General features: G+C 73.1%; 55 protein-coding genes and 1 tRNA gene (1 of these 56 cut by a window edge). 26 read left to right on the forward strand and 30 right to left on the reverse strand.

Annotated features, from left to right (window positions below; all coding sequences use genetic code 11):
* Positions 1-3, forward strand: partial view of an HAD family hydrolase gene (locus tag ACZ6EG_RS26950; RefSeq protein ID WP_469608281.1) — the end only. It extends 789 nt beyond the left edge of the window; only the last 3 of its 792 coding nucleotides appear in the window; its start codon lies off the left edge, out of view; its stop codon occupies positions 1-3.
* Positions 4-234: 231 nt separating this feature from the next.
* Complete coding sequence (locus ACZ6EG_RS26955; protein ID WP_391971331.1) at positions 235-1,290, forward strand: phosphotransferase; 1,056 nt, start codon at positions 235-237, stop codon at positions 1,288-1,290.
* A 38-nt stretch (positions 1,291-1,328) separates the two neighbouring features.
* Here the strand turns inward: ACZ6EG_RS26955 and ACZ6EG_RS26960 are convergent, their stop codons facing one another.
* On the reverse strand, positions 1,329-2,237 hold the full coding sequence (locus ACZ6EG_RS26960; protein ID WP_469608285.1) for an NAD(P)-dependent oxidoreductase: 909 nt from the start codon (positions 2,235-2,237) through the stop codon (positions 1,329-1,331).
* Positions 2,238-2,288: 51 nt separating this feature from the next.
* Between ACZ6EG_RS26960 and ACZ6EG_RS26965 the strand changes: the two genes are divergently transcribed.
* The 4 genes from ACZ6EG_RS26965 (at position 2,289) to ACZ6EG_RS26980 (ending at position 4,419) form a co-directional block, all read left to right on the forward strand.
* Positions 2,289-2,651 (forward strand): winged helix-turn-helix transcriptional regulator, encoded by a 363-nt coding sequence (locus tag ACZ6EG_RS26965; RefSeq protein WP_391971329.1) that lies wholly within the window; start codon positions 2,289-2,291, stop codon positions 2,649-2,651.
* Between the two features lie 146 nt (positions 2,652-2,797).
* Positions 2,798-3,292, forward strand: a complete 495-nt coding sequence (locus tag ACZ6EG_RS26970; RefSeq protein ID WP_391971328.1) for a helix-turn-helix domain-containing protein — start codon at positions 2,798-2,800, stop codon at positions 3,290-3,292.
* 77 nt (positions 3,293-3,369) lie between these two features.
* Positions 3,370-3,966: a hypothetical protein gene (locus ACZ6EG_RS26975; protein WP_391971327.1), complete on the forward strand. Its 597-nt coding sequence runs from the start codon at positions 3,370-3,372 to the stop codon at positions 3,964-3,966.
* 117 nt (positions 3,967-4,083) lie between these two features.
* The gene (locus ACZ6EG_RS26980; RefSeq protein WP_391971326.1) at positions 4,084-4,419 is read left to right on the forward strand and encodes a DUF2516 family protein; all 336 of its coding nucleotides are present in this window, start codon (positions 4,084-4,086) and stop codon (positions 4,417-4,419) included.
* An 89-nt stretch (positions 4,420-4,508) separates the two neighbouring features.
* Here ACZ6EG_RS26980 and ACZ6EG_RS26985 read toward each other — a convergent pair whose 3' ends face one another.
* The 3 genes from ACZ6EG_RS26985 to ACZ6EG_RS26995 all read right to left on the reverse strand — a co-directional run bounded on the left by ACZ6EG_RS26985 (position 4,509) and on the right by ACZ6EG_RS26995 (position 8,238).
* Positions 4,509-5,918, reverse strand: coding sequence for a PP2C family protein-serine/threonine phosphatase (locus ACZ6EG_RS26985; protein WP_469608290.1), 1,410 nt, complete (start codon positions 5,916-5,918; stop codon positions 4,509-4,511).
* 271 nt (positions 5,919-6,189) lie between these two features.
* Positions 6,190-7,296: a C40 family peptidase gene (locus tag ACZ6EG_RS26990; protein ID WP_391971324.1), complete on the reverse strand. Its 1,107-nt coding sequence runs from the start codon at positions 7,294-7,296 to the stop codon at positions 6,190-6,192.
* A gap of 204 nt (positions 7,297-7,500) precedes the next feature.
* Entirely contained in the window at positions 7,501-8,238 is a 738-nt protein-coding gene (locus ACZ6EG_RS26995; RefSeq protein WP_391971383.1) for a class I SAM-dependent methyltransferase, read from the reverse strand.
* A 387-nt stretch (positions 8,239-8,625) separates the two neighbouring features.
* On the opposite strand from ACZ6EG_RS26995, the gene mshA reads away from it, so the two are divergent.
* Both mshA and ACZ6EG_RS27005 read left to right on the forward strand, forming a co-directional pair.
* Positions 8,626-9,999 (forward strand): D-inositol-3-phosphate glycosyltransferase, encoded by a 1,374-nt coding sequence (mshA, locus tag ACZ6EG_RS27000; RefSeq protein ID WP_391971323.1) that lies wholly within the window; start codon positions 8,626-8,628, stop codon positions 9,997-9,999.
* The gene (locus ACZ6EG_RS27005) at positions 9,992-10,510 is read left to right on the forward strand and encodes a type III secretion system chaperone family protein (RefSeq protein ID WP_391971322.1); all 519 of its coding nucleotides are present in this window, start codon (positions 9,992-9,994) and stop codon (positions 10,508-10,510) included. The genes mshA and ACZ6EG_RS27005 overlap by 8 nt, the downstream gene beginning before the upstream one ends.
* A gap of 12 nt (positions 10,511-10,522) precedes the next feature.
* Here the strand turns inward: ACZ6EG_RS27005 and ACZ6EG_RS27010 are convergent, their stop codons facing one another.
* A complete protein-coding gene (locus tag ACZ6EG_RS27010; RefSeq protein WP_391971321.1) occupies positions 10,523-11,359 on the reverse strand; it encodes a helix-turn-helix transcriptional regulator in 837 nt (278 codons plus the stop codon).
* 49 nt (positions 11,360-11,408) lie between these two features.
* Here ACZ6EG_RS27010 and ACZ6EG_RS27015 point away from each other — a divergent pair, with 49 nt between their 5' ends.
* Positions 11,409-11,846 (forward strand): DUF2000 domain-containing protein, encoded by a 438-nt coding sequence (locus ACZ6EG_RS27015; RefSeq protein WP_361018989.1) that lies wholly within the window; start codon positions 11,409-11,411, stop codon positions 11,844-11,846.
* Positions 11,847-11,879: 33 nt separating this feature from the next.
* Here the strand turns inward: ACZ6EG_RS27015 and ACZ6EG_RS27020 are convergent, their stop codons facing one another.
* A complete protein-coding gene (locus tag ACZ6EG_RS27020) occupies positions 11,880-13,184 on the reverse strand; it encodes an MDR family MFS transporter (RefSeq protein WP_391971319.1) in 1,305 nt (434 codons plus the stop codon).
* 193 nt (positions 13,185-13,377) lie between these two features.
* On the opposite strand from ACZ6EG_RS27020, the gene ACZ6EG_RS27025 reads away from it, so the two are divergent.
* The 4 genes from ACZ6EG_RS27025 to ACZ6EG_RS27040 all read left to right on the forward strand — a co-directional run bounded on the left by ACZ6EG_RS27025 (position 13,378) and on the right by ACZ6EG_RS27040 (position 16,663).
* Entirely contained in the window at positions 13,378-14,139 is a 762-nt protein-coding gene (locus ACZ6EG_RS27025; protein ID WP_391971318.1) for a phosphoglyceromutase, read from the forward strand.
* A gap of 229 nt (positions 14,140-14,368) precedes the next feature.
* Positions 14,369-14,770, forward strand: coding sequence for a PIN domain-containing protein (locus ACZ6EG_RS27030; protein ID WP_469608299.1), 402 nt, complete (start codon positions 14,369-14,371; stop codon positions 14,768-14,770).
* A gap of 243 nt (positions 14,771-15,013) precedes the next feature.
* Positions 15,014-15,640: a hypothetical protein gene (locus ACZ6EG_RS27035; RefSeq protein WP_469608301.1), complete on the forward strand. Its 627-nt coding sequence runs from the start codon at positions 15,014-15,016 to the stop codon at positions 15,638-15,640.
* 3 nt (positions 15,641-15,643) lie between these two features.
* A complete protein-coding gene (locus ACZ6EG_RS27040) occupies positions 15,644-16,663 on the forward strand; it encodes an SRPBCC family protein (RefSeq protein WP_469608304.1) in 1,020 nt (339 codons plus the stop codon).
* Between the two features lie 114 nt (positions 16,664-16,777).
* On the opposite strand, the gene ACZ6EG_RS27045 is transcribed toward ACZ6EG_RS27040, so the two are convergent.
* A complete protein-coding gene (locus tag ACZ6EG_RS27045; RefSeq protein WP_469608307.1) occupies positions 16,778-17,215 on the reverse strand; it encodes an ATP-binding protein in 438 nt (145 codons plus the stop codon).
* Between the two features lie 335 nt (positions 17,216-17,550).
* On the opposite strand from ACZ6EG_RS27045, the gene ACZ6EG_RS27050 reads away from it, so the two are divergent.
* Positions 17,551-18,309 (forward strand): GntR family transcriptional regulator, encoded by a 759-nt coding sequence (locus ACZ6EG_RS27050; RefSeq protein WP_391971304.1) that lies wholly within the window; start codon positions 17,551-17,553, stop codon positions 18,307-18,309.
* 441 nt (positions 18,310-18,750) lie between these two features.
* Here ACZ6EG_RS27050 and ACZ6EG_RS27055 read toward each other — a convergent pair whose 3' ends face one another.
* Positions 18,751-19,380, reverse strand: a complete 630-nt coding sequence (locus ACZ6EG_RS27055; protein ID WP_469608311.1) for a TetR/AcrR family transcriptional regulator — start codon at positions 19,378-19,380, stop codon at positions 18,751-18,753.
* Positions 19,381-19,443: 63 nt separating this feature from the next.
* Between ACZ6EG_RS27055 and ACZ6EG_RS27060 the strand changes: the two genes are divergently transcribed.
* Positions 19,444-20,301 carry an alpha/beta fold hydrolase gene (locus ACZ6EG_RS27060; protein WP_391971302.1) on the forward strand — a complete coding sequence of 286 codons (858 nt, stop codon included), beginning with the start codon at positions 19,444-19,446 and terminating at the stop codon, positions 20,299-20,301.
* Between the two features lie 36 nt (positions 20,302-20,337).
* On the opposite strand, the gene ACZ6EG_RS27065 is transcribed toward ACZ6EG_RS27060, so the two are convergent.
* The 5 genes from ACZ6EG_RS27065 to phoU form a co-directional block, all read right to left on the reverse strand.
* Positions 20,338-20,958 (reverse strand): dihydrofolate reductase family protein, encoded by a 621-nt coding sequence (locus ACZ6EG_RS27065; protein ID WP_469608314.1) that lies wholly within the window; start codon positions 20,956-20,958, stop codon positions 20,338-20,340.
* Between the two features lie 70 nt (positions 20,959-21,028).
* Positions 21,029-21,391, reverse strand: coding sequence for an SCO4225 family membrane protein (locus tag ACZ6EG_RS27070; RefSeq protein WP_469608317.1), 363 nt, complete (start codon positions 21,389-21,391; stop codon positions 21,029-21,031).
* A gap of 126 nt (positions 21,392-21,517) precedes the next feature.
* A complete protein-coding gene (locus tag ACZ6EG_RS27075; protein WP_391971299.1) occupies positions 21,518-21,766 on the reverse strand; it encodes an SCO4226 family nickel-binding protein in 249 nt (82 codons plus the stop codon).
* Positions 21,767-21,875: 109 nt separating this feature from the next.
* On the reverse strand, positions 21,876-22,031 hold the full coding sequence (locus ACZ6EG_RS27080) for a hypothetical protein (protein ID WP_469608320.1): 156 nt from the start codon (positions 22,029-22,031) through the stop codon (positions 21,876-21,878).
* A 117-nt stretch (positions 22,032-22,148) separates the two neighbouring features.
* A complete protein-coding gene (phoU, locus tag ACZ6EG_RS27085) occupies positions 22,149-22,838 on the reverse strand; it encodes a phosphate signaling complex protein PhoU (protein ID WP_391971297.1) in 690 nt (229 codons plus the stop codon).
* A gap of 223 nt (positions 22,839-23,061) precedes the next feature.
* Here phoU and phoR point away from each other — a divergent pair, with 223 nt between their 5' ends.
* Positions 23,062-24,333, forward strand: a complete 1,272-nt coding sequence (gene phoR, locus ACZ6EG_RS27090) for a two-component system sensor histidine kinase PhoR (RefSeq protein WP_391971296.1) — start codon at positions 23,062-23,064, stop codon at positions 24,331-24,333.
* Between the two features lie 5 nt (positions 24,334-24,338).
* Complete coding sequence (gene phoP, locus ACZ6EG_RS27095; RefSeq protein WP_465270560.1) at positions 24,339-25,010, forward strand: two-component system response regulator PhoP; 672 nt, start codon at positions 24,339-24,341, stop codon at positions 25,008-25,010.
* Positions 25,011-25,114: 104 nt separating this feature from the next.
* Here phoP and ACZ6EG_RS27100 read toward each other — a convergent pair whose 3' ends face one another.
* Positions 25,115-25,855, reverse strand: coding sequence for a copper chaperone PCu(A)C domain-containing protein (locus tag ACZ6EG_RS27100; RefSeq protein ID WP_469608325.1), 741 nt, complete (start codon positions 25,853-25,855; stop codon positions 25,115-25,117).
* Between the two features lie 709 nt (positions 25,856-26,564).
* Here ACZ6EG_RS27100 and ACZ6EG_RS27105 point away from each other — a divergent pair.
* From ACZ6EG_RS27105 to ACZ6EG_RS27130, 6 genes are all read left to right on the forward strand, one after another.
* Positions 26,565-27,047: a CarD family transcriptional regulator gene (locus ACZ6EG_RS27105; RefSeq protein ID WP_003953493.1), complete on the forward strand. Its 483-nt coding sequence runs from the start codon at positions 26,565-26,567 to the stop codon at positions 27,045-27,047.
* Between the two features lie 315 nt (positions 27,048-27,362).
* Entirely contained in the window at positions 27,363-28,139 is a 777-nt protein-coding gene (gene ispD / locus ACZ6EG_RS27110) for a 2-C-methyl-D-erythritol 4-phosphate cytidylyltransferase (protein WP_391971294.1), read from the forward strand.
* Positions 28,129-28,644, forward strand: a complete 516-nt coding sequence (gene ispF, locus ACZ6EG_RS27115) for a 2-C-methyl-D-erythritol 2,4-cyclodiphosphate synthase (RefSeq protein WP_469608328.1) — start codon at positions 28,129-28,131, stop codon at positions 28,642-28,644. The genes ispD and ispF overlap by 11 nt, the downstream gene beginning before the upstream one ends.
* A 214-nt stretch (positions 28,645-28,858) precedes the next feature.
* The gene (gene cysS, locus ACZ6EG_RS27120; protein WP_469608331.1) at positions 28,859-30,259 is read left to right on the forward strand and encodes a cysteine--tRNA ligase; all 1,401 of its coding nucleotides are present in this window, start codon (positions 28,859-28,861) and stop codon (positions 30,257-30,259) included.
* A 122-nt stretch (positions 30,260-30,381) separates the two neighbouring features.
* Positions 30,382-31,323 (forward strand): 23S rRNA (guanosine(2251)-2'-O)-methyltransferase RlmB, encoded by a 942-nt coding sequence (gene rlmB, locus ACZ6EG_RS27125; RefSeq protein ID WP_391971291.1) that lies wholly within the window; start codon positions 30,382-30,384, stop codon positions 31,321-31,323.
* Positions 31,324-31,441: 118 nt separating this feature from the next.
* Entirely contained in the window at positions 31,442-33,145 is a 1,704-nt protein-coding gene (locus ACZ6EG_RS27130) for a DoxX family protein (protein ID WP_469608334.1), read from the forward strand.
* 149 nt (positions 33,146-33,294) lie between these two features.
* Here ACZ6EG_RS27130 and ACZ6EG_RS27135 read toward each other — a convergent pair whose 3' ends face one another.
* The 3 genes from ACZ6EG_RS27135 to msiK form a co-directional block, all read right to left on the reverse strand.
* The gene (locus ACZ6EG_RS27135) at positions 33,295-34,029 is read right to left on the reverse strand and encodes a nucleotidyltransferase family protein (protein ID WP_356608525.1); all 735 of its coding nucleotides are present in this window, start codon (positions 34,027-34,029) and stop codon (positions 33,295-33,297) included.
* A gap of 42 nt (positions 34,030-34,071) precedes the next feature.
* Positions 34,072-34,527: a hypothetical protein gene (locus ACZ6EG_RS27140; RefSeq protein ID WP_469608575.1), complete on the reverse strand. Its 456-nt coding sequence runs from the start codon at positions 34,525-34,527 to the stop codon at positions 34,072-34,074.
* Positions 34,528-34,729: 202 nt separating this feature from the next.
* Entirely contained in the window at positions 34,730-35,866 is a 1,137-nt protein-coding gene (msiK, locus tag ACZ6EG_RS27145; RefSeq protein WP_391971289.1) for a diacetylchitobiose ABC transporter ATP-binding protein MsiK, read from the reverse strand.
* A 220-nt stretch (positions 35,867-36,086) separates the two neighbouring features.
* Between msiK and ACZ6EG_RS27150 the strand changes: the two genes are divergently transcribed.
* Positions 36,087-36,160: transfer RNA gene (locus ACZ6EG_RS27150), tRNA-Thr, on the forward strand.
* Positions 36,161-36,221: 61 nt separating this feature from the next.
* Here ACZ6EG_RS27150 and ACZ6EG_RS27155 read toward each other — a convergent pair.
* The 8 genes from ACZ6EG_RS27155 to ACZ6EG_RS27190 form a co-directional block, all read right to left on the reverse strand.
* Entirely contained in the window at positions 36,222-37,715 is a 1,494-nt protein-coding gene (locus ACZ6EG_RS27155; protein WP_469608337.1) for an NADase-type glycan-binding domain-containing protein, read from the reverse strand.
* Positions 37,712-38,221 (reverse strand): phage tail protein, encoded by a 510-nt coding sequence (locus tag ACZ6EG_RS27160; protein ID WP_469608578.1) that lies wholly within the window; start codon positions 38,219-38,221, stop codon positions 37,712-37,714. Before ACZ6EG_RS27160 ends, ACZ6EG_RS27155 begins: the two co-directional genes overlap by 4 nt.
* 59 nt (positions 38,222-38,280) lie before the next feature.
* Positions 38,281-40,239, reverse strand: a complete 1,959-nt coding sequence (locus tag ACZ6EG_RS27165; protein ID WP_391971287.1) for a putative baseplate assembly protein — start codon at positions 40,237-40,239, stop codon at positions 38,281-38,283.
* Positions 40,239-40,700, reverse strand: coding sequence for a GPW/gp25 family protein (locus tag ACZ6EG_RS27170; protein WP_391971286.1), 462 nt, complete (start codon positions 40,698-40,700; stop codon positions 40,239-40,241). The genes ACZ6EG_RS27165 and ACZ6EG_RS27170 overlap by 1 nt, the downstream gene beginning before the upstream one ends.
* Before the next feature lie 31 nt (positions 40,701-40,731).
* Complete coding sequence (locus tag ACZ6EG_RS27175) at positions 40,732-42,669, reverse strand: VgrG-related protein (RefSeq protein WP_469608341.1); 1,938 nt, start codon at positions 42,667-42,669, stop codon at positions 40,732-40,734.
* Positions 42,669-43,391 (reverse strand): CIS tube protein, encoded by a 723-nt coding sequence (locus ACZ6EG_RS27180; protein WP_356608513.1) that lies wholly within the window; start codon positions 43,389-43,391, stop codon positions 42,669-42,671. Before ACZ6EG_RS27180 ends, ACZ6EG_RS27175 begins: the two co-directional genes overlap by 1 nt.
* Positions 43,392-43,419: 28 nt before the next feature.
* Positions 43,420-43,842, reverse strand: coding sequence for a phage tail protein (locus tag ACZ6EG_RS27185; RefSeq protein ID WP_121747713.1), 423 nt, complete (start codon positions 43,840-43,842; stop codon positions 43,420-43,422).
* A gap of 93 nt (positions 43,843-43,935) precedes the next feature.
* Positions 43,936-45,327, reverse strand: coding sequence for a hypothetical protein (locus tag ACZ6EG_RS27190; protein WP_469608346.1), 1,392 nt, complete (start codon positions 45,325-45,327; stop codon positions 43,936-43,938).
* A gap of 622 nt (positions 45,328-45,949) precedes the next feature.
* On the opposite strand from ACZ6EG_RS27190, the gene ACZ6EG_RS27195 reads away from it, so the two are divergent.
* On the forward strand, positions 45,950-46,789 hold the full coding sequence (locus ACZ6EG_RS27195; RefSeq protein WP_469608348.1) for a hypothetical protein: 840 nt from the start codon (positions 45,950-45,952) through the stop codon (positions 46,787-46,789).
* Between the two features lie 950 nt (positions 46,790-47,739).
* Here ACZ6EG_RS27195 and ACZ6EG_RS27200 read toward each other — a convergent pair.
* The 4 genes from ACZ6EG_RS27200 to ACZ6EG_RS27215 all read right to left on the reverse strand — a co-directional run bounded on the left by ACZ6EG_RS27200 (position 47,740) and on the right by ACZ6EG_RS27215 (position 50,526).
* Positions 47,740-47,898, reverse strand: coding sequence for a DUF6760 family protein (locus ACZ6EG_RS27200; RefSeq protein ID WP_167392550.1), 159 nt, complete (start codon positions 47,896-47,898; stop codon positions 47,740-47,742).
* Positions 47,895-48,401: a hypothetical protein gene (locus tag ACZ6EG_RS27205; protein ID WP_356608507.1), complete on the reverse strand. Its 507-nt coding sequence runs from the start codon at positions 48,399-48,401 to the stop codon at positions 47,895-47,897. Before ACZ6EG_RS27205 ends, ACZ6EG_RS27200 begins: the two co-directional genes overlap by 4 nt.
* Positions 48,401-48,847 carry a phage tail protein gene (locus ACZ6EG_RS27210; protein WP_053133134.1) on the reverse strand — a complete coding sequence of 149 codons (447 nt, stop codon included), beginning with the start codon at positions 48,845-48,847 and terminating at the stop codon, positions 48,401-48,403. The genes ACZ6EG_RS27205 and ACZ6EG_RS27210 overlap by 1 nt, the downstream gene beginning before the upstream one ends.
* Before the next feature lie 80 nt (positions 48,848-48,927).
* On the reverse strand, positions 48,928-50,526 hold the full coding sequence (locus ACZ6EG_RS27215) for a phage tail sheath subtilisin-like domain-containing protein (RefSeq protein WP_391971282.1): 1,599 nt from the start codon (positions 50,524-50,526) through the stop codon (positions 48,928-48,930).
* 319 nt (positions 50,527-50,845) lie between these two features.
* Here ACZ6EG_RS27215 and ACZ6EG_RS27220 point away from each other — a divergent pair, with 319 nt between their 5' ends.
* Positions 50,846-52,285: an RICIN domain-containing protein gene (locus ACZ6EG_RS27220; RefSeq protein WP_391971281.1), complete on the forward strand. Its 1,440-nt coding sequence runs from the start codon at positions 50,846-50,848 to the stop codon at positions 52,283-52,285.
* Positions 52,286-52,321: 36 nt separating this feature from the next.
* On the opposite strand, the gene ACZ6EG_RS27225 is transcribed toward ACZ6EG_RS27220, so the two are convergent.
* Positions 52,322-54,301 (reverse strand): ATP-binding protein, encoded by a 1,980-nt coding sequence (locus ACZ6EG_RS27225; RefSeq protein WP_469608581.1) that lies wholly within the window; start codon positions 54,299-54,301, stop codon positions 52,322-52,324.
* Between the last annotated feature and the right edge of the window lie 142 nt (positions 54,302-54,443).

Genomic DNA, 54,443 nt, shown 5'->3' on the forward strand with positions numbered 1-54,443 from the left:
TGACGTCCCGTCCGGGCGGCCCGACGCCCCGTCCGGGTGGACGGAACCGTTCGGGCGTGCGCCTGTTCCCCCGGGGGCGGGCACGCGGGTGTCCGAGGGCCGGGTTCTCCACGCGCGCTCCAGGACCGTGCAGTAACGTGCCGTCCGTCTTACCCCACTGGCACCACCGGGACGGGCAGAACGCACAGGATGACACCCCGACTGGCCTCGCCCGTCAGGCAGCGAGCCGAAGCGATGAGTGGTGGCGCGTCCCTGGTCAGGGGCCCGCTCAGGGGCTACCACCACGAGACGTACGTGCTCTCGCCGCCGGGTGGGGCGGGACCCGTGAAGCTGCGGGAGCCGCGCTCCACGAGCCTCTGGTTCGACCGCAGGTGCTTCCGGTCGGAGGAGCAGCTGCTCCGGGGCCTGAAGGGCCGGATCGACCGGGTGCCCGACATCGTCGATGTCGAGGGCATGGGACTCCAGACGTTCATCGAGGGCCGTACCCTCGGCGCGCACCGCTGGTGGGGCCGGCGGGTGCCCGACCCGGTGTTCGAGCAGATCGTCGGCCTGTTCCGGCAGATGGTCCCCCTCACGGCCCGGACGCTGCGCGTGGAGCGGCGCTGCTCACCGCGGGACGCTCCGGAGGACGGGGACACCGGAGGTTTCCTGCAACGCCTCGTCGCCTTCGTCGAGGAGCAGGTCTACGCGGCCAACCGGCCGGAGTTCGGCGCGCTCTTCGCGGACCTCGGCGTACGGGACGCATCCCTGGTCCGGCTCTCGGAGCACGCGACCGGACTGACCGAGCGGCCCTTCTGCCTGCTCCACGCGGACCTGCACCGGGAGAACTTCGTCATCGACCCGGAGGGCGGCCTCTGGACGATCGACTGGGAGCTGGCCATGGTCGGTGACCCGCTCTACGACCTGGCCACCCATCTCTACCTGATGCGGTACCCGGCCGATCAGGAGGAGCGCCTGATCCGGGAATGGTGCGGGGTGGTGGAAGGGATCCGCCCCGGCAGTTCCCGTGGATGGGAACGCGACCTGCGGTTGATCACGGATTTCAAGAGGGCTCAATCGGTGTACACGGACATCGTGCGCGCCGCGATGTCCCTGCGCGACGAGACCGGCCTGCGCTGGTCCGCCCTTCCGCGGGTGGCCGGGAAGCTCCAGGACGTCCTGACCGCCGCCGCCGGGCCGCTCGCCCTGGAGGACGTGCCGAACCGGCGGCAGATCATGGCGGCGCTGGTCCGCCGGCACCGCGCGTCCGCCGGGACGCCGGCCGGGGAGCCGGGGGCCCCGGGGCGCTAGCTTTCCCGGGAACGCCCCCTCCCCGCGGTGCCCGCCCGTCAGCGTCCCGTGATCACCTCGGCGACGCGGGAGTAGCCGTCGGTGCCGTGGCCGCGGGCGATGACCCGGCGGGCCTGGCCCTCGATCACCCGCATCAGGCTCGCGTCGATGCCGTGCGCCTCGGAGGCGTGGACGACGTGCGCCATGGTCGAGGCGGCCGAGGTGATCGGGTTCAGCTCGCCCGAGTACGTGCCGGCGTCGGTGTCGGCGGCGAACTCGGTGAACAGCTCCGGCAGGATCGCGGCGATGCCATGGGCGAAGGGCGCGAACTCGGCGCCGGTGATGCCCTCCGCCCGGGCCAGGGCGAGGGCGTGCGTGTAGCCGGCCGTCGCCGTCCAGAAGACGTCGAGCAGCGCGATGTCGTAGGCGGCGGCCCGGCCGGCGTCCTCGCCGAGGTGGGTGTGGCTGCCGCCGAGCGCCGCCAGTACGGCGCGGTGCTCCGCGTACAGCTCCTCGGGGCCGCTGTACAGGAACACCCCGTCGTCCGTGCCGATGGTGGTGGTGGGCGTCATGATCGCGCCGTCCAGGTAGCGGACGCCGTGCCGGGCGGCCCACTCGGCCGTGTCCCGGGCGCGCTCGGGGATGTCGGCGCTCAGGTTCGCGACCGTACGGCCCTTGAGGGCGGCGGCCACGGCGTCCTGCCGCAGGACGGCGTCCGAGGCGTCGTAGTTCACCACGCAGACGACGGTCAGCGGGGACGCCGCGACGGCCTCCGCGGCCGAGGACGCCGACACCGCGCCCCGGGCGACCAGGTCGGTGTCCCGGCCGGGCGTGCGGTTCCAGACGGTGGTGCGCAGCCCGGCGTCCAGGAACGCGGCGGCCAGCGCCCGGCCCATCGGGCCGAGCCCGAGGACGGTGACGGCGGCGGGCTGGTCGGTCTGTGCGGTCTGTGCGGTCTGTGCGGTCATGCTGCAACTCCCGTAACGTAGTGAACAATTGCTGATGAATGGGGGCGTGAGATGGCACACCGGCGCCACGATCCGGACGTCTGCGGAGTGACCGCCGCGATCGCCGTGATCGAGGGCAAGTGGAAGACCACGCTGCTGTGGCTGCTGGAGTCCGGCCCGCACCGGCCGGCCGAACTGCGCCGGAAGGCGCCCGGTCTCACCGAGAAGGTGCTGACCCAGGCACTGCGGGAGATGGAGGCGGACGGTCTGGTGGACCGTCGGGTGTACGACGTGCTGCCGCTGAAGACCGAGTACTCGCTGACCGCGTTCGGCCGCGATCTCGCCGAGGCCCTCTCCCCCCTCTCCGACTGGGGCCACCGCCGCCTGGACCGGCTGGCCGGCCCGGAGGAGGCCGCCGTACGCCCGGCCTCCTGATCTCTGCCTGCCCCCTCAGCTTCCGACGGCGGCCTCGCCCTGCCAAGTACCCACAAAAAAGTGGGTAGGGGGACACGCGGCGGCGCGTAGCGCACTATTGCAAGCGCCTGCTTGCAATAGTTAGCGACGTGCTGCATGGTGGAGGCATGGCATCGCTCAACGTCGGCAATCTCGGTGAGTACCTGCGCGAGCAGCGGCGCAGTGCGCAGCTGTCGCTGCGCCAGCTCGCCGAGGCCGCCGGCGTGTCCAATCCGTACCTGAGCCAGATCGAGCGCGGGCTGCGCAAGCCGAGCGCGGAGGTGCTCCAGCAGGTCGCCAAGGCGCTGCGGATCTCCGCCGAGACGCTGTACGTGCGCGCCGGGATCCTCGACGCGGAGCGGGACCGGGACGACGTGGAGACGCGTGCGGTCCTCCTCGCCGACCCCTCGCTCAACGAGCGGCAGAAGCAGGTGCTGCTCCAGATCTACGAGTCGTTCCGCAAGGAGAACGGCTTCGGACCCGACGCGGACGACACGGACGGCGAGGCGCGGTACGAGGACGCGACGGCGGGCGGCACCGCCGGGGCGGCGGCCTCCATACCCGGCCTCGACCCCCGTACGACCGGCGGCAGCGACGCCGGCCCGCCGCGGACGGCCGGATGAGCGGGAGCGAGCAGCCGACCGGGCGCGGGACCACCACACAACCCTCAGTCGAACGTATTCTCCGGAGGACCATCACCATGGCCATCACCGACGACCTGCGCAAGACCCTCAGCGACCCCACCCCGCTCTACTTCGCCGCGGGCACCGCCGACCTGGCCTTCCAGCAGGCCAAGAAGGTGCCGGTGCTGGTCGAGCAGCTGCGCGCCGAGGCGCCGGCGCGTATCGAGGCCGTGCGCAACACCGACCCGAAGGCCGTCCAGGAGAAGGCGACGGCCCGCGTCAAGGAGACGCAGGGCAGCCTCCAGGCCAAGGCCAACGAGCTGTTCGGCTCCCTCGACTCCGACTTCAAGAAGCTCGGCGAGACCGCCCAGGACCTCGCGCTGCGCTCGGTCGGCGTCGCCGCCGAGTACGCCGTCAAGGCCCGGGAGGCCTACGAGAAGGTGGCCGAGCGCGGTGAGCACGCGGTGCGCACCTGGCGCGGCCAGGCCGCCGACGGCATCGAGGACGTCGCCGCGGAGGTGGAGGAGCTGGCCATCGCGGTCGAGCCCGCCAAGCCCGAGCCGGTCCAGGTCACCGACGACAAGTCCGCCGCGGCGAAGAAGACGCCCGCCCCGCGCAAGGCTCCGGCCAAGAAGAGCACCACCGGCAAGAAGACGGTGCCGCCCGCCCAGTAGGGGCGCGGGGCACGGCGAGTCCGGAGCGGGCCGGGCACCCTTGGGGTGTCCGGCCCGTTCTCCGGGTACGGTGACCGCGTAAAGGACGACCCGAGTCTGGTGGTGGACGTTGTGCTGATGCAGGGGTTCGCAGGCTTCATGTGGCTGCTGAGCATGGCCCTGATCGTTTTCAGCGGCTTCGCTTTGATCGACGCCGCCACGCGCCGTGAGGACGCCTACCGCGCGGCCGACAAGAAGACCAAGCCGTTCTGGCTGATCATCCTCGGGCTCGCCTTCGTGGTGAACCTGATCTTCAACGTCCTGTCGTTCCTGCCGATCATCGGCCTCATCGCGACGATCGTGTACATGGTCGACGTGCGGCCCGCGCTGCGCGGCCTGCCGGGCGGCGGACGCAGCAGCCGCCGCGGCTCCAGCAGCGACGGCCCGTACGGCCCGTACAACGGCGGGCGCTGAGGCCGGCCTCGGGCCGCGTACCCCGGGAGCCGAGGCCGAGGCCGAGGCGGGACCGGGCGGCTCAGGCCCGACCGGTCCAGCAGGACCGCTCAGGCCGACCGGTCCAGCAGGACCACGGCCACGTCGTCCGCCAGTTCGCCGCCGTTGAGCCGGCGGACCTCGTTGACGGTCGCCTGTAGCAACTGCTCGCCCTGCAGACCCTCGGCGAGCTGGCGGCGGACCATCTCCACCATGCCGTCCTGGCCGAGCCGCTCCCGGCCCTGGCCGACGTGGCCCTCGATGAGGCCGTCGGTGTAGAGCATCAGGCTCCACTCGGCGCCCAGCTCCACCTGCATCCGCGGCCAGCGGGCGCCGGGCAGCAGCCCCAGCGCCGGGCCGTTGTTGTCGTAGGGAAGGAGCCGTGCGGGCGTGCCCGGGCCGGCGATCAGCGGTGCCGGGTGCCCGGCCAGGCACAGGCCGGCGCGACGGCCGTCCGGGGTGATGTCCACGGTGCACACGGTCGCGAAGATCTCGTCGTGCGCGCGCTCGTGCTCCAGCACCTGCTGGAGCGTGCCCAGCAGCTGGTCGCCGCAGAGCCCCGCGAGCGTCAGCGCCCGCCAGGCGATCCGCAGCTCCACGCCGAGGGCCGCCTCGTCCGGGCCGTGCCCGCAGACGTCGCCGATCATGGCGTGCACGGTGCCGTCCGGGGTGCGGACGACGTCGTAGAAGTCACCGCCGAGCAGCGCGCGGGAGCGGCCCGGGCGGTAGCGGGCGGCGAAGCGCAGCGGGGAGCCGGCCAGCAGCGGGGTGGGCAGCAGGCCGCGCTCCAGCCGGCGGTTCTCCTGGGCGCGCAGCCGGCCCTCGGCCAGGCGCCGCTCCGCCGAGTCGGACCGCTTGCGCTCGACGGCGTAGCGGATCGCCCGGCTCAGCAGGCGGCCGTCCAGCTCGTCGCGGAACAGGTAGTCCTGGGCGCCGACCGCCACGGCCTCCGCGCCGCGTTCGGCGTCGCTGGAGGAGGTGAGGGCGAGCACGGCGTGCCGGGGCGCCAGCTCCAGCACGTGCCGGAGCACCGCCAGCTCGTCCGCCCCGTCACCGGCGCCGTCGCCGCCCTCGCCGCCCGTGCGGGCCGGGGCGGGCGACAGCGCGAGGTCCAGCAGGATGCAGTGGACGTCGTCGGTCAGCAGCCGCCCGGCCTCGGTGAGGTTGCGGGCCGTGCGGACGCGGATCGGCCTGCCCGCCGGGTCGAGCAGGTCGGGCACGATCGGCGAGCCGCCCGGATCGTCCTCGATCAGCAGCACCGTCAGGTTGGTGGGGACGGCGCTCTCGCGCTCGTCCCTGGTCCGTTCCGTCGTCTTCTCGCGCTTCTCCGTCGGGTTCTCTCGCTGACTGGTGGGGCTTTCGGCCGGGGTCGTCCCGGTCGGGGCCAGTTCCGTGGAAGGGCCGCTGTCCGGGGACGCGGCGGGCGCCTGACCACACTCCACGGCCGGGATCGCCCTCTGCCGCGGTACGGGTACGGGCATCGTCTTGGTTTCCTTCCCTCCCCCCGAGGGCATGGCGGGGCGAGGGACCTCGACCCACCGACGGGGACCATAGCGGGTGACGGCGCCGCTGCGGAATGGTCCAGGACACGCCGGACCGCCATCGGCCACTGTCATATGCCGCGTTATGTACCGCAGTTGGACACGTCGACCGGGGGCCGGGGATGACGAACGTCACGCGCGGGGCGGCTCAGGGCGTGGACTGGGTCACGTGGCCCGCTTCACGCCCGTGGCGCGAGGCGTGTGGTCGGGGTCACCGCGAGGGGGTCGTGCCCGTGTCCGGGCGGACCACTCCGAGGATGGGCATCGAGCCGGCGCCCGCGATCGTGATCGAGCGCCCCGGGCGGGGGGCGTGCACGACGGAGCCGCCGCCGACGTACATGCCGACATGGCTGGCGTCGTCGAAGTAGATGATCAGGTCGCCGGGTCGCATGTCCTCGACGTCGACGCGCGTCAGCTGCTTCCACTGCTCCTGCGAGGTGCGCGGGATCGGCTTGCCGGCCGACACCCAGGCCTGGGAGGTCAGGCCGGAGCAGTCGTAGGCCTTCGGGCCCTCGGCGCCCCACTGGTACGGCTTGCCGACCTGGGCGGTGGCGTACTCCACGGCCTTCCTGCCGCGCTCGGTCGCCTCGGCGTCGAGGTCCTTCAGGATGCCGGAGTCGAGCCAGGCGGTCTGGGCCCTGGCCTGGGCCTCCCGCTCCAGTGCGGCGAGGCGCTCCTTCTCCTCCTGCGCCAGGTCGGCCTCCAGCTTCTCGGCCGCCGCGATCTGCTTCTCGATCTTCTTCTGGGCGGTGGCCTTGGCCTTGCGGTTCGCCTCCAGCTTCTCGAACTGGGCGGAGGCGTCCGCGGCGTAGGCCTTCAGGTCCTGCTGGGTGCGCGTCATCTCGCCGAGCAGGCCCTTGGTCGCGCGCTGGCCCTGCATCACCCGGCCGGTGCCGTCGAGGAAGTCCGCGGGGTCGTCGCTCAGCAGCAGCTTGGCCTCGTCGGGCAGGCCGCCGGTGCGGTACTGGGAGCGGGCCGCCGCACCCGCGCGGTCCTTGAGGCCGTCCAGCTTCTCCTGGCCCTTGACGATCTTCTTGGCCAGTTCGACGATCTCGGCGGACTGGCGGTCCGCCTTCTCCTCGGCGGCGTTGTACTCGTCGGTGGCCGAGGCAGCCGCGCGGTAGAGCTTGTCGAGCTTCTTGCGTACGGCTTCCAGGTCCTTGCCGGGCGTGGCCGCCGGGGCGGGGGAGGCGCTGGGGGTGCCGGGTGACGGGGTGGGTCCGGGGTCGGCGAACGCCGTGCCCGGTGCCGCGAGCACGGTGACCGCGCACACCACGGTCACGGCAGCGGTCATCAAGCCATGCTTCCCCGTACGCATACCTCGCCCCCAAACTGATTAACCGTCAGTAACATAGGTCGCCTGGGGGATCGTGCCACGTCGGCGGGGAAAGCGACAGAGGTCGTGCTTTCCTTCTCCTTCCCCCCTTCTGTCTCGCCGTACGACGATTCCCCCGCTGTGTGACGAACGCCGCGGGGAGATCGTTCCCGTGGCCGGGCGGGCGTGCGGAACCTGTTCGGCCGTTCACCCGCGCGGCGCCAACGCCTCCCACCGCACCGTCACTTCGCCCTGGCGCCACCGCACCGGCCCGTCCGACACCGGCCAGTCGGCCCGCAGGTCCCGTACGGCCCGCATCCAGCGCTGGCGGGCACCGTAGGAGGCGTAGGGCGCGGCGGCGGCCCAGGCGCGGTCGAAGTCGCGCAGGAAGGCGTGCACGGGCTCCCCGGGGACGTTGCGGTGGATGAGCGCCTTCGGCAGCCGTTCCGCCAGGTCGGAGGGGCGGTCGAGGGAGCCCAGCCGGGTCGCGAAGGTGACCGTGCGCGGCCCCTCGGGTCCGAGCGCCACCCACACGTGCCGGCGCCCGATCTCGTCGCAGGTCCCCTCCACCAGGAGCCCGCCGCGGGAGTGCTCCGACGCCGGCGCGAGGCGCGCGCACAGCCGCTGCCAGACGGCGGCGACCTCGCCCTCGTCGTACTGGCGCAGCACGTTCGCCGCGCGGATGAGGAGGGGCCGGCGGGAGAGGGGGACCTCGAAGCCGCCGTGCCGGAAGACGAGCCCCTCGCGCGCGTACGGCTCGGCCGCCGCCACCCGCGCCGGCTCGATCTCCACGCCCACCACGCGCACGCGCGGCGCGACCGTGCGCAGGCGGTGCAGCAGTTCGACGGCGGTCCAGGGGGCGGCGCCGTAGCCGAGGTCGACGGCGACGGGATCGGCGGCGCGGCGCAGTTCCGCGCCGTGCGCGGCGGCGATCCAGCGGTCCATGCGACGCAGCCGGTTCGGGTTGGTCGTCCCGCGTGTCACCGTGCCGACGACCTGGGGTCCCTTGCCCGACGGGCCGGGCCGGGAGCGGAGGTGGTCGGTCGGGCGGGGAGGCATGCGTACGAGGGTATGCGGCGGGATCCCGGGGGGCGTACGGGAAGGGGTGCGGCCACGAAGGGCTGCGGCCGGGAAGGGGGCGTCCGCCCTGGGCGCACCTCTCCCTCCCGACGCTTCTGACGCAATGCCCGCTCGAACGGTTGAGCGATCGGCGGTAATGATTCGGCAAAGGTCGGAAAACCGGAAATGGAGCACCGTGATCCGGTGTTCCCACCTCCTGGAGGGCGGCGCGTGTCCTCCGACCGGCATGCCCGCAGCGAGGAGGATCGGCTCGTGAGCCAGTACGTCAGCAGGCTCGGGCGTCGCTCACCGGCGGCTTCCCCGCGGCTCCGGCTGCTGCGCAGGCCCCGCCGCGTCGCCATGCTCTCCGTGCACACCTCACCGCTGCACCAGCCCGGCACCGGGGACGCCGGCGGCATGAACGTCTACATCGTCGAACTCGCGCAGCGCCTCGCCGCGATCAACATCGAGGTCGAGATCTTCACGCGCGCGACGACCGCCGCCCTGCCCCCCACCGTCGAGCTGGCGCCCGGCGTCCTGGTGCGGCACGTCGACGCGGGCCCCTACGAGGGCCTGGCCAAGGAGGAGCTGCCCGCCCAGCTGTGCGCCTTCACGCACGGGGTGATGCAGGCCTGGGCCGGTCACCGTCCCGGCTACTACGACCTGGTCCACTCCCACTACTGGCTCTCCGGCCACGTCGGCTGGCTCGCCGCGCAGCGCTGGGGCACCCCTCTGGTGCACGCCATGCACACCATGGCCAAGGTCAAGAACGCCAGCCTGGCCGAGGGCGACACCCCCGAACCGGCCGCGCGCGTCATCGGTGAGACGCAGATCGTCGCCGCCTCCGACCGGCTGATCGCCAACACGGCCGAGGAGGCCGACGAACTCGTCCGCCACTACGCCGCCGACCCGGAGAAGGTCGCCGTCGTCCACCCCGGCGTGAACCTGGACCGGTTCCGTCCCTTCCCCCGGGGCTGCGACCCCGGCGCCGGAGACATCGCCTCCGCCCGGGCCGCCGCCCGCGCCCGCCTCGGACTGCCCCAGGACGCGCTCATCCCGCTCTTCGCCGGCCGCATACAGCCCCTGAAGGCGCCGGACGTGCTGCTGCGTGCCGTGGCCGTCCTTCTCGGCGAGCGCCCCGAGCTGCGCTCCCGCATCGTCGTCCCCGTAGTCGGCGGCCCCAGCGGCAGCGGCCTCGCGAAGCCGGAGGGGCTCCAGAAGCTCGCCGCGCGGCTCGGTATCGCCGACGTCGTACGGTTCCGCCCGCCGGTCGGCCAGGAGCAGCTCGCCGACTGGTTCCGGGCCGCCTCCGTGCTGGTGATGCCCTCCTACAGCGAGTCCTTCGGACTGGTCGCCATAGAGGCCCAGGCCGCCGGTACGCCGGTGCTCGCCGCCGCGGTGGGCGGTCTGCCGGTGGCCGTGCGGGACGGGCACACCGGTCGGCTCGTCGAGGGGCACGATCCCGCCGCGTACGCACGCGTGCTGCGCGACTTCGCCGACCATCCGGAGCTGACGTCCCGGATGGGCGAGGCCGCCGCCCGGCACGCCCGGTCCTTCGGCTGGGACGCCTCCGCCGCCGCCACGGCCGACGCCTACACGGCCGCGATCCAGTCGCACCGCCGTCGCGTACGCTCCCACCATGGCTGACGCACCGAAGACGGCTGACGCACAGAAGGCGGCACAGATCCTGGAAGGTGCCCTCAGGGACGCCGAGCTGGAATGGGAGAGCCCCGAGCCCGGCACCTACGTCGCCAAGCTCCCCGGCACCCGCAAACTCTCGACGACGGTCTCCCTCATCGTGGGCCGCCACTCGCTCTCCCTGAACGCGTTCGTCATCCGCCACCCCGACGAGAACGAACCGGCCGTCCACCGCTGGCTGCTGGAGCGCAACCTCAAGCTGTACGGCGTGGGGTACGCGGTCGACCGCCTCGGCGACATCTACGTCACCGCGAAGCTCCCCCTGGCCGCCGTCACCGCCGACGAGATCGACCGCCTCCTCGGCCAGGTACTGGAGGCCGCCGACGGCTCCTTCAACACCCTGCTGGAGCTGGGTTTCGCGTCCGCCATCCGCAAGGAGCACGCGTGGCGCACCTCGCGCGGGGAGTCGACCCGCAACCTGGAGGCGTTCCAGCACCTCATCGAGCGCCCCGGCGACTGACCCGGCCCCCGCTCACCGTCCGCCGGCGCGGTACCGCCCCGGCGTGACCCCCACCAACCGCTTGAAGTGCCGGGTCAGGTGGGCCTGGTCGTAGAAGCCGGTGGCCCCCGCCACGTCCGCCGGTGAGAGCCCCGCCAGCAGCAGCCGCCGGGCCCGGTCGACGCGGCGGGACATGAGGTACTGGTGCGGCGCGATGCCGTAGGCGCCGCTGAACGCCCGTACGAGATGGGCCGGGTGAGCGGGCACGAGCGAGGCCGCCTCCGCCAGCCCGATCCCCGGCACGACCCGCTCGTCGAGCAGCTCCCGCAGCCGCCGCGCGAGAACGGGGTCCCGGCGCACACCGCTCGCGTCGTCCCCGGGCCGCAGGTGCTCGTGCAGGCGCTCGCCGATCAGGGTCAGCCTGCTCTCCGCCTCCAGCTCCTCCCCGGGCCGGGCGAGCGCGCCGTGCAGTTGTCCGACGCGCCGCCGCAGCACCGGGTCCCGCAGGTCGGGAGCGTCCACGGCCGGGCCGATCAGGTCCTCGCCCAGCCGGGTGGCGTCCAGGTACAGGACCCGTTTGCGGAAGCCGTCCGGGGTGGCGGGGGCGCCGTTGTGCGGCACGTGCGGCGGCAGCAGCGTCACCGTGTCGTGCGGGGTGCCGTGCTCGTGCCGGTCCAGGTCGTACCGTACGGCCCCGGCGTCGACGATGAGCAGCGTCCACGCCTCGTGGACGTGCATCGGGTAGGCGTACTCGGTGTAGTGGGCGTGGAAGACCTCGACGACGCCCGGGACGCGGGGGCGCCAGGCGGAGACGGTCCGCAGGTCGTTCCCGTCCCTCCCGTGGTTCCCGTCCTTGCGCTGGCCGACCATGCAAAAAACGTACAAGACCGGGCCGCCCGCAGACCGGCAGTCTCACTCCATGAGCATGCGCGACACCGACGAACCCATCCGCTTCGACACCAAGATCGCTGTCCTGCTGCGCGAGGACCTGGAGACCTGGCAGCGCCTCAATGTCACGGCCTTCCTGGTCAGCGGCCTGAGCACGCAGTTCCCCGAGGTGATCGGGGAGCCGTACGAGGACGCCGACGCGGTGGGCTACCTGCCGATGTTCCGCCAGCCGGTGCTGGTCTTCGAGGGCACCAAGGAGACGCTGAGGAACGCCCACACCCGCGCGTTGTCCCGGGCCCTGCCCCGCGCGCTGTTCACGTCCGACCTCTTCACCACGGGCAACGACCGCGACAACCGAGCGGCGGTGCGGGCGGTCACCACGGCGGAACTGGACCTGGTGGGCCTCGCGGTGTACGGGCCGAAGAACGCGGTGGACAAGGTGCTCAAGGGGGCGCGGATGCATCCGTGAGGGGAGGGGGGCGGACAGGGGCGCCGGCGTGCGTCAGGCGGCGCCGACCTCGTCCTTCGTCGGCGCGGCGGCCTGGGAGGGGCCGGCTCCGGAGAGGGCCGTCGCCTCGTCGTCCTCGCGCGGCAACCCCCGCATCAGCGCCCAGTACCCCGCCGCGGCCACCGTGCCGACGACGGCGCAGACGCCCCACAGCCACTCGGCGCCCCAGTGGTCGATGACGAAGCCGGACATCAGCGGGGCGACGAGGGCGGCGACCGCCCAGGACATGGTGTACATGCCCTGGTAGCGCCCGCGCCCGTGCACGGGGGAGAGGCGGACGACCAGCCCCGTCTGGGTCGGCGCGTTGACGATCTCGGCCAGCGTCCACACGCACACGGTCAGGGCGAACACGCCGACCGACCCGGCGAAGGCGGTGAGCCCGAAGCCGTACCCGGCGAGCAGGGACGAGGCGACGAGCAGCAGCCGCGGGTCCCGGTGCTGGATGAACCGGGTGACGGGAATCTGCAGGACGACGATCAGGACGCCGTTGACGGCGATCGCGAGCCCGAAGTCCGCGGGCGTGAACCCGGCCTCGCCCATGGCCACCGGCAGCCCGACGTAGGCCTGCTGGAAGATCAGGGCGATGAGGAAGGACAACCCGACGACGCTCATGTAACGCCCGTCGCGCAGCACCGTCCCGAGCGAGACGGCCGGCTCGCCCGCCGCGGGGACGTCGCCGGCGGGGCCCTTCCCGGGCGACCGCTCCGGCCGGGACTCGGGCAGCTTGACGAAGATCAGGACCGCGCACGCCATGGTCATGCCCGCCTCGATCAGGAACCCGGCGAGGTAGCTGGCCTCGGCGATGAACCCGGCCGCCATGGAGGAGATCGCGAAGCCGAGGTTGATGGCCCAGTAGTTCAGCGAGAAGGCCCGGATACGGTCCTCGGGGCGCACGATGTCCGCCATCATCGCCTGCACGGCGGGCCGGGAGGCGTTGCTGGCCATGCCGACCAGGAAGGCGACGGCCGCGATGGCGACGGGGTCGCGCACGAAGCCGAGCAGGGCGACGGACAACGCGGTGGAGACCTGGGCGACGAGCAGCGTGGGCCGCCGCCCGAACCGGTCGGTCATCACCCCGGCCACCAGCGAGGACACGACCCCGCCGAGCCCGTGCAGGGCGGCGACCATACCGGCGTACGAGGCGGAGTAGCCGCGGTCGATGGTCAGGTACAGCGCCATGAAGGTGGCGACGAAGGCCCCGAGCCGGTTGACCAGGGTGCTGGTCCACAGCCACCAGAACTCGCGAGGGAGCCCGGAGACGGTCTCGCGTGCGGCACGTCTCAGTCCGGCGACTGACATGGGACCCCCGTTGAGTTGGCGCGACCGGCAGGTGTAAGCGGCGGAGGCGGCACGCACGTCTTACGTACCCCCTACGACGCACAACCTACGAACGGGCGGCCCGACCCGGCCAGTGAATTAGCACTTCCCGTCAACCGTCCGTCCATCGGGCGCCCCGCGCGGACGGTGAGGGGGTTCGATTACGCTCGGACCCATGGCCGACGCACCGTACAAGCTGATCCTCCTCCGCCACGGCGAGAGCGAGTGGAACGAGAAGAACCTGTTCACCGGCTGGGTGGACGTCAACCTCACCCCCAAGGGCGAGAAGGAGGCGACGCGCGGCGGCGAGCTGCTCAAGGACGCCGGCCTGCTGCCCGACGTGGTCCACACGTCCGTGCAGAAGCGCGCCATCCGCACCGCCCAGCTCGCGCTGGAGGCCGCCGACCGCCACTGGATCCCCGTCCACCGCCACTGGCGCCTCAACGAGCGCCACTACGGAGCCCTCCAGGGCAAGGACAAGGCCCAGACCCTCGCCGAGTTCGGCGAGGAGCAGTTCATGCTGTGGCGCCGCTCCTACGACACCCCGCCGCCGGCGCTGGACCGCGACGCCGAGTACTCCCAGTTCTCCGACCCGCGCTACGCGACCCTCCCGCCGGAGCTGCGCCCGCAGACGGAGTGCCTCAAGGACGTCGTCGTCCGGATGCTCCCGTACTGGTTCGACGCGATCGTCCCCGACCTCCTCACCGGCCGCACGGTCCTGGTCGCGGCCCACGGCAACTCGCTGCGCGCCCTGGTCAAGCACCTGGACGGCGTCTCGGACGCGGACATCGCGGGCCTGAACATCCCGACCGGCATCCCGCTCTCCTACGAACTGGACGCCGAGTTCAAGCCCCTCAACCCGGGCGGCACCTACCTCGACCCTGACGCGGCCGCGGCGGCGATCGAGGCGGTCAAGAACCAGGGCAAGAAGAAGTAGCCTTCGTGATCATGCCCCACCCTGCGCCTATGGCCCAGGGTGGGGGCTTTCGACATAGCGTCTCCGGCTATGTAGCGGAAGCCGTGGCCCGCCAGATCCGGCACCAGCTTCTGGGCGACGACCTTCGCCGGTACGAAGAAGAGCACGGAGGCTTCAGCGACGAGGAGCTCGCCGAGGCGCACGCGTAGATCTTCGGCGGCGACGGTTCCGCCGAGGGCGCGGACGCCGCGTGAGCGAGCGGATCGAGACCGTTGTCCTGGACTCGGGAGGGCTCTCCGCCTGGATCGCACAGGACCGCAAGCTCCTCGCGATGCTCCAGGTCTTCCACAACATGGGCGCCGACCTGGTGATCGGGGCCAACACCATCGTGGAAGTCACCCACTCCCGCACCCACATGTCCCGCCTGAACCGGGCCCTCTCCCGCGTCAAGGTGGAGCCGGTCACCGAACAAGCGGCGAAAGCGGCAGCGGAACTGCTCAAGGGTGCTGGGCTGCATGGGCGCAAGTACGCCCTCGACGCCACGGTCGCCGAGGTCGCACTGCACCAGCCGAAACCCGTTGCCCTCCTGACTTCCGACGGCGACGACATGGCCAAGCTCTGTGGAAACCAGGTCCGAATCATCCCCCTCTGACGCGCCGGCCCACCCGGAGCACCCTCCGACGGGCAGGGGGCTTCTTGCTGTCCTGCGTCCCGGGGAGATGCGTGTCCCCGGATGTGGGTGGAGGGTGGAAGGTGGAGGGGGCAGGTGCCGGACGCCGAGCCGGGGCGCGGGGCCGTGTCGTGCGCGGGGTGCGCAAGGGGCGCGGGGGCTGGGGCGGCGAGGCCGTTCGCGACCTGAGCAGCCTGAATCCGCTGACTGGACTTGAGGCCATTCATGGAAACCGAAACGAAAGCCACTCTGGGCGCGGCCCTCGCGGCCGGATACGTCCTGGGACGCACCAAGAAGGGCAAGGTCGCCGTCGGGGCCGCCTCCCTGCTCGCCGGACAAGGGCTGCTGACCCCGAAGAAGTTGGTCACGCGGGCGCTGCGCACGGTGGCCGAGAGTCCGCAGGCCGTACAGCTGCTGGGCCAGGTCCGCGGGGAGCTGATGGACTCCGCCCGGTCCGCGCTGTCCACGACGGCCGACCGCGGCCTGGGAGCACTCGCCGACTCGCTGCAGCAGCGCACCGAGTCCCTGGGGCGGCAACCCGACGACGAGGAAGAAGAGCCGGCCGAGGACTCGGAGGACTCGGAGGCAGAGGACGAGGAGCAGCCGGACGACGAGCAGCCGGACGACGAGGAAGGGCGGGAAGAGGAAGCAGAGGCGCCGCCCCCTCCCCGCCCGGCGAAGAAGGCTGCCGCGAAGCGGTCCGGAGCCGGAGCGCCCTCGGCGAAGAAGGCTCCCGCCAGGGAGAAGGCCGCCGCGTCGAAGCCTGCAGAGAAGAAGGCCGCCGCGTCGAAACCCGCGGGAAAGAAGGCCGCCGCCGCAAGGACCTCGACCCGCAGCAGCCGTAGGAGGTAGGCCATGGCCAAGACGGAGGAGAAGTCCACCCCCACCGGAACCTCGGGCCTGGACCGGCTCAAGGAGCAGGTGGCGGCCTACGCCACGGCGCAGGGACAGCGGATGGCGGACAAGGCCGGCGGCAAGATCAGTGATCTCGCACAGGGCCTGGGAGACGTCGGCGACGGCAACAGCACGTTGCTCAACGTCGGCAAGCGCGTCCTGGGCGAGGGGGACTCGCCGGTCAAGGCGTTCCTCGGCGAGAAGACGGGCGAGGTGAAGGACAAGGTGGTCGACACCGTCAAGGGCGCCTTCGGTAGCGGTGGCAAGGCGGGGAGCGTGAAGGTCACGAACATCGTCGAGGTCATCGACGTCGGCAAGCCGCTGCGCACCGTCTACGACCGCTGGACCCAGCTCGAGGAGTTCAGCTCCTTCACCAAGGGTGTCCAGAGCGTCTCCCAGTCGGACGAGACGGAGAGCGACTGGAAGGCGAAGATCGCGTTCTCCAGCCGCAGTTGGAAAGCCACCGTGCAGGAGCAGATCCCGGACAAGCGCATCGTCTGGAACTCCGAAGGGGCCAAGGGCACCACGCGCGGTGCCGTCAGTTTCCACGAACTGGCCCCGGAACTCACGCGCGTCGTCGCCGTCATCGAGTACTACCCGTCCGGCTTCTTCGAGAAGACCGGCAACATCTGGCGAGCACAGGGGCGTCGCCTGCGCCTCGACCTCAAGCACTTCCTGCGGTACGCCACCCTCTCCGATGACGAGGACCTCGAAGGGTGGCGCGGTGAGATCCGCGACGGCGAAGTGGTCCGCTCCCACGAGGAGGGCCTCGAGGCGGACAGTCAGAACGAGGAGGAGCGGGACGGCGAGGATCAGGACGACGAGTCCGAAGAGGACGACACGGACAACGACGACGCCCGCTACGAGGACGAGGACGAGGACGACGAAGGCGAGGAGGACGAGGAGGACGACGAAGACGAGGAGGAGGACGAAGACGAGGAGGGCTACGAAGACGAGGAGGGCTACGAAGACGAGAAGTAAGCCCACCCGAGCAAGCCCTCAGTCGCGGCTGTCCCCGGGGCCGGGGGCTTGCTTGTCGGCGCGGGCCTACTGATCCATCTGCCGTGTGCGCCCCCGCGCCGGGCGAATCGGGGTTCAGGACGGCCAGGCGTCGGTCATCCGGAAGGAGACCACCGTTCCGCCGAAGCGGCTGACCCCGGTGTGCCACGAGTCGGAGACGGAGTCGACCAGGAGCAGCCCGCGCCCGTGTGCGTCGCCGGCGTCCGGGTGTCTCAGCCGGACGTTCTCCGGGAGCCCCGGGTTGTGCACCTCGACCCGGAGGGCGGACCCCTCACGGAACCACTCCACCCGGACGACCCACGGCCCCTCCGACCTGCCATGGACGACGGCGTTGGTCACCAGCTCCGAGAGCAGCAGGAGACAGTCGTCCACGGAGCAGGCGGGCTCGTAGGCACTGATGAACTTCCGTAACCAGCGTCGGGCGCGAGGCACGGACTCGGCGACGGGGGGCAGGGTCATCGCGCCGAGGCGTGGTGACTCCTCGCAGGGGTTGCGGTCGACGACGTAGGTCATCGGTAGTCACTCCCCGCCGCTGATGTCGTGGTGGAGGCAACGTCCCACCGGCCCATGCCGCTTGTGTCTGTCCGTGCTGGCGCCCACTGCCTCCGTCACCGCCCTCGTGCGCGTCACAGAAGCCGAAGAATCGATCCCGAACGATGCCATGGGCACTCCTCACTAGAGTTCAGCAACCTCTCTAGACATCTACTGTAGAGGTAGGTCTCTAGAGATGTGGGGGAACCGTGTGAAGCGACCCGTCGGGTCGGCCCCACCCCCCGGTGGCTACACGCAGCGAGCGAACCTCCAACCCGTGGCCTAAGGTGTCTAGAGAAGAGAGGGAGGACTGCGGGATGGCGAGCACCGAGCACGACCGTCGGCCCAAATACCAGCGGATCGCGGACGCGTTGCGTGAGGCGATCCAGTCGGGTCAGTACGGTCCCGGTGATCGACTTCCGGGAGAGAACGACCTCATGGCCACCTACGGCGTAGCTCGCATGACGGCACGCCAGGCCCTGGGTGTCCTCCGTGACGAAGGCGTCGCCGAAGCCCGCAAGGGTGCCGGCGTGTTCGTCCGGGAGTTCCGGCCGCTTCGGCGTCGGGGCATCCAGCGCCTGGCGTCGGAGCGGTGGGGGAACGGCCGCTCCATCTGGTCGGCGGACATCGAGAATCGCGCGTTGGAGGTCGACCGGGTCTCCGTCTCCGAAGAGGCCGCCCCCGACCGCGTGAGCCGCGTACTGGACCTGGACGGCGGGGAGGCGGTGTGCGTACGGCGCCGACGCTTCGTCCTGGACCGCAAGGCCGTCCTCCTCGCCACGAGTTACCTGCCCGCGTCCCTGGTTGCCGGTTCGGCGATCGCGCGGGAGGACACCGGGCCGGGCGGTACGTACGCCAGGCTCGCCGAACTCGGCCACAAGCCGGTGCACTTCCGCGAAGAAATCCGCTCCCGGATGCCGACGCAGGACGAGGCAACCGAGTTGGGCATGTCCGGGGGCACCCCGGTCATCCTCGTCTGCCGCACGGCGTTCACGGACGGAGGCCGCCCCGTCGAGATCAACGAGATGACGCTGGACGCGGCCTCGTACATCCTGGAGTACGACTTCGACGCCTGAGCGGAGCGTCTCCCTGGCTGCCGCATGCCCCTAAGGGGCGTCGTTCTCCACCCTTCCGACACAGTTGGATGCACGCACCGACTGTCGGCCCGGCAAGAAGTGGTGCGCGGTCGGCGCTGGCAGGTCACTGCTTGGCCATCGACGAAGCCCAGCCGTCGGTTAGGTCCGGAACGGGTCTCCGGTCCGCCCCCAGACAGGCCAGGGATGCAACCATTCCCTTCAGAGCTGGAACCCCCGGAAGCCGACCGCGCGCTTGAGACCGTAGCGGCCGACACTGACAACGGGACCGGACAGGGCCAGCGTTTGCCGCCGACAGGGCGTCCGGTGTCGCTGGTCCAGACGTAAGTTCTCGACCCCGCGAGGGAGACCCACCGGAACGGCGACGTGCTTCGCCGATGCGCCGAAGGTCGTCGGGTCCTTCCCGGGCGAGGTCGATTCCGTCTAGTCCGAAGCTGGCGCCCCGGGCTCGGCGAGGGTCGTGCGCAGGAGGTGGGCCATCGTGCGGCCGGCCACCCGTAGGGGTTCCGGGTCGCGGGTGGCCCTGCTGAGCATGAACGCGCCCTCCAGCATCATGACCAGGGAGTACGCGAGCGACCGGGCCGCCTCCGGGTCGGGGACCCAGCGGGTGAACCACCCGGCCGCGGCCTCCACCCACTCCTCGAAGACCTCCGCCGTCGCCGTCCGCAGGACCTCGTTGCTGCTCGCCACCTCCAGGGCCACCGTCCCGATCGGGCAGGCGTCGGCGTAGTCGGCGGCGGCCAGGTCGGTCGCGGCCGCGTCGAAGGCGTGGACGAGGGACTCGGCGGGGTCCGGGACGGAGTCGAGCAGGGCCAGGACCATGCGGCCGTACGCGGGGCCCGTGGTGCGGATCATGTCCTCGGCCAGTTGCTGCTTGCCGCCGGGGAAGAAGTGGTAGATCGAGCCGAACGGCGCCTGAGCCTCCGCGGCGACCCGCTTGAGGCCGGTCGCGGAGTAGCCGTGGCGGCGGAACAGGGTCCCGGCCGCATCCCGGATTCTGGCCCGCGTGTCCGGTCGTCCCGTTCCCGTATCCGTACCCGTCTCCGGTCCCATTGCCGTCCGCCTTTCCGGCCGTCACACTGGCAGTAGAACACTCTATCAAGTAGGGGAACCGCGATGCCGAGTGTCGAGCTGTCGTCCGGGCCGGTCGAGTACCAGGACACCGGGGGTGAGGGGCCGGTACTGGTCTTCGGCCACGGGATGCCGATGAGCGGGACCCAGTGGCGCAAGGTGGTGCCGCTGCTGGACGGGTACCGGTGCGTACTGCCCACGTTGCCGCTCGGCGGTCACCGCCGGCCGATGAAGCCGGACGCCGACCTGTCGCAGCGGGGTGTGGCCCGGCTGTTGGGGGAGTTCGTCGAGCGGCTCGGGCTGGACGGGGTGACGCTCGTCCTCAACGACTGGGGCGGGGGCCAGTTCCTGGTCACGGAGGGACGGGACGCGCGGATCGCCCGCATGGTGCTGGTGGCCTGCGAGGCCTTCGACAACTTCCCGCCCGGCCCCGCGAGGGCCATGTCCCAGGTGTGCCGGATTCCCGGTGGCGTCCGGCTCCTGATCCGGCTGATGGGCGTCCCGGCCGTGCGCCACATGCGCTCCGGCTACGGCGGGATGAGCCTGCGCGGCATCCCCGACGAGGTCATGGACGACTGGCTCGCCCCCGCCGCCCGCAGCAGGGACATTCGCCGGGACCTGGCCAAGTTCGCCACCGGGGCGCCCGACCGCCGGACCCTGCTGGCCTGGAGCGAGGGGCTGCGGGCGTTCGACCGTCCGGTCCTGGTCGTCTGGGCGAAGGAGGACCGGCTGATGCCGCGGGAGCACGGCCCCCGGCTGGCCGCGCTGTACCCGCGGGGGCGGCTGGTCGAGATCGCCGACTCCTCCACCCTCGTCCCCGAGGACCAGCCCGAAAGGCTCGCCGAGGTGCTGACCGACTTCCTCGTCGAGACGGGGGCGGAGCCGGCCCGGCGCACCCCCTGAGGAGCGGTCCCCGGGGCCGCCGTCCGGCCCGCCCGCTCAGGACCGCACGCGGTACGTCACGTGCGTGACCTGGGTCGCCGCGCGGGACTCCACCTGGTCCAGGCGCAGGGGCGGTACGTCCTCGAAGAGGCGGGTGCCGGTGCGCAGGGTGAAGGGGGCGATGTGCAGGCGCAGTACGTCCGCCAGATCGGCGGCGAGGTACTGGTTGATCGTGGTGGCGCCGCCCAGGACCAGGACGTCGCCGTCGCCGGCCGCCGCGCGGGCCCGGGCCAGCGCCGGGGCGATGCCGTCGGTGACGAAGTGGAACGTCGTGCCGCCGGCCATCGGCTGCGGCTCGCGGGCGTGGTGGGTGAGGACGTACACCGGCGCGTGGAACGGGGGCTCCTCGCCCCACCAGCCGTTCCAGGGCCGGTCCCACGCGCCGCGCACCGGGCCGAACATGTTGCGGCCCATGACGAACGCGCCGGCGTCGGTCATGGCCGAGATCTCGGCCCGGTTCTCGTCGGGGGTGTCGAACATCCAGGCGTGCAGCCCGGCGCCCGTGCCGTCGCCGCCGTCGTCGCCGAAGGGGCGCTCCTCGGTCTGGCCGTGGCCCGCCGAGAAGCCGTCGGCCGAGATCGTGATGTCGCAGATCACTCTGCCCGTGCGTACGGTCATGGCGCTCTCCTGCTCCCGGGTGGCCGCGTCCATCCTCCCGTGCCGGGGCGCCCCGCCGCAGGGCGTCGCCTCAGCCCGCCGCCGTCAGCCGGCTGCGGCGTCCCCGCAGGGCCCGCCAGGCCGTGCCCAGCGCCAGCGACTGGGCCAGGGCCGAGACCGCGATGCCGCCGACGAAGAACCAGGTCGGCGCCTCGCCGCCCCAGGTCGCCTCGCCGAGCCACGCCACGAAGCCGAAGGCCGGGAAGGTGAGCAGGGCCGGCCACACCCAGGCGAGGGAGGCGTCGGGGCCGGACGCGGACAGGGGCTCCAGCGCGGCCACGGCCGTCGCGCCGCCGACCAGCGCGAGGTACGCGGCCGAGGCGGGGTTGGCAACGGTGCGGCGGGTGAGGGCACGTATCGGGCTGGGCTTCTTCGGTTCCGGGCTGGGCGTCATCGGTTCTCGTCTCCCCATGGGTCGTCTTCCGGTGTCCAGGGTGGGACGGAGACGGGCCCCCGGGCCTGAGTAGCCGTACTCAGGTCGGGGGACGCGGCACCCAGGGGAGCCGGGACCGGACGAGGTTCACACCGTCAGCGGGACCTCGTGGATCTCGTCCGCCCGGTGGCCCGCGCGCTCGTGGACGCGCTGGACCGCCTCGGCCGACGGTCCCTCGGAGAGGCAGTAGACGGTGCCGGAGCCCGGGTCCGCCCAGGCGCGTTCGAAGTGGACGTCCTCGTCCTTCTCCGCGGCGAGGTCCGCCTGGTGGGCCTCGTGGAGCTGGTCCGAGGTGATGCCGTGCATCCCGTGGTGCACGTCCATGAAGTGAGCCATGGTCTCGCACCCCCTTCAGGGTCTCCCCTCCAGGGTGCGCCCCCTCGGCGGCCGGGGCGAACCCGGTCGCCGAGGGGGCGCGTGTGTGCCTGCCGCTGCCGTCGGCGCGTCAGCCGCACTGGCAGGGGTTGCCCGACTGACAGCCGCAGCCGCAGCCCGAGCCGCAACCGCAGGCGGCGACCAGGGGCAGGCTGCGGAGCTCGGGCGGCCGCTCGGTGCGGCGTTCCTCGGTGGGAGTGGGGTCGGTGCTGGGGGAATCGGCCATCGGGTTCCTCCTAGAGGCTGGTGCCTGGCCCCATTGCACGCCCCGAGCGGCCGTCGCATCAACGGCGCACTGGGGCGATGGCGCGCGCCCCCGGCCCGCCGCGCCCGCGCGGCGGAGTCAGGCCCCCTCGACCTGGGTGGGCGGCTGGATGTCCGCCTGGAGGTCGTCCGCGTGCTCGCCGGTGACCAGGTAGACGACCCGCTTGGCGACCGCGACGGCGTGGTCGGCGTAGCGCTCGTAGTAGCGGCCGAGGAGGGTGACGTCCACGGCCGTCTCGATGCCGTGCTTCCACCGGTCGTCCATCAGGTGCTGGAAGAGGGTGCGGTGCAGGAGGTCCATCGCGTCGTCGTCCTGCTCCAGCTGGAGGGCCAGGTCGACGTCCTTGGTGATGATCACCTCGGCCGCCTTCGCCATCAGGCGCTGCGCGAGCTGGCCCATCTCCAGGATGGTGGCGTGCAGGTCGCTCGGGACCGCGCGCTCCGGGTAGCGCAGCCGGGCCAGCTTGGCCACGTGCTGGGCCAGGTCGCCCGAGCGCTCCAGGTCGGCCGACATCCGCAGCGACGTGACGACGATGCGCAGGTCCGTGGCGACCGGCTGCTGCCGGGCCAGCAGGGCTATCGCGCGGGCCTCCAGCTCGTGGTGGAGCTCGTCGACCTTCTGGTCGCCCTCGATCACGTTCTCGGCCAGCTTCAGGTCCGAGTCCAGGATGGCGGTCGTGGCGCGCCCGATCGCCGACCCGACGAGCCGGGCCATCTCCACCAGGCTGTCGCCGATCGAGTCCAGTTCCTCGTGGTACGCGTCCCGCATCAGGATTTCCCTCTCGTACGTCCATTTCGGGGGCTCGCACCGGCTCGGCACCGGCTCGCACCCTTGCCGTGCCCCCACGCTTACACGGTCCGGCCCCTACGCGTCCGTTTCCGGCATCACAAATGAACCATCCCTGGCTCCAAGGTGAACTCTGGGCGACGAGTGTTCGAGGTCGCAGTCCGATGGCTGGGGCGGGGCCGTTCGGCATGCCTAACCTGGAAGCATGGACGTGAACGCGGCGGTCGCCGCAGCGGCAGCGATCGCCGGAGTACTCACCGGTGTCATCGCCATGCTGGCGTTCCGCTGGAGCGAGCGCGACCAGAAACGCCCCACCCGTACCTCCCTGCACACCGATCCGGTGCTCCCGCCCGGTGTGGACACCGTCCTGTCGGTGCTCCGCTCCTCCGCGGTCGTCCTCGACGAGGCCGACGCGGTGGTCAAGGCCAGCTCGGCGGCGTACGCCCTCGGCCTGGTCCGGGGCGGCAAGCTCGCCGTCGAGCCGATGCTGCAGATGGCCCGGGACACCCGGCGGGACGGTGAGATACGGCAGGTCGAGCTGGACCTGCCGAGGCGGGGCAACGGACGCGGTGAGGCACTGGCCGTCTCCGCGCGGGTCGCTCCGCTCGGCTCCCGGCTGGTGCTGCTGCTCGTCGAGGACCTCACCGAGGCCCGTCGCATCGAGGCCGTACGCCGCGACTTCGTGGCCAACGTGAGCCACGAGCTGAAGACGCCGGTCGGCGCCCTCTCCCTGCTCTCCGAGGCCGTCATGGACGCCTCCGAGGATCCGGAGGCGGTGGAGCGGTTCGCCGGACGCATGCAGATCGAGGCGACCCGGCTCACCAACCTCGTGCAGGAGCTGATCGACCTGTCCCGGGTCCAGAACGACGACCCGCTCGACGACGCCGAGCCCGTCCGGGTGGACGAGCTGGTCGCCGAGGCCATCGACCGCTGCCGGCACGCGGCCGGCACCAAGCAGATCACCATGGCCGCCGGAGGAACGGCGGATCTGCACGTACGAGGCAACCGCGGCCAGCTCGCCGCCGCCCTCGGCAACCTGGTCGAGAACGCCGTCAACTACTCGCCCGCCCGCACCCGCGTCGGCATAGCCGCCCGCCGGGTCGGAGCCCCCGGGGGCGACCTGATCGAGATCGCCGTGACCGACCAGGGCATCGGCATCTCGGAGAAGGACAAGGAGCGCGTCTTCGAGCGCTTCTACCGCGTGGACCCCGCCCGCTCCCGGGCCACCGGAGGCACCGGTCTGGGTCTGGCGATCGTCAAGCACGTGGTCGCCTCGCACGGCGGGGAGGTCACGGTGTGGAGTGCCGAAGGCCAGGGCTCCACGTTCACCCTGCGACTGCCGGAGTCGGGCGCGTCCCGCGACCGCGCACCGCAGGGGTCGGACCGCGCCGGACTCAGTGCCGAGACCGAGCGGTCCCCCTCTTCCCCCCATACTTCCCCGTACGCAACGCTTCCCGCCCCGGAGGTCCTTCCGTGACCCGTGTGCTCGTCGTCGAGGACGAGGAGTCCTTCTCCGACGCCCTGTCGTACATGCTCCGCAAGGAGGGCTTCGAGGTCGCCGTCGCGACCACCGGCCCCGACGGACTCGACGAGTTCGAGCGCAACGGCGCCGACCTCGTGCTCCTCGACCTGATGCTGCCCGGCCTGCCGGGCACCGAGGTGTGCCGTCAGCTGCGCGGCCGCTCGAACGTCCCCGTGATCATGGTGACCGCCAAGGACAGCGAGATCGACAAGGTGGTCGGGCTGGAGATAGGGGCCGACGACTACGTCACCAAGCCCTTCTCCTCCCGCGAGCTGGTCGCCCGCATCCGCGCCGTACTGCGCCGCCGCGGCGAGCCGGAGGAGGTCACCCCGGCCGCGCTGGAGGCCGGTCCCGTCCGCATGGACGTCGACCGGCACGTGGTGACGGTCGGCGGCACCAAGGTCGACCTGCCGCTGAAGGAGTTCGACCTGCTGGAGATGCTGCTGCGCAACGCCGGCCGCGTGCTGACCCGCATGCAGCTGATCGACCGGGTGTGGGGCGCCGACTACGTCGGTGACACCAAGACCCTCGACGTCCACGTCAAGCGGTTGCGCGCCAAGATCGAGCCCGACCCGGGCGCGCCGCGCTACCTGGTGACGGTGCGGGGCCTCGGGTACAAGTTCGAGCCGTAGAGCGCCCGGCGCGTCCGGCGTCCGCGTCCGGGAAGCGCCCAGCGGCCGTACGAAGAAGGGCGGGACCTCCGAGGAGGTCCCGCCCTTCCGTCGTTCCGCGCGGCTCAGTGACCCGCGTCGGCCTCGTGCGAGGAGCCGTCCGTCGCCGTGCCGGTGCCGGACCCGTCCTCGGTCCCGGCCGCGGCGGACTCGCCGGCCGCGGGGGACTCGCCGGTGCCCGCGGTGGACCCGCCGTCGGCCGGCACGCCCGAGGTCTGGCCGTCGGACGGCTCGCCGGAGGTCTCCTGCGACGGCTGCCCCGACGCGCCGGGGGCCGCCGGGACGTCGCTCGGGCCCCAGCCGGAGAAGTAGCTCTCGGCGGGTACGACGAACGCCTTCAGGCTGACCTCACCGGTCTTGCTGAAGGTGAAGGTGATCTCCTGCGCGTTGCCGTCCCTGATGGCCTCGCGGCTGCTGGGCAGGACGGCCGAGGCGTTGTTCTCGCCGCCGATGACCACGGAACCGCCCGCGGGGACGGTCAGGCCGTTGCCGCCCTTCTCGCCCTCGGCGGGCTTCAGCTCGGCGGACTTGTCGGTGCCCACCACGGAGATGGACTCGAGCGTCTGGTCCGTCCTGCCGTTGTTGAACAGGGTGGCGGAGACCACGGCCGGGCCGGTCGACTCCAGGTCGGGCTGCGTGATGACGATCGCGTTCTGGATCTGGATGTCACCGACCGTCGTCGCAGCGTTGTCCGGCTTGATCTCCAGCGTCTGGGCGTTGTGACCGGCACCGCACGCGGCGAGCGAGGCGATCGAGAACGCGATGGCGGCGGCGGCGAGGGCGCCGCGTCGAAGGCTGCTGCTCACGGCGGCGGCAACTCCTAGGACTCGAGCGAGACGGCGGCACGGATAAAGCCGCCCTAAGTGGCTGTCAGCGGCCTTAGGCTACCGAGCCGTTCCCGGGCGGCCGCACCCGACCCTCCCCGAAGGCGCCCGGCTTCGCCCGGCAGGCGGTAGGAGAGCGCTGAGACGGCGGGGAGACAGCGGGGAGACGGTGGTGGTTCCGGGCGGCCCGGGGACCGCGGGCGGGGTGCGCGGAGGGCGTCCCGCGGGAGTGCTCGCCGCGGTCGCTTTGCGGTCGGCACTCGTCCGTCATTCACATAAGAAGCCCTCGTGATACGGGTCGGCCGGCGGGTGCGCGAGATTTCCCGGAGGAATGCGCGGGCGGCCGGGAAATTGATCATCGGCGGGCCTGCCGGGGCACCGCGTGATCAATTCCGGATTCGTCCGGAAGCCCGCCTCGGCCACCGAACGGAGTAGCGGAAGTCGCACGCATGGAACCGGACATAGGGCGTGTTTCGGGCAGGTGGAGGGCCCTCCGGGTGTGTGTGACGTGCGTGTTTCGCCCTGCCTGAAGAGCCGCTCCGACCTGCGAATACTTTCTTCCGCTCGCTCGCCGCAGCACGTTCCTGTTGCTGTTGTCAAGCCCCGAGATATGCCCTGACCTGCGAAAACGCCATTCAGAAGACGCCGTATCCGTGTTACCCTGGATAGCCACGGAAGGGGTACCTGTCACATGACGTTCAAGGTTGGCGACACCGTGGTCTATCCCCATCACGGGGCCGCGCTGATCGAGGCTATCGAAACTCGCCAGATCAAAGGCGTGGACAAGACCTACTTGGTGCTGAAGGTCGCCCAGGGTGACCTGACGGTACGTGTGCCAGCGGACAATGCGGAGTTCGTCGGCGTGCGTGATGTGGTCGGTCAGGACGGGCTGGACCGGGTCTTCGAGGTGCTGCGCGCGCCGTATGCCGAGGAGCCCACGAACTGGTCGCGTCGTTACAAGGCAAACCTGGAGAAGCTCGCCTCCGGCGACGTCATCAAGGTCGCGGAAGTCGTACGCGACCTGTGGCGCCGGGAGCGCGAGCGCGGACTCTCCGCCGGTGAGAAGCGCATGCTCGCCAAGGCCCGCCAGATCCTGGTGAGCGAGCTGGCTCTCGCGGAGAACACCAACGAGGACAAGGCGGAGGCCCTGCTCGACGAGGTGCTCGCTTCCTGAGCCGCCTCCCGAGGTGAGTCGCCTCCCGAGGCGGAACGCAGCCCGCTGCCCGCTCGGATCAGCGCACTGAAATGCCGCGGTGCCCGATGACATCTTTGCTGTCGCCGGGCGCTGCGGCATGTTCGTACCCGGACAGCCGTCCTGGTACGCCCTCGTGTTCGTAGGCTCTTCCCGGGGGCTTGCCCCCGGGTACTGGCGTGCCGGGCTCGGGCTGCTGGCTCGACCGGGGTCACGGAAGGGTCCGGTCGGGGCTTCGCGCCCGGCACGGTGAGGCCATACCCAACTAGGTCGAGCACACAAACCTGACAGGAACCGATGTCTGACGAATCGCGTCCCTCGCCCGCGCAGACGCCCCCCGACGCCCGTACGCACACCCGCACCGCGGCCGTGATCCCGGCCGCCGGCCGGGGCGTACGGCTCGGTCCCGGCGCGCCGAAGGCCCTCCGCGCGCTGGGCGGCACACCCATGCTCATCCACGCCGTCCGGGCGATGGCCGCGTCCCGGGCCGTCTCCCTGGTCGTCGTCGTGGCGCCGCCCGACGGCGCGGCCGAGGTCAGGAGCCTGCTCGACGCGCACGCACTGCCGGAGCGGACGGACTTCCTCGTCGTGCCCGGCGGCGCGTCGCGGCAGGAGTCCGTACGGCTCGGCCTGGACGCGCTGCCGCCCGCGTACGACATCGTCCTCGTGCACGACGCGGCCCGGCCGCTGGTGCCCGTGGACACGGTGGATGCCGTGATCGAGGCGGTGCGCGAGGGCGCGCCCGCCGTGGTGCCGGCGGTGCCGCTGGCCGACACGGTCAAGCAGGTCGAGCCCGCCGCCGCGCCGGGGGAGCCCGAGCCGGTGGTCGCGACGCCGGAACGGGCGCGGCTGCGGGCGGTGCAGACGCCGCAGGGCTTCGACCGGGCGACGCTGGTGCGGGCCCACGAGACGGTGACCGGCGAGGTAACCGACGACGCGAGCATGGTCGAGCGGCTCGGGCCGACGGTGGTGGTCGTACCGGGGCACGAGGAGGCGTTCAAGGTGACGCGGCCCCTCGATCTGGTGCTCGCGGAGGCGGTACTGGCGCGACGGAGGCTGAACGATGGGTTCTGAGACGGACGGGTCCATGCCGGTGTCGATGCCGCTGCCGCAGGTCGGGATCGGTACGGACATCCACGCCTTCGAGGACGGGCGCGAGCTGTGGTGCGCCGGGCTGAAGTGGGAGGGCGAGGGCCCCGGGCTGGCCGGGCACTCCGACGCGGACGTCGTCGCGCACGCGGCGTGCAACGCGCTGTTCTCCGCGGCCGGGGTCGGGGACCTCGGGCAGCACTTCGGCACCGGGCGGCCCGAGTGGTCCGGGGCGTCGGGGGTGACGCTGCTGACCGAGGCGGCGCGGATCGTGCGGGCGGCCGGGTTCCGGATCGGGAACGTCGCGGTGCAGGTGGTCGGGGCGCGGCCGAAGGTCGGCAAGCGGCGCGAGGAGGCGCAGGCGGTGCTGTCCGCGGCGGTGGGGGCGCCGGTGTCGGTGTCCGGGGCGACGACGGACGGGCTCGGGTTCCCCGGGCGGGGGGAAGGGCTGATGGCGGTGGCGACGGCGCTGGTGGTTCGGGTGGGGTGACGGTTCCCGGCGGGGCTTCGGCGGGTACGGCGGGTGCGGGGCCGCCGGCCCTGGTGCGCGCCGGGCGCTGCGGTTCCGCGCGGGGCCCCGCCAGGGGCTCCGCCCCTGAACCCCCGGCCTCCGTCCCTCGCGCGGGGGTGGAAGCGGGGTGGGGGGAAGGGGCGCGCGGGGCCGTGTGCCCTTGGCACTGCCCGGGGCCTACTACCCTGGAGTCGTGACTATTCGCCTGTACGACACCAGCGCCCGGCAGATCCGTGACTTCGCCCCCCTCACGCCGGGCTGCGTCTCGATCTACCTGTGCGGTGCCACCGTGCAGGCCGCCCCGCACATCGGGCACATCCGGTCGGGGCTGAACTTCGACATCATGCGCCGCTGGTTCGCCTACCGCGGCTACGACGTCACGTTCGTCCGCAACGTCACCGACATCGACGACAAGATCATCAAGAAGGCGGCGGAGCAGAACCGCCCCTGGTGGTCCATCGGTTACGAGAACGAGCGGGCCTTCAACGACGCCTACGACGCCCTCGGTTGCCTGCCGCCGACGTACGAGCCCCGCGCCACCGGGCACATCACCGAGATGGTCGAGATGATGCGCGGGCTCATCGAGCGCGGACACGCCTACGAGGCCGACGGCAGCGTCTACTTCGACGTACGCTCCCTGCCCGGGTACCTGTCGCTGTCCAACCAGGACCTCGACGAGCTGCGCCAGCCCTCCGGCGAGGGCGAGAGCGGCAAGCGGGACCCGCGGGACTTCGCCATGTGGAAGGCGGCCAAGCCCGGCGAGCCGAGCTGGGAGACGCCGTGGGGGCGCGGCCGGCCCGGCTGGCACCTTGAGTGCTCCGCCATGGCGCACAAGTACCTGGGCAGCGAGTTCGACATCCACGGGGGCGGGATCGACCTGATCTTCCCCCACCACGAGAACGAGATCGCCCAGGCCGAGGGCTTCGGCGACGCCTTCGCGCGGTACTGGGTGCACAACGCCTGGGTCACCATGAGCGGCGAGAAGATGTCGAAGTCGCTCGGCAACAGCGTGCTCGTCAGCGAGATGGTCAAGCAGTGGCGGCCGGTCGTGCTGCGGTACTACCTCGGCACCCCGCACTACCGCTCCACCATCGAGTACAGCGAGGAGTCGCTGCGCGAGGCCGAGTCGGCGTACGCGCGGATCGAGGGCTTCGCGCAGCGCGTCACCGAGCTGGCCGGCCGGGCCGTCGAGCCCGCCGCCGAGGTGCCGCCCGCCTTCGCCGAGGCGATGGACGACGACCTGGGAGTCCCGCAGGCCCTCGCCGTCGTGCACACCACCGTCCGGCAGGGCAACAGCGCGCTGGCCGCCGACGACAAGGAGGCCGCCGTCGGCCGGCTCGCCGAGGTGCGGGCCATGCTCGGCGTGCTCGGGCTCGACCCGCTGGCCCCGCAGTGGGCGGGCGAGCAGGAGCAGGGCGAGGACCTGAAGCACGTCGTCGACAGCCTCGTACGCCTCGTCCTCGACCAGCGCGAGGCCGCGCGGGCGCGCAAGGACTGGGCCACCGCGGACGCCATCCGCGACCAGCTCGGGCACTCCGGTCTCGTCATCGAGGACAGCCCGCAGGGACCCCGCTGGAGCCTCGGCTCCCGCTGACCCGACCGGCTCCCCGCGGTCCGGTCCCGTAGATCGATTGTGCCGCCCGGCCTTCCGGGCGGCACACTGCATGTGAAGCAAGCAGCACGCACACTCCCGTAGAGAGCGGAGACAGGTAACTCATGGCCGCGAACAACCGCCGCATGTCCGGCAAGAAGGGCGCGCAGGTCGGCAGCGGCGGCAAGCGACGCCGGGGCCTGGAAGGCAAGGGGCCGACGCCTCCCGCCGAGATGCGCAAGGGGCACGTCAAGCAGCGCGCCGCCAACGCCAAGGCGCGCCGCGCCACCGGACGCACGCCGCAGCGGCGCGGGGGCGGCCGGTCCACGTCCGAGCTCGTGGTCGGCCGCAACCCCGTCTTCGAGGCGCTGCGCGACGGCGTGCCCGCCTCGACGCTCTACGTCCAGCAGTTCATCGACAACGACGAGCGGGTGCGCGAGGCGCTCCAGCTCGCGGCCGAGCGCGGCAACATCAACCTCATGGAGGCGCCGCGCCCCGAGCTGGACCGGATGACCAACGGGCTCAACCACCAGGGCCTCGTCCTCCAGGTCCCGCCCTACGAGTACGCGCACCCCGAGGACCTGGTCGCCGCCGCCCACGACGAGGGCGCGGACCCGCTGATCGTCGCCCTCGACGGCGTGACCGACCCGCGCAACCTCGGTGCCGTCGTCCGCTCCGTGTCCGCCTTCGGCGGCCACGGCGTCGTCGTGCCCGAGCGGCGCGCGGCCGGCATGACGGCGGGCGCCTGGAAGACGTCCGCCGGTACGGCCGCCCGTACGCCGGTGGCGCGTGCCACCAACCTCACGCGGGCGCTGGAGTCGTACCAGAAGGCCGGCATCACCGTCGTGGGCCTCGCCGCCGACGGCGAGGTCGAGATCGGTGACCTGGAGGCCCTGGGCGGCCCCGTGGTCGTCGTGGTCGGAAGCGAGGGCAAGGGCCTGTCCCGGCTCGTCGGGGAGACCTGCGACTACCGGGTGCGGATCCCGATGCCGGGTGGCGCCGAGTCCCTCAACGCCGGTGTGGCGGCGGGGATCGTGCTCTACGAGGCGGCGCGCCGACGCGCGTGAACGAGGGTTCGACACCGTAGCCCGTACGGGGTGTTCCGGACGGTCCGGACATGCTTGACGCGGTCCGGACAGATCCGGCCGGTCAAGGCAGTGTCCTAACGACACATCACTCGGTTAGATGAGTGTGGACACCAGAACACCCCGCACACCCACGGGGGACCGCTCGTCGGGAATCGACGACGCTCCCGCGCTGAGCATGGTGAAGGTGCCGAGCGATCCGGCCCAGGTCATCGTCAACCACGCGAGTTTCCGCGTGCAGCTCGGTGCCTCCGCGCGGCGGACCCGGTCCCCGCGGATCGCGCGGCACTTGAGCGCCACCCAGGACACCGCCCGCATGCCCGTCGTGGGCACCGCACAGAGTCCTGCCGCCCCGGCCGCCGCCCGGCGCCGCGCCGTCGTCTGGAGCGGACGCTCCGACCCGGACGACACCGGAGCCCACCGTCTGCTCCAGGCGGTGCGGGCCGGAGCCGGCCGGCACGTCGCGGACCAGACCTCCGACGCCGGGGCCACCCAGGTCATCCCCCGCGTCGACGGGGGCGCGCCGGGTTACGACGGCTACGACGAAGGCCCCGCCACCCAGACCCTCGAGACCCCCCTCGTGGGCGCCCAGCGGGGTCCCGTCCCCGACGGCACCCGACTGCTGCCCGCCATGCGCACCGTCGGCAGCGCCTACGACGAACCCGCCTACACCGGCGAGGACTTCGACTCCGGCCCCGACGGCTACGGCGAGGACGAGACCGCACCGGCCGAGCCGCGCACCAGGCGCCACGCCGACGACCCGGCGCGGCACGCCTACTTCCCCGGCCGCCGCATGAACCTCGGCGTCGTGCTGCTGCCGCTGCGCGTCTTCCTCGGCTTCATCTCCATCTACGCCGGCATGGGCAAGCTCTGCGACCCCGTCTACTTCGACGGCGGCGAACGCGGCTCCATGGTCAAGTGGCTCAACACCCTGCACCCCTGGGACGTCGCCGAGCCGCTGCGCCAGTTCGCCCTCGCCCACCCCGTCGGCGCCGGCCTCGTCATCGCCTTCCTCCAGGTGCTGGTGGGCGTCCTGACCATCTTCGGCTGCTGGCAGCGCGTCGCCGCCGTCTTCGGCGCCGGCCTGTCCGCCGCGCTCCTGGTCACCGTCAGCTGGAAGAGCGTCCCCGTCTACGACGCGCCCGACATCATCTACCTCGCCGCCTGGTCCCCGCTGATCATCGCCGGTGCGCCCGTCTACTCCGTGGACGGCCGGCTCGCGGGCAGCGCCTGGCGACGGCTCGGCCCCCGCGCCGACATCTGGGACCTGCGCCGCTACGTCCTGCGGCGCGGCGCGCTCGTCACCTTCCTCGTCGCCGGAGTCACCCTCCTCGTCGGCTCGCTGCTCGGCGGTGCCGTCCGGGACGCCGACCGTGTGGTCGTCCCCGGCCCCGGCGAGGCACCGCGCAACGAACTGCCCGGCTCCCCGCTCCCGCAGGAGCCCGGCACGCGCGAGCCGAGGTCCCCCGAGGCCTCCGCCTCACCCACCCAGGGCGCCACCAGCGGCGCGGCGACCCCCTCCCAGGGCGCCGCGGCCACGGCCGGGGCCACCCGTGACAGCGGCGGCACCGCCCCCGGGGGCACCGTGCCCAGCCAGACCCAGGGCACCACGGGCCAGGCCCCGCCGCAGCGGTCCACCCCGGCCGGGCAGGCGCCGAGCACCACCGCGGGGCCGACCTCCGGCGGCACCACGACCGGCGGCGGCAGCGGCACCACCGGCGGCACCGGAAGCGGCAGCGAGGGCGGGGACTCCTCCACCACCGGGGAGCCCGGCAGCCGGCTGGTGGGCGGCCTCCTGGGCTAGCCCACGGGGCCGGACCGGCCCCGCCCACACCAAGGGGCCCCGCACGTCGTCCGTGCGGGGCCCCTGTCACGTGTGGCGGGCGCCGGGGGTGCCCGACCCATCGGCGCGGGACGGGAGGCCGAGAGGCCGCGCCGGGGGCTCCGGAGGGTTCAGCGACCCTGGGCGGCCAGTTCGCGGGCCGCCTCCGTCAGGTCCTTCGCGGTGTCGATCGCCCGCCAGTAGGAGCCCTGCGGGATCGGGAAACCGGCCAGCCGGCGCTCCCGGGCCAGCCTCGGGAACGTCGTCCGCTCGTGGTCACCGCGTTCCGGGAGCATCGCCGCGAACCCGGGAGAGAAGACGTACACCCCGGCGTTGATCTCGAAGGTCGACGGGGGTGCCTCGATGAAGTCGGTGATGTGGCCGAAGCCGTCCGTCTGCACGGCGCCCCAGGGCAGCCGCGGACGGGCCAGGGAGAGGGTCGCGACGGCGTCCCGCTCGGCGTGGAAGTCGGCCATGTCGCGCAGCGAGAAACGGGTCCAGATGTCACCGTTCGTCGCGTACCAGGGCCGGTCGGGGTGTGGGAGGCGCGCGGCGGCGTACTTGAGGCCGCCGCCCCGGCCGAGGGGCTCGGTCTCGACGACCGTGGTGACGGAGAGCGGCAGGTCGGCGGTCTCCAGCCACTGCTGGAGCACCTCGGCCAGATGGCCGCAGGAGACGACGACGTCCGTCACGCCCTCCTCGGCGAGCCAGGCGAGCTGGTGCCCGATGATGGGAGTGCCCGTGCCGGGGATCTCGACCATCGGCTTGGGCCGGTCGTCGGTGTAGGGGCGCAGCCGGGAACCCTGTCCGCCGGCCAGGACGACGGCTTGAACGGGGCGGCGGGACGCGGCGTTCGGATCGGTCATGCCCGAACTGTACGCGGCGCCCCGCCGGCCACCGAAGCGCGTTCAGCCGTGCGCGGCCAGCACGCCCGAGGCGAAGGCGGTGTCGCAGACCGGGCGCGCGTAGGACTGGGCGCGGGTCGGGCCGTACACCTTGACCGCGGCGCGGCCGAGGGCGCGGGCCAAGGACGCGCAGTGCCCGGCGAGCGACGGGCGCTCGTTCACGGCCTGCTGGAGGTGGGTGAGGGCGACGCCCGGGTCCTCCTCCTGGAGTTCCGTCAGCAGCCGGTCGCGCAGCACCTCGTGCGGCGCGCGGGCGGCGGTCCGGGAGGTGGCCTTGGACGAGGAGGCCTCCGACGCGGCGAGCACCGAGTCGGAGGGATCGCCCGACCAGTTGACCCGGGTGACCGCGAGAGTCCCGGAGAGCACCAGGACGACGGGCAGGACGAAGGCGAGAGAGCGGCCGATCCGGTGGGCGGGGCCCCGGCCGCGTCGCGTCTGTCGGGTGGTGGAGTGCTTCACGGAATGCTTCACGCGAGTGAGGGTAGCGCCCGGTAACCATATGGCGACATTTGGTCACCCCTTCGGGTGACGAGGAAGGGCTACCCAGTGGGTGGGGGGTTGACGTACGTCGCTCGAAACGTCCGTTGTGTCGGGGTATTTGTCGACAACGGGAAGGGCCCCGCGGCCGGCCGCGAGGCCCTTCCCGTCAACTCGGGTGAAATCAGTCGGAGAGACGCTCGCCCGTGGAGGACGAGAAGACGTGGCTCTCGCCCGGACGCGGCACGACGTGGACGATCGCGCCCTTCTCCGGCACCGCGCGGCTGCTGACGCGGACCACGAGGTCCTTGCTCTCGCCGCCGACGTCGACGGTGCCGTAGACGTAGCCGTCGGCGCCGGTCTCCTCCACGACGTTCACGGTGACCGCCATGCCCGCCGGGGCGTCCTCGCTGCCCTTCGTCAGGGTGGCGGACACGCCACCGTTCAGCTCGACCACGTCGAAGTGCTCGGGGCGGACGCCGACGGTGACCGTGCGGTCGCCCTTGTCGGCGGCGGCCTTCAGGGCGTCCCGGTTGACGGGGACGACGCTGTTGCCGAACTTCACGCCGCCGTCGGTGATCGGGACCTCGATCAGGTTCATGGCGGGGGAGCCGATGAAGCCGGCCACGAAGAGGTTCGCGGGCTTGTCGTACATGTTCCGCGGCGAGTCGACCTGCTGGAGCAGACCGTCCTTGAGGACGGCCACGCGGTCGCCCATCGTCATGGCCTCGACCTGGTCGTGGGTGACGTAGACGGTGGTGATGCCGAGGCGGCGCTGGAGCGAGGCGATCTGAGTACGGGTGGAGACGCGGAGCTTGGCGTCCAGGTTGGACAGCGGCTCGTCCATGAGGAACACCTGCGGCTCACGCACGATCGCGCGGCCCATCGCCACACGCTGGCGCTGACCGCCGGAGAGGGCCTTCGGCTTGCGGTCCAGGTACTCGGTGAGGTCGAGGATCTTCGCGGCCTCCTCGACCTTCTGCCGGATCTCCGTCTTGTTGACGCCGGCGATCTTGAGCGCGAAGCCCATGTTGTCGGCGACCGTCATGTGCGGGTACAGCGCGTAGTTCTGGAACACCATGGCGATGTCCCGGTCCTTCGGCGGCAGGTGCGTGACGTCGCGGTCGCCGATGCGGATGGCGCCGCCGTTCACGTCCTCGAGCCCCGCGAGCATGCGGAGCGAGGTGGACTTGCCACAGCCGGAGGGTCCGACGAGGACGAGGAACTCGCCGTCCTCGATCGCGATGTCGAGACCGTCGACGGCGGGCTTGGTGGAACCCGGGTACACGCGGGTCGCCTTGTCGAACGTAACAGTGGCCATGGTGATGGGCCCCCTTCTACCGGCAGGAACGTGCCGGACGATCCGTTGTAGGAAGGTGGTGTGGTGTAGTCCACACGGGTGAACTGGGTCAGGACGGTACCTGGCGTTCACCTGGTCTGTCAGTACCTGTGGGCCTGTGAACTTCGCCGAAATTTTCGCATCACATCGTTCACCGCCGCTGTGTACAGTGGAGCAGCCTCCGCGCGCGCAGCCGCGCGACGCCTCCTTAGCTCAGATGGCCAGAGCAACGCACTTGTAATGCGTAGGTCGTCGGTTCGAATCCGACAGGGGGCTCTTCGTACGACGTCGGCCCCCCGGCCTGTGAGCCGGGGGGCCGACGTCGTTCTCGCGAGGGTCAGCGGTTCGCGCTGGACGGGCCGAAGAACTCGATCTCGGCGATGGCGACCTGCTTGTCGGCGGAGGCCGCGTGGGCCGACTCGATGGTGAAGCGGACCTTGGTGACCTCGCCCACACGGAAGGGGCGGCGCTGGCCGCCGGGGCCCTGGTCGAGGGTGAGGTCGCGGGTCGTGGTCCGGCCGTCCTTGGTGGTGACGGCGGCCCTCACGCGGTGCGGCAGGGCGGACTCGCTCAGCCGGTCGGCCTTGGTGGAGACGCCCGGGGTGATGATCAGGTCCAGCAGGCGGGTCGGTTCGGTGAAGGAGACCTCGAACCACTCGCCCTGGCCGGACTGCGAGATGCCCGGGCCCCACCAGGTGTTGCTGTGCTTGTCGATGAGGAGTTCCGGCTTGTGGCCGGCGTAGGACCGGGAGGCCGTGATCCGGTCCGGGGAGACCGGGGCGCGCTTGGCGAAGTGGTCGCGGGTGGCCTGGATGCCGTCGGGGATGTAGACGAAGCCGAGGACCGCCAGGGTGATGACGACGGCGAGGGTGATCCAGGTGCCGATGCGGTCGAAAACCCGGCGCAGGCGCGGGCGGTCGCCGGCCCACGGGGTCTCGCGGCGCCGGCCGCCGAAGAGGCGGCGCCACCAGGGGGCGGGCGCGGTGGTGTGCTCGCCGGTGCGCACCAGGGGCATCGCGCAGCGGGCGCAGTAGTGGCGGTCGGGCCGGTTGGGGGTGGAGCACCACGGGCAGGGCGGGCCGTCGGCGAAGTCCGGCTGGTGGCCGGGCGCGCGGACCTGGGGCCGGTCGGCGTCGGGGCGGCCGGGCAGGACGGGGGCGACGGCGGGGGGCGCGGCGGGCGCGGGCGCGTTCGGGTCGGCGACGGGGACGAGGAGGGAGCGGGCCCGGTCGGACATGGTGTCGGTGAGGGCGTTCGGGGCCGGGGCGGCCGGTAAGGGGGCGGTGGGGGCGGTCTCGTCGGCGCCGGGGGGTGCGGCGGGTGCGGTGCCGCCGGCAGCGGCGGTCCCGGGCACGCGGGGTGCGGCCGGCCCCGCGGCGGCGGCCGCGGCTCCTGCGGCTCCCGCGGTCGCGGCGGTCGCGGCGCCGGGTTCCCGGGGCGGGGTCGCCGGGCCGTCGGCGGTGCGGTCCGGGGTGCCCGGTGCGTGCGCGGCGGCGGGTGGGGTCGCGGGGTCCGTCCCGCCGGGCCCGTCCGCGTCGGCCGGGCGGCGCGGGTGGGGCACCACCGGCGGGCCGGCGGGGCCGTCGTCCCCACGCCTGCCGCCGGTGGGCTCCGGGGCGGGCAGGCCGTTGCGGGCGGGGGGCACGCCCGTGCCGCCGGGGCCGGGGCGCGAGAAGGCGTCCCAGCCGGGGCCCTGGTCGGGCGAGGAGGCCGCCGGCTGCGTGGTGCGGGCGCCGGCCTGGTCCCAGCGGAGTACGGCGCCGCACGCGTCGCAGAAGGACTGGCCCGGTTCCGCGCGGGTTCCGCACTCGGCGCAGTTCTGGGTGGTCATCTCTCCGGGGTCCTTTCGGAGGCGGTCACTTCGACGGTGTAGGGCATGTGGGCGGGGCGGGCGGTGGCGACGAGCCGGTCCAGGCGGTGGGTGTCGGCCGGGGACGGGTCGGGCAGCCGCAGGGCGACGTGGAGGCGGGGGCGCGGGGCGCCGGGGAACGGGCCCAGCGGGCGGGCGTTCCACGAGGCGCCGCCGCTCTCGGTGATCTCGGGTGCGACACCGAACGCGAGCCGTACCGCCTCGGAGAGACCGCGCCGGGTGCCGCGTACGCGGTGCAGGCGGGCGGCGGCGGACACGGCGGCGCGCAGCCGGTCCTCGGGTTCGGTGCCGTCGGTCTCGGCGCCGACCCAGGTACCGAGCCACCGGGCGAAGTCGGCCGGGGTGAGGGCCGGGTCGAAGTAGGCGTCCAGGCAGTCCAGGACGTTCAGGATCGGGGCGAGGACGTCGTCCAGGCCGCCGACGAAGCGCTGGGCGAGGTCGTCGTCGGCGAAGACGGCCGGGAGCATCGAGCCGATGGGCAGCGAGGAGCCGAGGCCGTCGACGGAGCCCCGGCGGGAGCCGGCCGTCACCCGTTGTCCCCGATCACGCGGACCCGGTGGTCGAAGGAGAAGACCAGCGCGGGGGCTTCGAGGTCGATGCGGTCGGTGGGGTCGCCGCGCTTGCCGGTGAGGGGGTCGGCGGGGTGCAGGACGACCTCGTCGACGAGTTCGACGCCGGGCACCCGCTGGAGGACCGCGAAGACCTCGCCGGCCTGCACGGGGCGCCCGAAGGGCCAGCCCGTGCCGTCCGCGCCGCCGGTGAGCGGGTCCAAGTGCCGGTAGAGGGCGTCGTGGGCCTGGCGGCGGACGCGGTCGGTGTCGACGCCGCGGAAGGCGTGCACGGTCGCGACGACGGTGACGCCCTGGTAGTACGGCGGGCCGACGGCGAGGCGGGTGCCGATCAGGCGGCGCTCGTCGAGGTGGCGGGTGATGCGGTCCAGCAGGGCGTCGCCGGGCACGAGCTGCTCGAAGCGCAGCCGCCCGCCCGGGTCGGGCACGGCCTGCGGCACGACCAGGACGCGGACCGCGTAGGCCCCGTGGTCGCCCTCCTCGCCCTCCAGACAGGTGATGCGGGCGGTCTCGGGGGCGGCCCGGCGGGCGAGTTCCTCGTAGTCCCGCAGGGTCACGGCGCGCTCCTGGGCCCGCAGCGTGATCGGGGCCCGCAGCTTCGCCTCCTCGACGGTCTCGCCGTCCACGCCGCCCCGCGCGGCCTCGCGGTTGACGACCTCGGAGACGTACGGGATGGAGGTGCGCAGCACCTGGACGGCGCCGCGGGCCACGTTGCCGGCCCGGCCGCCGCCGGTGCGGTAGCGCAGGGCGCGGACGACGGCGCCCTTGGGGGCGACGGCGCCGTACTGGCGCAGGGTGCCGTCGGCCTCGCGGACGGCGGGGCCGAAGGCGATCCGGCCGGTCGCGGCGTCCAGGGTGATGTGGTGGTCACCGGGCCGGGAGCCGGCGAAGTGCGGGACGACCTGCCAGTCCTGCCAGCCGTCGTCGGCGGCGGTCTGGAGGACGACGGGCGGGTCGTCGGCGACGACGGGAGCGTGTTCGAGCCGCAGCCGCTGGCCGGGCAGGCCGGTGGACTCGCCGAGCGCCTCGTCGTGCACGGTCTCGGCGTGCACGGTGCCGGTGGTGCCGCCGATGGTGTACGCCTCGGCGGAGTGGATGGTCGGCGAGGTCGTGTAGAACGGCTGGCCGGGCAGCGGGTCGGTGACCCGGCAGCGGATCCAGCCGGCCTCCTGGCCGCCGTTGCGGGACAGGACGTGGCCGCCGGGGACGTGGAGCACGATGTCCCCGGGGCGGTTGAGGCCGCCGGTGCCGTCCCGGTCGACCTCGCAGGGCTGCCAGCCGTCCTCGGTCCAGGCCTCCCACACCAGGGGCGGCTGGCGGGGGTCGACGCCGACGCCGTCGACGCGGCTGTCGAGTTCCAGGGCGAGCGCGCAGTGCGGGACGGCCGCGGTGAGGCCGATGAGCATGCAGTCGCCGGGGGCCGGGGCCTCGGAGAAGCACATCAGGTGCTGGCCCTCGGCGAGGTCCGTGGTCCGGTCGGTGACGGCCTCGCCGCGGTGCTGCACCATCAGCCGGCCGAGCGCGCACGGCACGACGGTCAGGTCGCCGACGGTGGCGAAGACGACGGCCTCGTCCCGCTCGGTGCGCAGGGTGGCGACCTCGGTGCCGGCCGGGACCAGGACGGAGTCCTCCTGCGGCGCGGACAGCCAGAAGGTGACGTCCGTGCGGGCGGCGGACGGCGGGAAGAGGGTGATGCCGACCAGGTCGAGGAAGGCGAGGTGGTTCTTCTCGGGTACCCGGTTGAGCCGGTAGACGATCTGGTCGGCCATGTGGGCGACCGTCTCGACGAGGGTGACGCCGGGGTCGGAGACGTTGTGGTCGGTCCACTCCGGGGCGCGCTGCTGGATGTAGCGCTTGGCGTCGTCGACGAACTGCTGGAAGCGGCGGTCGTCGAGGTTGGGGGAGGGCAGGGACATCAGCGATCGCTTTCGAAAGAGCCCGGGAGGCCCGCGGGGCCGGCGGGACCCTCGGTGAGGTCCGGCTCGTCGTGGGAGGGGATGACGTAGAACGGGAAGACCAGGCTGCGCGGGTTGTTGGTGCCGCGGATCGAGTAGCGCACGTCGATGTAGAGGACGCTCTGGTCGCCGCCGGTGCTGACCTCCACCTCGTGGACCTCGATGCGCGGCTCCCAGCGGTCCAGGCTCGTGTACACCTCGTGCTGGATGCGGCCGGCGGTCTGCTCGTTGACCGGCGCGAAGACCAGGTCGTGGATGGCGCAGCCGAACTCGGGCCGCATGGGCCGCTCGCCCGGGGCGGTGGCCAGCACCAGCTGCATGGCCTCCTCGATCTCGCGCTCGCCGCTGACCAGGGCGATGCCGCCGGTGGGCCCGATGCGCAGCGGGAACGACCAGCCGGAGCCGACGAACTGTTCGGCCATCAGAGGGCCACCTGCCTTCCTCGGGGACGGTTCACGACGCACCGGGCACGGGGATCGTGATGACCTTGAACGAGGGGGCCAGGACGGAGAAGCTCGCTCCGACGACCCTCGTCGTGGCGGAGTTGAGCTGGAGACTGGCGCCGCCGGTGATGTTCGTGGCGGCCCCGCCGGTCAGGCTCGCCGCGCCGCCCGCCACCAGGTTCAGGGCGCCGCCCGCGTTCACCCCGATCTGGCCCGCGCTGCGCATGTTGATCACGCTGCCGCCCTGGAGGGTGAGCGGGCCGCCGCTCTTGATGGTCAGGGAGCGCCCGGCGCTGAGCGACAGGCTGGTGCCCGCCTCCACCGACACCGAGCGGCTGCCGGTGATGCTGACCGTGCCCGCGCTGTCCACGGTGATCTCGGTCTTGGTGCGGTCGAGGTTGATGGTGAGTTTGTCGTTGCCGCTGGCGATGCGGACCCCCTGCCTGCGCCCGCCGGTGCGCTGGCTGAGCAGGTCGACGCGGTTGCCCTGGCGGTCGGACAGGGTGTGCCGGACCGCCTTCTTCTTCAGGCCGTCGTGCAGCGGGACGTCCACCTTGGTGGGCAGGTCCCGGCCGTTGTAGAGCCCGCCGATGACGAACGGGTGGTCCAGTGCCCCCCGGTCGAAGGCGACCAGCACCTCGTCGCCCACGTCCATGGGGAAGACGCCGCCGCCGCCCACGCCGCCCATCTGCACGCTGCGCGTCCAGTCGCTGACGTAGGTGTCGTCCAGCCACGGGAACTGGAGCTTGACCCGGCCCTGCTTCAGCGGGTCCTGTACGTCGGTGACGAGGGCGTTGGCGACGCTGGGCAGCCGGGCCGCGCTCGCCGGGTCCGCACCGCCGCCGCCCCCCGAGGCCAGCCCGTACAGGGAGCGCCACTGGCGTCCGCTGACGGTGATCCAGGACTGGTAGGGCTCGCTGTCGCCGAAGTGGTGGCGTACCGAGGTGACGGTGTACTTGCCCTCGAAGGGCTTGCCGACGTCGCTGAGCGCCACGGGTACGCCGGGCCGCAGGTCGGGGCTGCCCTTCACCGCGATCTCCAGTTCGGCGAAGGAGGACGTGACGTCGGCGGCGAGGGACTGCGCGGCGTGCCGGACCTCGTCCTGGCGGTCGTAGGGGTTGGCGGTCTCGACGAGTTTGGCGGCCTTGAACTTCCCGGCGGCCTCGCCCGGGGTGGAGCCGATGGTGAGGCCCGGGTCGGTGGTGGCGGGCGCGACCTCGGTGATCTCCTTCTTGGTGGTGACGTTCCAGCCGCGCGACTCGACCTTGCCGGTCTGGTCGGCGGCGGTCACGGCGGCCCGCAGCCGCATGATGTCGTGCCGGGCCTGGAGGACGAAGGCGCTCTGGTCGCCGTCGGTCTTCGGGGAGGGCGCTCCGGCGGAGGGGGTCGGCCTGACGAACCGGAACTTCCCCTTGGCGTCCACGGACATCACCATGTTGTTCTCGTCGGCGAGCCGGGCGAGGAAGTCCCAGTCGGTGACGTTGGACTGGCTGATGAACCCGTACGCGCCCTTCGTCGGCTCGATCCGCCCGATGGACACGCCGTCCATGGCGGCGAGTTTGCGGGCGATGTCGGAGGCCTTCTGGTTGCGGTAGGCGGCCACGCGGCGCTGGCGCATCATGCGGTGCCCGAAGTCGTAGCCGCGGATCACGGTGTAGCTGCCGGTGCCGTCGTAGTCGGCCTCCATGGCGGTGACCTCGCCGGTCAGCAGGGGTTTGCCGACGCCCTGGCCGTCGGCGACCGGGGTGATGACGACCCGGGTGCCGAACTGCACGTTCAGCTTGCCGAGGACCAGGTGGTCGGGGTCGCGGAAGGTGATGCGGAAGGCGGCGGGCACGCCGATGCCCTGGTCGACCCAGCCGTCGACGAGCATCAGGGCGATGTCGTCGGGCAGCTTCGCGGCGCCGATCCGGACCTGGACGATGCTGGAGAACGCGGGGCGCACCATCAGTGCGGCACCTCCTCGGCGGCGGGCAGCATGAGTTCGGTGCCGGTCGGCAGGCGCGCGGGGTCGTCGATGCCGTTGGCCTCGGCGATCGCCCGCCACGCGTTCGCGCTGCCGTACTCGCGCCAGGCCAGCGACTGGAGCGAGTCCCCGGCGACGACCCGGTGCACGCGCTGGGCGGTGAGCGCGCCCGAGGTCGGGTTCTGCCCCCGGGTCGGGCCGGGGATCTCGACCAGGTGCACCTGGCAGGTGGCGCGGATGGGGATGCCGGTGGTGCCGAAGAGGGTGTAGGAGGCCTCGACGGACGCCACGTACGCGGTGAACCGGGCCGTGGAGAAGGAGCCCCACTCGAAGACCACCCAGGGCGGCGACGGCTGGTCGGCGGCGAGGCTCTTGGCGGTCACCTCGCAGCAGCGCAGCAGCGACTCGACCTTCTTCAGCACGGTGTTGCCGCCCGGCTTGGTGGAGGAGTCCAGGAAGATCTCCAGGGTCATCTCCCGCGGCTCGGCGCCCATGAACTGCGGCTTCGCGGCCTTGCGCACGGCCGCCGTCGGCGTCGCCTTCCACTGGGTCCGCTGGGAGAGGGACAGCTGGGCCGGGTTGAACTCGAAGCCGAAGGTGCGCATCAGCGCCCCGGGTGTGGTGGTCGTGCCGGTGGGGGGCTCGTGGATGGCGAGGTTGGCGCGTACGAGGCTCTTGCCGGCGCCCTTGCCGCTCTGTGCCATGGGTCTTCCTCTCTGCTCCGCGACGCCGTCAGTCGGTGAAGCCGTGGTGGGTGATCTCCAGCACCTCGTTGGCCACGGCCGGGTTGCCGGGGTCGAGGCTGGGGCCCTGCCAGCTGACGGGCAGTACGTCGATGAGCCCCCAGCGGGCGACCAGGGAGCCGTCCGCGCGCAGCGCGGAGATCTGCGCGGTCGGCCGCTTGATCCCCGTCTGCACGGAGGAGATCCACTTGGCGACCTTGGTCGTGTCCGGCGTGAGGGGGCGGGTCAGGCGGATGTTGGAGAAGGAGACACGGGTGGGCAGTTGCCACACGAACCCGTTGTTGCCGCCCTCCTGGCGCTGCTCGATCTCCACCTGGGACGACAGGCCTTCGCACCCGTTCCAGTAGCCGAGGCTCTCGCCGTCGATGGTGAGGGTGAACCAGATCGTGGAGCCCGGGTCCTGGCGGGGCATCGGGGGTGGGCCTTTCTGTCGGGCGGGGCGGGTGGGGCAGGCGCGTCGGGGGCGGGCTCGGGGGCGGGTGGGGTGCGCGGGCCGGTGGGCCGGTCAGCGACGGGGGTCGCGGAGCCTGCCGATCCGTTCGCGGTCCATGCGCAGTTCGGTACGGACCTGGCGGGTGACGCGGCCGATGATGCGGTGCACCAGTTCGTCCAGCTGGAACTCGGAGAGTGCGCGCGGGTCGAACCCGCCGGCCGGGACCGCCGTGTACGCCGGCGGCGGGTCCTCCCGGGCCGGGGAGGCGGAAGGCGTCGAGTGCGGAGGCGGGCCGCCGGGCGGTGCGGCGCCCGGGGTTTCCGGCGGGCTGTAGGGCGGCGGCGGGTCGGCCGGGGTGTGCCGGCGTGGCGGGGTCTGCAGGCGGCTCAGGGTCTCGGCCACGGCGACCGACGTCGCGGCGGCGAGGGCACCGGTGGTGCGGTGCCGGCCGAAGAGACGCTGGACGGTGGGCGCGGAGGTGGCCCCGGGTGCCGTGGGTGCCGTGGGTTCCGGCGGCGCCGTCGGTGCGACGACCGGCCGCGGCGGACCGGAGGGGGCCGGCGCGGGGGGCGCGAGGGGGGCCACGGGAAGCGGGGCCCCGGTGACCGTGGCTCCGGCGGGCGCGGGCCGGCGCAGGGGTACGGCCTGGGCGGGGGCGGGCCGGGCGGAGCGCTGGACGGCGGGGCGTTCGGTCCGGTGCGCGGCGGCCGTGGGCGCGGGGCCGGCCGGGGGCGCCGGTACGGGTACGGCGGGGGGTGCGGGGGTGGAGGGCGGGACCGGTGCCGTGAGGGCGGAGGCCGGGCCGGTCGGGGATGCCGGTACGGGTACGGCGGGGGGTGCGGGGGTGGAGGGCGGGACCGGTGCCGTGACGGTGGGGGCCGGACCGGCCGGGGCGGTGGCCCGCTGGACCGGCGGCAACGGTGAACGGGCGGCGACGCGGCCGGTGCCGGAGACCGGTACCGCCGCCGACGAGCGTGCGGTGAGCGAGGTGGCGTCGGCCGGCGGGGTGGAGCGGGGAACGCCGAGGGGCGAACGCCGCGGCGCCGGGGCGGAAGGGGCCGATGGTGCGGGGCCGGGGGCCGGGTCGATGGTCGGGGCGGAAGGGGCCGATGGTGCCGGGCCGGGGGTCGGGTGCGTGTGCGGGGCGGCAGCGGGTGCCGCGGGCGGGCGTACGGGGGTGGCGGGCCTGGACGACAGGGGGGCGCCGAGCCCCGGCCGGGGCGCCGTGGCACTGCGCTGCACCGGTCGTGCGGGGGCGGCGGCGGGCGGCTTCTCGGCCCCCGGGCGGGCGAGGGGCACGGCTGCCGGTCCCGCGCCGGTGCCGACCGGTCCCGCGCCGGTGTCGGCGGGGGCGTCGCGGTGGGTGGCGGCGGGTGGTGTGGTGACGGGCGGTGAGGTGGCGGGAGGTGCGGCGACGGGTGGGTTCGGTGCCGTGGCCGCCCGGGCTGCCGTGGAGCGCTGCACCGGGGGTGCGGGGGCCGCGGGGACGGGTGCGGCCGGGGTGGGCGTGGCGGGGGCGTGGCGGGCCGGGGCGGGTTGCGGGGGCTGCGCGGACTGCGTGGGGTGGGGCGGCTTCGCTCGGTCGGCGGGTGTCGCCTGCCGCTGTACGGGGGGCTGGGCGCCGGTCGGGGAGGCGGGAGGTGAGGCGGGGCGTGGCGGCTCGATCGTGCCACGGGGGCCGCGGGAGCGGGTGGGGACGGGAGCGCCGGGGGTGCCGGGGGCGCTTCCCCCGACCGCGGGACGGCTTGACGGTGGGGCCGTTGCGCTGCCGGACAGCAGGGTGGTGCCGGTCGGTGGACGGGACGCCGGGGGCGTGCCCGTGCCGTCGCCCGGGGTCGACGTGGGGCCGGTCCGGACCGCCGCTCGCTGCACCGGCGGGGGTGGGGACGCCGGTCGGGCCGGGGCGTCGGGCCGGGGGGCGGTGCCCTGGGGCACCGTGTCGGCTCGGCTCGCGTCGCGCTTCCCGGGAACCGCGGGGGAGCGGTCGGGCGGTGAGGCGGTGTGCCGGGCCGGGGCGTTGGGGGGCGCTGTGCGGCCGGTGCTGGAGGAGGGGTCGCGCGGTGCGACGACCCGCTGGACGGGCGGGGTGGCACCCGACGGAGACGGCGACGGTGCCGACGACTGGGTCGGTTGCTGTGACGGTGCCGACGACTGGGTCGGTGGTGGTGAGGGCGTCGGCGACTGTGCCGGACCCCATGACGGCGCTCCCGGAGCGCGGCCCGAACGCGCGGGGTGGGCGCCGGACGAGGGCGGGGCGGGGGTGGGCTGCGCCACCGCACGCCGCAGGGGTGACGTGCCCGGCGCACCGTCGGCCGAGGTGGCCGACCGGCCGTTCGCGGGCGGGGACGCGGGCACCGCCGGGGACGCCGGAGGGCTGCTGCTCACGTCGCTCCGGGTGGGCCCGGGCTGGGCCACCGCCCGCTGCACCGGCGTGTCGGCGCCGGGTGGGGGCGTGGACCGGCTCGCCCGGGTGGCGCCGCCGACGGCCGGGGTGGCGCCGGGCGGCGGTACGGCGCGCTGCACCGGCCTGCCGGGGGCGTCCGGCGCGGAGGTCCGGCCGCCTCCGACGGGGCCGGCCGTGCCCGCGGTGCCGGAACCGGGGGCCGGAGCGGGGCCGTTCACCGCCTGCCGCGGTGGGGCGCCGGGCGCGGTGGCCGGGGTGGTGGTCGGTGCGGGACCGGTCCGGGCCCTCGCGCGCTGGACGGGCGCACCGGTCGGCGAGCTGTCGCCGGGCGGGGCGGCTGTCGGGGCCGGGGCGGTCTGCCGGGCGGTGGACGTCGGCGCGGGGCCGGGCAGCGGTGTGGCGCGCGGTACGGGGGAGCCGGCCGCCGTGCCGGCGTCGCCGGTGGCAGCGGTGGGTCCGGTGCGGCGAGCGGGAGCGGGGGGCGTGGAGGCGGGGGCGGTACGCCGCCCCACGGGCCGCTGACCGGCACCGGAACGCGGCACCGCGCGCTGTGCGGGCAGACCGGTGGCGTCGCCGCCGGAGGGGGTCGCCGTGGCGGAGTTCGGTGCCGTCGGTGGGGTCACCGCGGCGCCGGGCGGGCGTGCCGGGGAGGGGGCCGGGCCGGGCTCCCCTCGGTCGCCGTCCGCCGACGACGGCGCCGGGCCCGGTGCGGCCGTCGGGGCGTCGGTGGTCCGGCGGCTCGCGGGCAGGGACCGGCGCTGCACGGCGGCCGACCCGGAGGGGACCTTGGTCAGCGGAGTCCGGGGGTGGGGCGCGGCGGACGGCACCGGTGCCACGCGGACCCCGCGGGCGGGGCGGGGCGGCGTGGTGGCCGGCGCGTCGGACGACGCCGGGTCGGTGGACCGCGTCCGTCGGACCGGCGCGGCCTGTGCGGGCGCTGTCGCGGGCGGGACGGACGCCTCCGCACCCGCACCCGTGCCCCGCACGGGGCCCGTGGGCGTCGACGGGGCGGTCGTGGGTATCGCCCGCAGCGGCACGACCGGCATCCGCTGCACCGGGGCCGTGCCCGCCGGCGCTGGCGACGGCTGGGACGGAGCGGGACCCTGGGGCCCCGCTCCGGGGCGGGCCGACTCGGCGAACGCGCCGGACAGCATGCCGTTGCCCGCCGCCGGGTCCAGTACCGCGGGGGACGATGCCCCCGTGAACGACGGGTTCTGCCAGGTCGGCAGCCGGCCGCCGAACCCGGCGTCCGCGACTCCCGTACGGGCGCCCCCCGTCGCCCGCTGGATCGGCGGCAGACCCGTCCAGGCGGCGACGGCCACGGGCGCGGGAGCAGCAGCGGGAGCGGTCGTACCCGACGCACTCGCCGTGCCCGACGCGGACGTCGTACCAGCCGTGTCCGCCGTACCCCCGCCGGCGCCGTCCGGCGCGCCGTCACGACGGCCTCGCAACCGGTCCAGGAATCCCACCGATCAGCCCTCCGCCGCGCCCCGCGTCACGAGGGACGCGATCTGGTCCGTGTACCGGCGGCGGTCCTGGTGCTCCAGGTCCAGGATCGCCTCCAGGCTCCAGTGGAAGTGGTAGGCGACGTACGCGATCTCCTCGTGCAGCCGGTCGGTCGCGTACGTCACGATTCCCCCAGGCGGCTCCCGCCGAGTTCCACCTCGAAGGGCTCCGTGCAGTGCGGGCACTGGACGGCCGCGCGGGTGTGGCCCTCCGCGTTGATCTGCCGGTAGAAGTCCTGGAGGAACGCGAGGTCGGAGGCGAACATGTTCTCCACGATCCCGTCGTGCACCATCGCCAGCGTGCCCAGCCGGGTGATCACCCGGCCGAGCAGCACCACCGACAGGTACGCCGGGTTCTCCTGCACCCGCACGTCGCGCAGCGGGATGAGTTCGTCCCGCGCCGTCGACAGGCGCATCACGCCGTCCCGGTGCACCGTGCCCGAGTCGTCGACGTAGCCGCGCGGCAGCTCGAAGGGGAACTCGGTGCGCAGCTGCTGCCGCGGGACCGCTTCGGCAGGAGTCTCCGGTGGTGCGGCGGCGGGAGCAGAACGGGGGAAGTCCGCTCCCGCCGCCGCGGTCTGGGGGTCCTCGGGGGCCGCGACGGGCGCCCCGACAGCCGCGCGCCGCATTATTCGATGACCAGTTCTTCGAACACGATGGTGACCGTCTCGGTCAGCGCGGAGGTGTCGCCGGCCTTCACCGCGCTGGCGTCGATCTTGCTGCACCAGGCGTTGCGCAGGTTGTAGCGCTTGACCGGGGTGTCCTCGGAGTCCATCAGGATGATGGAGGCGTTCTTGCGCGCGGTGGACATCCGGCCGTTCATGGAGTCGTTGATCCACTGGGTGAACGACGACGACTGGGTCATGCCCCGCACGACGGTGCACTGACCGTCCTTCTTGTTGCCCGGGAGCACGGCCGTCTCGTGCTTGCCGGTGGTGCTGTTGTTCTGCGGGTACTTGATGACGTCCTGTTCGAGGGTGAGGCCGTTGACCTCGGCGAGGTACTCGACCATCACCCCGTCGATCTGGAGCCCGAAGTTGTTCGCTGTGAGGGAGTCACCCGGCATCAGAGCCATGTGTTCGCTGTCCTTCTGAGGAATCTGTGAGGGGAGGGAGGGGGCGGGGCCCCCGGGAGGTGGTGGACGCGTGTGGCGTCCTACTCCTCCAGCTCGCCGCTGCCGCTGGAGAACTGCGCCAGCCGGAAGATCACGAACTCGGCGGGCTTGACCGGCGCGATGCCGATCTCGCAGATGACCCGGCCGAGGTCGACCGACTCCGGCGGGTTGGTCTCCTCGTCGCACTTCACGTAGTACGCCTCGGCCGGGCTCTGGCCGAACAGGGCGCCGCTGCGCCACTCGTTGACCAGGAACGCCGAGACGTTGCGGCGGATGCGGGCCCAGAGGTTGTGGTCGTTCGGCTCGAACACCACCCACTGGGTGCCGATCAGGATCGACTCCTCCAGGTAGTTGAAGTACCGGCGGATGTTCAGGTAGCGCCAGGCCGGGTCGGAGGAGAGGGTGCGGGCGCCCCAGACGCGGATGCCGCGGCCCGGGAAGGAGCGGATGCAGTTGACGCCGATCGGGTTGAGCAGGTCCTGCTCGCCGCGGGTGATCTGGAGTTCGAGGTCGACGGCGCCGCGCACGACCTCGTTGGCGGGGGCCTTGTGCACGCCGCGCTCGGTGTCGTTGCGGGCCCAGATGCCGGCGACGTGACCGCTCGGCGGGATCAGGCGGGACTGGCCGGAGGCCGGGTCGAAGGACTTGATCCAGGGGTAGTACAGGGCCGCGTACTTGGAGTCGTACCCGGCCGTCTCCTGGCGCCAGACCCGGATCTGACGGGCGTTCTGGCCGGGCGGCGGGTCGATGATGGCGACCCGGTCGCCCATCAGCTCGCAGTGCGCGATGAGGCCCAGCTGGACGGCCTTGACGGCCTCCAGGTCGATCGCGCCGCGCTGGTAGGCGGCCATCAGGTCGGGCACCGCGACCATGGAGATCTCGTCGATGGCCTCCAGGCCGCCGAAGCCGGTGCGGTCCGCGGAGTCGCCGAGGTAGTGGGCCGGGCCGGGGTGCGCGCTCTCGTCCTTCTCGACGGGGGCCGCGGGGGCGGCCGGCGGGGCCGGCAGCGTCAGGCTCTGGTTCTCCGGGCGGGCCAGTTGCGCGGTGGGCGCGGCCTCCGTCACGGTGATGAGCTGGGAGCGCTCCTTCACCTGGGTGACGACGTAGGAGCGGTTGCCCTTCTTGGCGCTCACGTCGAAGGTCTCGACCGGCTTGTCGCCGTCCTTGACGACGAGCTTGAAGCGCTCGGCGGGGCCCTCGCCCTCGGGGTCGGCGACCTCGACGGAGAGCGGGCCGTGCTGTCCGGCGGCGGTGGCCGTCACGGCGAACGTGCCCAGCTGCCGGGGCTCGGCGGCGGGCAGCGCGGCCGGTGCGGAGGTGCCCACCGCCGCGGTGGGAGCGGACGTACCGTCCCGGCCGGCGGCGGCGTCCTCGGCGGAGCCGCCGACCCGGACGACGTACGCGGCGCTGCCGCCGTTGTTGAAGAACCCGTAGACGGAGTGCGCGAGGTAGTACCCGTCGGTGAAGTCCCCGAAGGCCGCGACGTACTGCGTCCAGTTGGTCACCAGCGTGGGCTCGTTCAGCGGGCCGGTCGGCGCGAGCCCGACGAAGGCCGCCACCGAGGTGCCCACCCCCTCGATCGGGCGCGAGCCGCTGGCCACCTCCTCGACGTAGACGCCGGGCGACAGGTAGGACGGCATGCTCTGCTCTCCTCGGGGTACGAGACAGGACGCCCCTCACCCTCGCGCGCGCGTTGATTCCGCCGAAACGTCCCCGGGTGCCGGAGCGGGGGCACGGCATCTGCCCCCGGCTGTGCCCGTAGGGGCAGGGCCGGGCGTCCTGCCGCTGGTGGGAGCCGAGGTGCCGGTCGTGGCGCTCAAGGGGCGGCACACCGAGATCCTCGACTCCCTGGTCCGCAGGACCACGCGCTTCCGGCGCGGTGAGGCCGGTCCCGTTCGGGCAACCAACGCTGCCCTCACGGCTCCTGACGGTCCGTCGGCGACGCCGTAGCGTCGGCGTGTGAGCCTTTGGACTTCCCTGGAGCCCGCGTCCGCCACCGTCGACCCCGGCAGCAGCACGCGCGTGCGGCTGCGGGTGCGCAACACCGGTGATGTCGTCGACGAGTACCGGTTCGAGCCCGTGGGGGACGTGGCGCCCTGGACGACGGTGGAGCCGCAGACGCTGCGGCTCTACCCGGGGACGACGGGGACGGTCGAGTTGACGTTCGCGCCGCCCCGGACGTCCGACGCGACCGCCGGGCCGAACCCGTACGCGGTGCGGATCACGCCGACCGAGCACCCGGACGCGGTGACGGTGCCTGAGGGGAACCTCACGATCACCCCGTTCACCGAGGTGCGGGCCGAACTGGTGCCGCCGACGGTGAAGGGCCGGTTCCGGGGGCGGCCGCGGCTGGCGGTGGACAACCTCGGCAACACCAAGGTGACCGCCTCCGTCGCCGGCAGCGACAACGGGGACCACCTGTCGTACGACATCCGTCCGGGGAACGTGCAGATCGACCCGGGCCGCGCGGCGTTCGTGGAGACGACGCTGAAGCCGCGGCAGATCATCTGGTTCGGCTCCAAGGAGGAACGGCCCTACACGCTGGCGGTACGCCGGTCCGGGGTGGAGCCCACGGAGGTCGAGGGTACGTACGTCCAGCGCGGGTTCCTGCCCGGCTGGCTCGCGGGGGCCTTCGGCATCGTCCTGGCGCTGACCATCGCGTTCGTCATGATCTGGATCGCCTACAAGCCGCAGGTCCGCACCAGCGCCACCGAGCAGGTGGAGAACGCGGGCAGCGTCCTCGCGCCCAGCCCCAGTGCCAGCCCGGAGACGCTGCCCAGCGCGGCCGAGTCGCCCGCCGAGGTGCCGGCACCGCCCGAGCAGCCGGCCGCCGGGGAATCCGAGAAGGAAGACGGCGGGGGCGGCGGCGGTGGCGGTGGCGGTGGAGAGTCGAAGAAGCCCGTGCCGAAGGGCGTGGTGCCCGCCGAGAACGTCCTGCTGCGCAACACCACCAGCGACATGTGCGCCGAACTCCCCGGCCGTGAGAAGGGGGAGATCAACGGGCCGGTGCAGCAGGCCGTCTGCGACGAGACCGACGGGGACAACCAGATCTGGGACCTGGAGGTCAAGTACCCCAAGGGCGGTCCCGGCGGGACGGCCCTCTTCCAGATCCGGAACGTCAAGGACAGGTTCTGCATGGACCTGGGCGAGTACGGGGCCCGGCCCATCGGGACGCCCGTCGCCGAGTTCCACTGCGACGGCACGACCGCCGACAACCAGCTCTGGTGGGTCGACAAGCAGCCGAGCGGCGACTACTGGATCCGCAACTTCGCCGGCAACAACAAGTGCCTGGACGTGGACGGAGCCAACAACGGCGGGCTCTTCGCCCGGCTGACGATCTGGAACTGCACCAACTCCGACGACCAGGAGTGGAAGATCGTCCAGCTGAAGAAGGACTGAGCCGGAGCGGTACCGGCGGCCCGGCGGGGCCGTCGGTCACCAGCCTCCCTCGCCGGGCACCAGCCGTCCGGCCTTGCGGTACTCGCGGCGGGCGCCCTCCAGGAGGTCGCCCGCCGTCACGTGGTCCCCGCGACCGGCGGCGAGGTAGGCGGCGGTGACCACCGCGCTGCGGATCGACCCGCCGGCCAGCTCGAACTGACGGGCCAGCGGGGCCGGGTCGATGCCCTCGGCGGACGGGACGTGCGACAGGCCGTGCCGCCACAGCGCCAGCCGCTGGCCGGCGTCCGGGAACGGGAAGTCGACCACCAGGTCCAGACGCCGGGTGAACGCCTCGTCGATGTTGGCCCGCAGGTTGGTGGTGAGCAGGGCGATGCCGTCGAAGGACTCCAGGCGCTGGAGCAGGTAGGCGCTCTCCATGTTGGCGTACCGGTCGTGCGAGTCCTTGACCTCGGAGCGCTTGCCGAAGACGGCGTCGGCCTCGTCGAAGAGGAGCACGGCGTCGGTGCGGTCGGCCTCCGTGAAGATCCGTTCGAGGTTCTTCTCGGTCTCCCCGACGTACTTGTCCACGATCGACGACAGCTGGACGACGTAGAGGTCCAGGCCCAGGTCGGCCGCGACCACCTCCGCCGACAGGGTCTTGCCGGTGCCGGACTCGCCCGCGAACAGGCCGAGGACGCCCCGGCCGCGTCCGCCGCCCGCGCTGAGCCGCCAGTCGCCGAGGACACGGTCGCGGTGGCGGGCGCGCAGGGCGAGTTCGCGCAGCTGGGTGAGGGGGGCCTCGGGCAGGACCAGGTCCCGCCAGTCCACGGCGGGGCGGATCCGGCGGGCGTGGCTCTCCAGGCCGGACGCCGACTGCCGGCGGGCCGCGAGCCGGACGTGGTCGGCGGTGACCGGGCCGCCGTCGAAGGCCGCGAGGGCGCGGGCGGCCCGCGCGGCCCGCTGGATGCGGTCGCCGCCCAGCCGGTAGGGGGCGACGGCGGTGGCCAGGTCGAACCCGTCGGCGTCCGGGCCCAGCGCGGCCCGCCAGGCGGCGGCACCACCGGCCCGGCGGCCCGGTGCGTCGAGGACCAGGGGGTCGACCGGGGACCAGTGCGGGTCGTAGGGGCGGGGGTCGGTCAGCAGCACGGTCACGTCCGTCGCCGCGGTCAGCGCCCGCACCAGTGGGCCCGGCCGCTCGGGCAGGGCCGACACCACGACGGCCCGGCCGCCGAGGCGGGCCTCGCGCAGCAGCTCGGGGACGCCCGGGAGGTCCTCCTCGGACCCGGAGCAGCAGAGCGCGTCGAGACCGGCGGCGCGCAGGACGGAGGCGAGCGCGGCCAGTCCGTCCCCCTCGCGCTGTTCGCGGAGGTAGACGGTGAGCGGGCCGTCGAGCAGACGGGCCGTCAGATGGCGTACGAAGCCGTCGGTGGCGGCGTCGGTGCCCGTCGGCAGCGGGTCCGGCAGCGGATGCAGCCAGCCGAGGAGCGCGGCGTCCGGGGCGTCGTCGCCGAGCAGATGCCCGGCCAGCCGGTCCGGGACGCGCAACGAGCGGGTGAGGAAGGGCCGTTCGCTCTCCTCCACCTCCAGCAGGCCGAGGGCGCGCAGTGGTGCCGAGGCGTGGAAGCGGGCGCGGACCGCCGCCAGGTGGGCGGGGACGCCGCACAGGTCCAGGGCGAGGCTCACCGTGGCGCGGCGGCGGCTCACGTCGTCGTTGAGGTAGCCGTAGAGCGGCTCGAAGGTGCGGTCGACGTCGGGGGCGAGCGCGGTGAGCAGGACGGCGGTGTCCAGCTCGGTCAGCCCGTTCCGTCCGGCCAGCAGCGCCAGCCGGTCACCGGAACCGGCGGGGCCGCCGGCCGGCGCGTGCGGCGGTACGGCCCCGGGGGCGCCGGGCGCCGACCAGGTGCGCAGCAGATGGCGTACGGCGTCGTCGGACAGGTACAGGCCGCGCAGGGGGTCGTCGGCCGTGGGGTCGCCGGCGGCACGGTGCTCGACCAGCGCGGTCACCCGCTCCCGCAGGGCGGCCAGCCGGCCGAGCAGCGCGTGCGCGGGGTCGGCGTACGGGTCCTGTGGGTCCTGCGGGGTGTCGGGGGTGTGCGAGTCGTGCGAGTGGTACGGGTCGGGGGAGTCGTACGGGTCGGAAACCACGGAGTCCGGGCCGGCCGCGGACGGCCCTCCGGCC

It is taken from the genome of Streptomyces sp. NPDC041968, from assembly GCF_055589025.1.

Bases quoted from the DNA above. Each gene is read 5' to 3' on its own strand.
- ACZ6EG_RS27105 (WP_003953493.1), top strand. From the start codon at position 26,565: ATGACGTTCAAGGTTGGCGACACCGTGGTCTATCCCCATCACGGGGCC.
- ACZ6EG_RS27155 (WP_469608337.1), bottom strand. From the start codon at position 37,715: ATGACCACCCAGAACTGCGCCGAGTGCGGAACCCGCGCGGAACCGGGC.
- ACZ6EG_RS26965 (WP_391971329.1), top strand. From the start codon at position 2,289: ATGGCACACCGGCGCCACGATCCGGACGTCTGCGGAGTGACCGCCGCG.
- ACZ6EG_RS27055 (WP_469608311.1), bottom strand. From the start codon at position 19,380: ATGGGACCGGAGACGGGTACGGATACGGGAACGGGACGACCGGACACG.
- ACZ6EG_RS27170 (WP_391971286.1), bottom strand. From the start codon at position 40,700: ATGGCCGAACAGTTCGTCGGCTCCGGCTGGTCGTTCCCGCTGCGCATC.
- ACZ6EG_RS27010 (WP_391971321.1), bottom strand. From the start codon at position 11,359: ATGGTCGGCCAGCGCAAGGACGGGAACCACGGGAGGGACGGGAACGAC.
- ACZ6EG_RS27060 (WP_391971302.1), top strand. From the start codon at position 19,444: ATGCCGAGTGTCGAGCTGTCGTCCGGGCCGGTCGAGTACCAGGACACC.
- phoR (WP_391971296.1), top strand. From the start codon at position 23,062: ATGGACGTGAACGCGGCGGTCGCCGCAGCGGCAGCGATCGCCGGAGTA.
- ACZ6EG_RS27040 (WP_469608304.1), top strand. From the start codon at position 15,644: ATGGCCAAGACGGAGGAGAAGTCCACCCCCACCGGAACCTCGGGCCTG.
- ACZ6EG_RS26960 (WP_469608285.1), bottom strand. From the start codon at position 2,237: ATGACCGCACAGACCGCACAGACCGCACAGACCGACCAGCCCGCCGCC.
- ACZ6EG_RS27075 (WP_391971299.1), bottom strand. From the start codon at position 21,766: ATGGCTCACTTCATGGACGTGCACCACGGGATGCACGGCATCACCTCG.
- ACZ6EG_RS26985 (WP_469608290.1), bottom strand. From the start codon at position 5,918: ATGCCCGTACCCGTACCGCGGCAGAGGGCGATCCCGGCCGTGGAGTGT.
- rlmB (WP_391971291.1), top strand. From the start codon at position 30,382: ATGGCCGCGAACAACCGCCGCATGTCCGGCAAGAAGGGCGCGCAGGTC.
- ACZ6EG_RS27130 (WP_469608334.1), top strand. From the start codon at position 31,442: ATGAGTGTGGACACCAGAACACCCCGCACACCCACGGGGGACCGCTCG.
- ACZ6EG_RS27135 (WP_356608525.1), bottom strand. From the start codon at position 34,029: ATGACCGATCCGAACGCCGCGTCCCGCCGCCCCGTTCAAGCCGTCGTC.
- ACZ6EG_RS26970 (WP_391971328.1), top strand. From the start codon at position 2,798: ATGGCATCGCTCAACGTCGGCAATCTCGGTGAGTACCTGCGCGAGCAG.
- ACZ6EG_RS26980 (WP_391971326.1), top strand. From the start codon at position 4,084: ATGCAGGGGTTCGCAGGCTTCATGTGGCTGCTGAGCATGGCCCTGATC.
- phoU (WP_391971297.1), bottom strand. From the start codon at position 22,838: ATGCGGGACGCGTACCACGAGGAACTGGACTCGATCGGCGACAGCCTG.
- ACZ6EG_RS26955 (WP_391971331.1), top strand. From the start codon at position 235: ATGAGTGGTGGCGCGTCCCTGGTCAGGGGCCCGCTCAGGGGCTACCAC.
- ACZ6EG_RS27020 (WP_391971319.1), bottom strand. From the start codon at position 13,184: ATGTCAGTCGCCGGACTGAGACGTGCCGCACGCGAGACCGTCTCCGGG.
- ACZ6EG_RS27015 (WP_361018989.1), top strand. From the start codon at position 11,409: ATGAGCATGCGCGACACCGACGAACCCATCCGCTTCGACACCAAGATC.
- ACZ6EG_RS27180 (WP_356608513.1), bottom strand. From the start codon at position 43,391: ATGGCACAGAGCGGCAAGGGCGCCGGCAAGAGCCTCGTACGCGCCAAC.
- ACZ6EG_RS27210 (WP_053133134.1), bottom strand. From the start codon at position 48,847: ATGGCTCTGATGCCGGGTGACTCCCTCACAGCGAACAACTTCGGGCTC.
- ACZ6EG_RS27160 (WP_469608578.1), bottom strand. From the start codon at position 38,221: ATGCTCCCGGCCGTCTTCGCCGACGACGACCTCGCCCAGCGCTTCGTC.
- ACZ6EG_RS27045 (WP_469608307.1), bottom strand. From the start codon at position 17,215: ATGACCTACGTCGTCGACCGCAACCCCTGCGAGGAGTCACCACGCCTC.
- ACZ6EG_RS27205 (WP_356608507.1), bottom strand. From the start codon at position 48,401: ATGCGGCGCGCGGCTGTCGGGGCGCCCGTCGCGGCCCCCGAGGACCCC.
- msiK (WP_391971289.1), bottom strand. From the start codon at position 35,866: ATGGCCACTGTTACGTTCGACAAGGCGACCCGCGTGTACCCGGGTTCC.
- ACZ6EG_RS27165 (WP_391971287.1), bottom strand. From the start codon at position 40,239: ATGTCCCTGCCCTCCCCCAACCTCGACGACCGCCGCTTCCAGCAGTTC.
- ACZ6EG_RS26975 (WP_391971327.1), top strand. From the start codon at position 3,370: ATGGCCATCACCGACGACCTGCGCAAGACCCTCAGCGACCCCACCCCG.
- ACZ6EG_RS27070 (WP_469608317.1), bottom strand. From the start codon at position 21,391: ATGACGCCCAGCCCGGAACCGAAGAAGCCCAGCCCGATACGTGCCCTC.
- ACZ6EG_RS27215 (WP_391971282.1), bottom strand. From the start codon at position 50,526: ATGCCGTCCTACCTGTCGCCCGGCGTCTACGTCGAGGAGGTGGCCAGC.
- ACZ6EG_RS27080 (WP_469608320.1), bottom strand. From the start codon at position 22,031: ATGGCCGATTCCCCCAGCACCGACCCCACTCCCACCGAGGAACGCCGC.
- ACZ6EG_RS27035 (WP_469608301.1), top strand. From the start codon at position 15,014: ATGGAAACCGAAACGAAAGCCACTCTGGGCGCGGCCCTCGCGGCCGGA.
- ACZ6EG_RS27185 (WP_121747713.1), bottom strand. From the start codon at position 43,842: ATGCCCCGCCAGGACCCGGGCTCCACGATCTGGTTCACCCTCACCATC.
- ACZ6EG_RS27050 (WP_391971304.1), top strand. From the start codon at position 17,551: ATGGCGAGCACCGAGCACGACCGTCGGCCCAAATACCAGCGGATCGCG.
- ACZ6EG_RS26990 (WP_391971324.1), bottom strand. From the start codon at position 7,296: ATGCGTACGGGGAAGCATGGCTTGATGACCGCTGCCGTGACCGTGGTG.
- ACZ6EG_RS26995 (WP_391971383.1), bottom strand. From the start codon at position 8,238: ATGGACCGCTGGATCGCCGCCGCGCACGGCGCGGAACTGCGCCGCGCC.
- ACZ6EG_RS27025 (WP_391971318.1), top strand. From the start codon at position 13,378: ATGGCCGACGCACCGTACAAGCTGATCCTCCTCCGCCACGGCGAGAGC.
- ACZ6EG_RS27005 (WP_391971322.1), top strand. From the start codon at position 9,992: ATGGCTGACGCACCGAAGACGGCTGACGCACAGAAGGCGGCACAGATC.
- ACZ6EG_RS27175 (WP_469608341.1), bottom strand. From the start codon at position 42,669: ATGGTGCGCCCCGCGTTCTCCAGCATCGTCCAGGTCCGGATCGGCGCC.
- ispF (WP_469608328.1), top strand. From the start codon at position 28,129: ATGGGTTCTGAGACGGACGGGTCCATGCCGGTGTCGATGCCGCTGCCG.
- ACZ6EG_RS27065 (WP_469608314.1), bottom strand. From the start codon at position 20,958: ATGACCGTACGCACGGGCAGAGTGATCTGCGACATCACGATCTCGGCC.
- ispD (WP_391971294.1), top strand. From the start codon at position 27,363: ATGTCTGACGAATCGCGTCCCTCGCCCGCGCAGACGCCCCCCGACGCC.